Here is a 57,671-nt window from a genome sequence, read left to right as displayed (position 1 = left end):
AGATATAGAAGACCCATAAAATTATTTAGTGAACTAAATAATTTTATGGATTTATTTATTATGGAAATAATTTCCGAGAAAAATAATCACAACTATTCTTACATCATTAATGAAGTATAAGGTGAGTGCATTCGTGAAAAAATAAACCTATCCCAGAGAAAACCTGTTTTTCCTTCATATGTTTGTGAAACCAGAACTATGTTTTAAATTGATAACATGTATGATATTAATTAATTTGATTTTAAAAATTGTGTGCTACAATAATTATTGATAAATACTTATCTTGAAATAACACAGAAAACTCAAGTGAAATATGTTTCATGTAAATATTATTGATAATGGAGGATATTGACTAATAAGTGCTATGTTTCAGGCCGAACTGTCAGATACTTCTCACTGCATTTTAGTACGGCAGCCATAGGGTAAGCCCTACTTACACGGTGCCTGTATAATTGAAGGAAATAATAATGATCAGCAGAATTATTCTCACATTGTTTGTTTTTCTCTGTGCAGGTTGTGCTGCAAATGACTGTTCCATGAATGATATGGACATGAGCCTGCCTGATACCCCTGAGGCAAATTGGATGGGACGTGTTGATGATAATGTAACGATTGCGGGAATGTCTATTCCTGGCACTCATGATTCAGCGACTTCCGAAATAGACCAGGTAACAGGTTTTGGATATATTAGGACTCAAGATCTTAAAATTACGGGAAAACATGGTCAACTTGCCAAAGGAGCTCGAGTGTTTGACTTCAGGTTAAAGAGGCACTGCGACTCCCCAAATCTTAATTTTTACCATGGTTCACAAAAAGTTTCCGATATGAGTCTGAATCAAGTCCTTTCATACATGAAACTCTTCCTGGAAAAATATAAAACAGAAGTAATATTTTTAAGAGTAAAAGATGAGGAGGATAATGATTCCGAACGTGTTGACTTTGCGAAACGAGTATATGAAAATTTCCGCGACTCAGGAATTTCTTTGTATGATGGCTCCAATACAAATCCTAAATTATCTGAGGTGAGAGGGAAGATTATAATTCTTAAGAATTATAATAGTGATGGAGAATCTGAACCCAAAAATATAAATTACTCCAGCTTAAAAATATTTGATTTGTGGAATGCCCCTTCATTTGAGGATAAGAAGCAAAATATTGAAGATGGAGTTAAAGGCGCGAACAATGCCACCAAAGAAAACAAAATATATATGATATACTTATCCGCCAACAAAGTTATTGGCTGCGATCCTGCTTGTTACCATAATGAAATGACACCTTTCACAATAGACCTGATTGACAATCTCCCAAGGCAAAATACCACGGGAATAATCATGTCTGATTTTTATAAAATTTCAGACTGGCGCGATAAAATCATAAGCAGGAACCCAATGAAGGCGAAATGCAAAATATGGGGGGATGGTGGCAATACAGGCTCTATTGGGGACATTTATATTTACAAAAACCCATACCAACATCAAGAAAAAGAGTATTTTAAATTACTAAAAACAAGTTACTGGTACTTTCCAACTAATAGAACAAGTGACAGTACATGGCAATATATGGGGGTGTCTCCTGATGTCGTAGCTTGCGATGCGTCGTGAGAGATTTATATGATCTGTGCGATGTCGTTGCATAAATCCTTGGGTGGGGGGCAGCTGATATTTACGCGCAACGGTCAGGGCCGATAGCGCTATAAACAACCTGGCAAGCTTAACGTATAAGTATTCATGGGCCGATAATGGGTAACAGTCCGGTTGAGTTACCCATTTTACCGCTAAATAACTCAAGTGCCCCAGACTTAATGAGATGGCCGCCCCCACCCTGTAGGTGTAATGTTAACAGGGTGATTATTTTTAAAGAGGCCATTACCATGAATAATATTACACTTATCGGTATCGATTTCGGCAAGCATATCTTTCATATCCACTGTCAGGATAAATCAGGTCAGGCTCTTCTCCGTAAAAAGTTTACCCGAACTAAATTGATGGAGTTTCTCGCCGATTGCTCATCGGCAACTGTTGTGATGGAAGCCTGTGCCGGCGTACATTTCATGGCAAGACGGATAGCTGATTTAGGCCATGACACGAAATTAATTTCACCCCAGTTTGTCCGGCCTTTCGTTAAAAGCAATAAAAATGATTTTGTTGACGCTGAGGCCATCTGTGAAGCTGCCTCACGTCCTTCTATGCGCTTTGTCCAGCCGAGAACAGAGATTTAACAGACAATGCGTGCATTACATCGGGTTAGAGAATCCATGATCCGGGATAAAGTAAAAACGACCAATCAGATGCAGGCTTTTTTACTGGAATTTGGTATTAGTCTGCCGATAGGGACTGCGGTGATAAAACGGCTTTCAACTGTATTGGCTGAAAATGTACTCCCACCCTATTTGATCCAGTTACTCATGCGGTTACATACTCACTATCTCTATCTGGTTGAACAAATTACTGAGCTTGATAGTGAGCTGGAAAAAGTTCTGAACTGTGATGAGACGGGACAGCGACTGATGACTATCCCGGGGATCGGTCCAATTACGGCCAGCGTTTTATCCTCTCAGCTCGGTGACGGACAACAATATGCCCACAGTCGGGATTTTGCGGCATCCACAGGACTGGCTCCACGACAATATAGTACCGGGGGTAAAAATACGCTGTTGGGAATAAGCAAGCGTGGCAACAAGAACCTGCGACGACTTTTAGTCCAGTGTGCCCGGGTCTTTATCCAGCGGATAGACCATCAATCGGGAAGACTAGCCGACTGGGTTAGGATACAGTTGGCAAGAAAACATTCCTGCGTAGTGGCTTGTGCACTGGCGAATAAACTGGCTCGGATAGCTTGGGCCATCACAACATACTGTGTTCACGCGGTAACGCTAATCTTCCCGCCTGAGCAGGGACAGTATTGTTAATGTAAACAAGTTACCCATCTTGGTTTTGCGAAGACTGATTATTGATGACATGAACGGCTAAACGGCCTGATGAAAACCTAGGCATAAAAATGGCTCATTGAAGCCGAACACTTTTTTAGGCGCGTCAGGCGCGGAACTCATTAGGGCGCGGGCATTTTTGCTCCTATGACGCCGGATAGATTTAAGCAAGCCCATCATAAATCAAAATTGGTGTTGCAAAAACGGGGGCGACCATAGATTTTATGCTCTCTATCGTTACCGCTACTTGGTGGAAAATACGTTTACCAGAATTAAACATTTTCGCGCAATAGCAACAAGATACGATAAGTTGCAGTGTAATTAACCTTAGCTTTGCTTAAGGATAGCGATTTCAGAATCACGTAAATTTAAGCTCGGTTTTTTCGGTTGGAATGTATAGGCAATTAAGCCCGATACGACCTCCAACAAAAAGCCGACTATACTCCGATGTCGTGAATGTTCTATCTGAGAAATATTTTTCAATTGGTCATTCACACTCTCTATCAAAAAACGTTTTCTTAACATAATCTTATCCCAAAGCGATAAAAACTTGGCTTTCATATTGCGACGAACACTTGTGATAAATACCCTTTGTCGCCATACAGATGTCCTGTTAATCCTTTTACCAACTCCTTAACCGGATGGCGATCATCTGTATTTCCCGGCGTTAATTTGACAGACAAAAGCTCCCCACGATCATTAATGACCAAATGAAGTTTAAAACCATAAAACCCCCCCATACTGGTTTCCCCCCGTTGTGCTACCCCTTTAAAAACCTTATTTCGGGGAATACGAAGATTATGGCAAACGGCGATTTTGGTGGAGTCGATAAAAGCAATGCCTTGTGATTTTTCTTTGCGTGAAGAAAGAAAAGCGCACAACGGGATAATCGCGCTTTTCTTCAAGGTTATTATTCGGTTGTCACTGACCAAATGGGGGAAATCAGCCTTAAGATACTGTTGCACATGCTCAATATAAAACGCTTTGAAATGACGATAGTGGCTCATGTGAAATAAAATGAGGAGCGTCATGATTTCACTCAGTGACAGGGAAGCTGCGCGATGGCGTTTAAGCAGGTTATTCTCGATGAGCTGTTGTTCCCAAAGCGGAATAAATTTTTGGCAAAAATCATCGACGCAGCAGTAAAGTTCTTCTAAAGTCATCATAGCCTGAGGATCTCCACGATTTTATTTTCTATACAAAAACTTTGATCGTGCCTTAGGCTTTTAGTTCCTTTTTTCTTTCCTTTCTTAAGCAGAGTTCAGGTTAATTACGCCAGTATGCTAGCTCTGGGTTTTATCATCATCTGGTTGCCTATGTGGGCTGAATAAATTATGTACCCGAAAGGTAAACAGCCCCTAATTAATACAATATTTTTTATAGAAATTTCTAATTTCTAAAGTTACATGCGGAGATATATCGAACCCAGAAAGAATCCGATCAAAAACAGAATCACCACATGGTTCATGGATTTTAATATCACCAGCAGCCATATGCTGCTCAACTGTTACTGAACCAAAAATATCAGCACGACCATAGAAAACAAAACTCGGATGTCTAATAAAAGGATGATCGCCACAATTCAATATACATGTTCGATCATACGGTATGTCCGGTTTCAAAGAGCTAATATTTACAGCCAGAAAACATGTCTTAGTTTTTTTAGGGTAAAAAACTGGATTACAGCAGATAATATATAAGTGATCTGTATACCCGGATGGGATAAGTAAACTTCCTTTCCTTAAAATCCCACCCGGCATCACCGCAATCCTTGAAGAAAACAGTCCAGTTGTTGCCTTTCTATTAACTCTCGCGCTAATTTTTCAGCAACTTCTGGTGATTTACCGACAGCAATAAAAACAGAACTTGGTGAAATAGGATAAGAACTGCCGCCTGGATCTTGCCACTCAGTACAATGTTTATGGGTATACTCCACAATATCAAAGCGGCTCATATGACCGAACTGTTCCCAAATGGCATCCAGAACCTCTAATTCAGCATCAGAAAGAGATTCAAAATCATCCCTTGTTACATCTTTCCGTTTGAGTGAAATTTCATAATTCTTTTCACTTTTAATCCATGCCCCCCACCCAAATTCATCACTGGCGTAATCTCCAGTAATTAAATTTAAGGTTTGCGATAAAACTGGCCCTCTAGGCATAGATACCATTCGATCACCAGTGATAGGGTAGCCATAGTCATTCATAGATACCCTATCTGCCAGATAAAGCAACTTCATAAGCTTCAGATATGCCATGCACCCGCCGCGCTTATGCAGCAAGTAAGCAGCCATTTGGGCTACTTTTTCTTCGCAAAACATAGAAACCTCCAAGACTTTTTCGAAATACCAAACTGGCAATTTACACATATAGTGTACCTCTAAATGCGCAACCCTGACAAGATTAATTCTAATAAAGTCAAAGAGTTAAAACTATATGCCTGATATATAAAGAATTAAAGATTTAAAAATTCTTTATCTTTAGGCTAAAAAATGTATAGCAACCAACACAACCCAAAATGTGGCTGTATGATCACTGTTGATCTTCGGTATAAATAAGATTCCAAAATAGCGCTACATCTTATACCACTCATAATTCCATGTATAACAATGGGTTAATAAGGCCATGAGTAGCAGAATTATGAAACGTTATTTATATTTTTACTTTTTGTGATTCACGCCTGCGGCCAGATCAACACCACTACGCTGTCGTTATACTTATTGGCGGTACCCGTTTCAGCGCCGATAATGGTTGTTCCTGGTTTTGAGTCAAGAGTGTTATAGGCATAACGTAACTTGCATGGTTTGCCATTTCCTGTAATTTCGATGCAGACTTTGCCTGTGCCTGATAGGTAGGTCTTGAAGCCCAATACGCTATTTATGCCTTTACCGGTTAATGTATCTGCCAGCTGGTCGTCAATATACACTTTTATCGTTTGCTGATGGATATCGGTATTAACGTAGGCAGACAGGCCAAACTTTACATTGTGAGGTAACTGGATGCAGTGTTTACCGGTGTTGTTGGTGCCACATGTTCCGCCACAATTTCCACTGCTGTTACTGCCTAATAGATCGGTATCAACCGATACCGCAGCTTGAATTTTATTGAAAGTCACTCCATGCCAATAGGTTTGAATGGCGGTAGGTCCACCATCAATAGCATTCGATTTCGTGTTATATCGGATATAGCGATTGCCTTTGAAAAGATAAATTATAGAGCCGGCAATATTCTTCCATAAAATAACCGCATCCAGATTTTCACTGAATCCTGAGTATTTCCCTGTGGTTCCCCATCGGTCTGAGATAGTTTTCTTATTGGCTGTATGTGAACTCATTGTATAATCGATGCAATCTTTGCCTTTAAGAAAATAAACGGTATTTGCTGTCAATTCTGTGGCTGCATCTATACCGTTTTCAAACCCAGTTCCTTTCAACCCAGGCCATCCATCCACAATGGGTTTTGGTCCATCGATTATCTGTGCTTTTGCGATGTCGAATTTAAGATATTGCGATCCTTTGAAAAAATATAATGAGCCGTTTAAGTTAATCACATCGTCAATATCTTTTTGGAACTCGATGGGCAGGTTGGGCCAGTCATTACTGATAGACTGGGGAGTGTCTCCTTTGTTTATTTGAGGATCATCATAATATTTAATGTTTTCTGTATTAAGAAAGAAGTAGGTATTGGTATTCATTAGTGTGTATCCTTAATCATAGTTGAGTTAAACATTATTTTGGTGATTTTTTAACTTTTCTGCTTTCAGATATAACAGCGATACATTTTTGTCTTATGATAATGGCCAATTCAACACTACCACACTATCGTCGTAATTGTTATTGGTTCCATTGCTGACACCGATAATGGTGGTTCCCGGTTTTTCGTCGAGTGGGTTATAGGCATAACGGAGTTTGCATGGTTTGCCATCTCCGGTAATCTCGATGCAGATTTTTCCTGTACCGGATGTGTAGGTTTTGACATCTATTATGTGACTTATTCCCTTACCGGTTACTGTGTCTACCAGAAGATCGTCAATATACACTTTTATGGTTTGCTGATGAATGTCGGTATTTACGTAAGCTGTCAGGCCAAACCGGATACTATGAGGCAATTTAAAACAGTGTTTACCGGTATTATTAGTACCGCATGTTCCGCCACAGCTACCATTGATATCAGTACCTAATGCATTGATATCAACCGATACTGCCGCTTGAATTTTATTGAAAGTGACGCCTTTCCATTTAGTTTGAATAAGATCGGGTTTACCATACATACTATTCAACATTAGATGTAAGCGGAGATACTCATTGCCTTTGAAAAGATAAATAAAATAACCGGAGTTACGCCATAAAATCGCGGCATCTAAATTCGCGCTAAATTTCGCGTATTCCCCGGTAATTCTCCATCTTTCTGTAATGGTTTTTTTATCAATGGTATGTGAACTCACAGTGTAATCGATACACTCTTTGCCTTTAAAAAAATAAACAATATCTTCTTTTGTATCTATCCACTCTGTGGCAGCATCTATCCCGTTTTCAAATTCCGTTCCTGCTAATCCCGGCCATCCCGCTATAATGGGTTTTGGTCCATCAATCACTTGTGTTTTTGCAATATCAAATTTAAGATATTGCGAGCCTTTAAAGAAATACAAAGAACCATTTAAATTAATCACATCATCGATATGCCTTTGAAACTCAATAGGCAGATTAGGCCAATTGTTACGGATAGGTTGAGGATAACCTATATCTATATTATTTAATGGATCATTATATTTAATATTTTCTGAATTAAGAAAGAAATAGGTGTTTGTATTACTATCACTGCCCACCTCGCTGCCTAATAAATCCATATCAAGTGATATCGCGGCTTGAACTCTTTTAAAGGTCACTCCACGCCAATTAGCGCCAATGGATGCCTGACCATCAATGGTATTCGATTTCAAATTAATTCTGATGTTCGAATTGTCTTTGAACAGGAAAAGAAAAGGGCTAGCAATATTGGTCCATAGAATAGCTGTATCCAGATTTTCACTAAATTCTGAGTATTGTTCTGTTATCCCCCATCGGTCTGCGATAGTTTTTTTGCTAACAGTATGTGAACTCACCGTATAGTCAATACAATCACTCCTTTTAAAGAAACAGACGACATCTGTCGTACCCGTTTTTTCTAAATAGGGCCATTCTGTGGCGGCGTCTATCCCGTTTTCAAATTCAGTTCCTGCTAATCCCGGCCATCCTTCTATGATAGGTTTTGGTCCGTCAATCACTTTTGCTTTTGCGATATCAAATTTAAGATATTGCGAGCCTTTAAAGAAATATAAATAGCCGTTTAAATTGATCGCATCATCAATATGTCTCTGAAATTCAATAGGAAGATCAGGCCAATCGTTATTTATAGGCCGGGGATAACCAATATCTATATTATTTAATGGATCATTATATTTAATATTTTCTGAATTAAGAAAGAAATAGGTATTTGTATTACTGTCACTGCCCATCTTGCTGCCTAATAAATCTATATCAAGTGATATCGCGGCTTGAACTCTTTTAAAGGTCACTCCACGCCAATTAGCGCCAATGGGGGCTTGACCATCAATAGTATTCGATTTCAAATTAATTCTGATGTTCGAATTGTCTTTGAACAGGAAAAGAAAAGGGCTAGCAATATTGGTCCATAGAATAGCTGCATCCAGATTTTCACTAAATTCTGAGTATTGTTCTGTTATTCCCCATCGGTCTGCGATAGTTTTTTTGCTAACAGTATGTGAACTCACCGTATAGTCAATACAATCACCGCCTTTAAAGAAACAGACGACATCTGTCATACCTGTTTTTTCTACATAAGGCCATTCCGTAGCGGCGTCTATCTCGTTTTCAAATTCCGTTCCTGCTAATCCCGGCCATCCTTCTATGATAGGTTTTGGTCCGTCAATCACTTTTGCTTTTGCGATATCAAATTTAATATATTGCGAGCCTTTAAAGAAATATAAATAGCCGTTTAAATTGATCGTATCATCAATATGTCTTTGAAACTCAATAGGAAGATCAGGCCAATCGTTATTTATAGGCCGAGGATAACCAATATCTGCTTCATACGATTTCTGATTGTGTTTAATATTTTCTGAACCAAGAAAAAGATAACTTGATGTATTCATTTATATATCCTTATTGGTGATTTGGATTTAATATGTTGTTTAAATTTGTTTTTTACAACTGAAATTGGTGAGAATAATATTAAGATATGCTGATTTAACGCTCTCATATTGCTTATCTGTCTGGTGAATAGGAAAATTTATTTTATTTAAACTAATACTGATGATAAGTCATAAGCAAGACTATATATTAACAACTCATTAATGGATTTAATATTGTTGTATTTTGTGTGACTTACTTTATTTAAGAGTTAAAAATAAACTTTATCTAAGGTATAAAATACAAGATTAATGTGTAATTGTATTTTTTATAGGAGATATTTTAGTCATGAAATTAGAACAGCATGAACATCAAATCTCAATTGAAAGTTCATCTAATTCCAATTCCGTTCCAATAACGGTATGGGAACCAAATTTATATCCTGAAGGTCGATGGATAGATGCGACAACACAGCGAGCTGGCGTGTTGTTTAAGGATACGAAATATGTGACTAGCGCTTGGGATATCGTCAGTATTGGGGGAAGGAAAGCTTTTAAAGCGCAAACTTTATCTAGATCAATTATGTCAGTTTGTTGTCAAGAATGTTTCGGAATTGCAACAGATACGCCTGTTGATGCCAGATATTGCTATTGTGAACTTGACCTGTTTTGTAATCCATACCCTGAAATTACAGTGCGTGTGCTATCCAACAAAACCAGTGCAAGAGGTACATATCAAGATATTGGTTACGGCTATATGTCAATTCACTTGAGCGGGGGGTATAAAGGTAAGCGTCAATTTATGCCATCAAACATTTCATTGGGTACTTCGATTGATACTGCAACGCCTTATGTCGTAGTTCTTAATCATCAGCCTGATTTTGTGCGTCAGTCAGTTAATTTTGTTGGCAAACAAACGGATGGTATTTATAAAGGGCAACCGACATTAGGTGATGATGAGTATGGTTATGGTGTTCCACTGAGTTATGAATGGCCCAAAAATACCTGGTCACGCTGGCGAATTGGATTGCTTGCGGCAAATAATGGTACATTAATCATCGAATGGTATAACACTGTGGTCGATAAATGGAAGGTAGAGATTTGCCAATATAATATGGACACGCTTATGACGGGAAATCTTGCGTCAGGTCAGATTGGGATTGTATATGGTACGTCTTCTTATGCTGGCTCAATAGATTCACAAAATTCTCTTTGCCGAACACCATTTGATCGAGCGATATTTTTTCAAGATTTCTAATATGGAGTATTGAATTGGATTATTAACCATCTTGTGTGATATATGTAAAGGGGCTTTCTTCCTGGCCCCATATATACCCTTTATCTTTCAAGTTGCCTCTTTGTTGGCTGCACTCACTCACCCCGGTCACATAGTTCGCTATGCTCCCGGGGATTCGCTCCCTTGCCGTCGCGATGCATCTTGAAATCTATAGGGTATAATCGCTGAAATTAATTAAGCCAAATGGTTGCACTGAATAACCGCAGAGATAGATGCATATGAATCGATATGTACCGTGCTACCACGTACATTACTCCATTGAGCTTTTATAGTAGAAATATTAGACGCAAGAGAACAACGGGCGACCAGTGTGAATGGCATACGTCCATAGGATTCTGGACTCTTATTATTGTAAGTAAATCCACCGAAAGCCAATTGTTCGCCTTTATCAGTTACAATAATAAAGTTACCTCCAGGAAAATTGTTACCTGAAGCGTAGGGAGTTGGTATATTTAACGTGATTAATGCTGTTAAGCATGGTGAATTCGAATACTTTGAAACATTAAGTTCCAAACCAGGTATATCCACATAATTTTGGTTTGATGTTTGTAAGGGATTGCTACGTGGATCTATTGATGCAAAAACAATTGCCATAATTAATACTCCTAGGTTAGTTATTTTCGTTTTTTCTTATTTAGATCCCTCTATAATGTTTATCCTAATTTTTAATTTATACAAATTACCTTATCATAGGATTCTATTATTTATCTCTTTAAAAATTAAACAAACATCACTGTTTTTTATTAATAAAGTTCATGGCTTAATTAAATAGATAGATGATGTATATTATTTTCACTGATTTTTAACTCAATGTTAATATTTAATTTACAGATAATTTAGATACAAAAGTTTCATCATTTCTCTTATTTTTTATCTGGTGTCGTTCATTACGGGGTATCAGTGCTATGATAGGTATAATTCATTCCGTTTAGTGGTTTGGGATTTTTTGCAATTGATCAGATCACAAAAATTGGACTGAGTTTTCTCCAAGTGATCCATGTTTTGAAAAGTTATTTTGTATATATAAAAATTAATACCATTAATGGATTATAAATAAATCTATATATTAACAATTCATTAGTGAATTCAATGCTGTTTGTTTTTGTTTGATTTTTTAAATTCCTGTGGCTGGTATTTTATTTTGTTTGGTTGGATTTTTCTTCTTTTTTTAAATAATTATGAGGATTTTTATTTATTTTTAAATTAAATCTAACCTTGATTTTAGGTATAAAAAGTAAGATTGAAGTGTAATTTTATCTTTATATAGGGGGATATTTTAGTCATGAAATTAGAACAACATGAAAGTTCAATCTCAATTGAAGATTTATCTAATTCCAATTCCGTTCCAATAACGGTATGGGAGCCAAATTTGTATCATGAAGGTCGGTGGATAGATGCGACAACACAACAAGTTGGCGTGTTGTTTAAGGATTCAGCCTATGCGACTAGCGCTTGGGATATCGTCAGTGTTGGGGGAAGGAAAGCTTTCAAGGCGCAAACTTTGTCTAAATCTAGCAGTTATGGTAGTCAATGTTTCGGGATTGCAACAGATATACCTGTTGATGCCAGACATTGCTATTGTGAGCTTGATTTATTTTGTAATCCATACCCTGAAATTACAGTGTGTGTATTATCCAAGAAAACCAGTGCAAGCGGTACATATCGAAATATTGGTTACGGCTATATGGCGATTCACTTGACTGGGGGGTATAAAGGTAAGCCTCAATGGATGCCATCAAACATTCCATTGGGTACTTCGATTGATACTGCAACGCCTTATGCCATGGTTTGGAACCTTCAAGCGGCTAATTTGATTCAGTCAGTAAATTTTGTTGGTAAACAAACAGATGGTATTTACAAAGGCCAACCGATGTTGGGTAATACTCATGCTGGCGTTGCGCTGAGTTATGAGTGGCCGAAAAATACTTGGTCACGCTGGCGTATTGGATTGCTCGCTGAGAATAACGGTACATTAATCGTCGAGTGGTATAACACTGTGGCAGATAAATGGAAGGTAGAACTTTGCCAATATAATATGAACACGCTGATGACTGGGAATCTTGCGTCAGGCCAGATAGGGATTATGTTTGGAATGTCTTCTAACGCGACCACAATAGATCAACAAAATTCGCTTTATAGAACACCGTTTGATCGTGCCATGTTTTTCCGAGATTTTTAAAATGGAGTGTTGAATTTGGTTATTAGCTATACCTAATAGATTTCGAGTTGCAGCGCGGCGGCAAGTGAACAAATCCCCAGGAACATAGATAACTCTGTGACTGGGGTGAGTGAAAGCAGCCAACAAAGCAGCAACTTGAAAGATGAAGGGTATATCTTACATGACATATACAAAGGGGCTTTTTTTAGCCCCATATTTAAACCAGCGGATAAATATTTACACAGGAACTCTTAAGATTGTCTAACTTTGGTCAAATATAGAGATGAATGTGCATAGCTGTAATATTATTTTAGTAAGAAATTTACAACAACGGCCAGTTCAGTACCACTATGCTGTCATTATAGTTATTTTTGTTACCATTTTCGGCGCCGATGATAACGGCTCCAGGCTTTCCGTCAAGGGTATTATCGAAATAACGGAGTTTGCATGGTTTGCTATCCCCGACAATTTCGATACAGACTTTACCTGTACCTGATGTATAGGTTTTAACGCCAAGGACATTATCTGTTCCTCTTCTGGTCAATGTATCTACCAGAAGGTTGTCAATATACACTTTTATAGTTTGCTGATGAGTGCTTGTATTGGCGTAGGCTGTCAGGCCAAATCTAATACTGTGAGGTAATTCAAAACAGTGTTTACCTGTGTCATTGGTACCGCATACTCCACAATTTCCACTATTATTGTCCCGCTTACTGCCTAACAAATCTGCGTCAACTGATACTGCGGCTTGAATTTTGTTGAAGGTTACTCCAGGCCAACCAGATTGGATGGGTATAGGTCCATTATCAATAGCGCCTGTTTGCGTATTATATCGGATGTAATTATTGTTTTTGAAAAAGTAAATAAAATAGCTGGCAATATTTCTCCATAAAATAACGGAATCTAGATTATTACTGTACTTTGCATATTTATTAATTGTTCCCCACCCGGCTGATATAGTATCCATATAAATCGTGTGTGAACTGATAGTATATTTGAGATAATGGCTTCCTTTAAAAAAATAAACAATATTTTGTTTTTCGTCTACCCATTCTGTGGCTGCATCTATTCCGTTTTCAAATTCGGTTCCTTTTAATCCAGGCCACCCATCCACAATTGGTTTTGGCCCTTCACTTACCTGTGCTTTCGCTATATCGAATTTAAGATATTGCGAGCCTTTAAAAAAATACAAATAACCATTTAAGTTAATCACATCGTCAATATGTCTTTGAAACTCATTAGGAAGGTTAGGCCAATCTTTACTGATAGGCTGTGGAGTGGTCCCTTTGTTTATTTGTGGGTCATCATAATATTTAATATTTTCTGTATTGAGGAAGAGGTAGGTATTTGTATTCATTATTATATGTCCTTTTTGATAATTATATTTTAACGTGTTATGCAAGTTTCCTGTTTTAGCTAAAATAAGGCAAGAATGATACTAAGAAATTCTATTTTAATTCTGCTGTATTACTTGCCTAATTGATGCTACAGGATTGTTTGCATTATTTAAATTAACTCTACTGGTTATTAGGATCAAGATTATATGTTAACAAATCATTAATGGATTTAATGTCGCAATATTTTTGTAAAAAAAATAAATATATGATAAAGGTGATGGATATATGAATGAAATAAGATGAAAAAATATTATTTTGTGTTTTTTATCTTCCTTAAATATATATTCAATTAATGGTTTTGATGGTTTTTTACTTTTGATAAAGGATAATGTTATTTTTTTGTAATGTTTTTATTTTATTATGAAAAAATCGGCATAACACCGCTTTAATTTATTGATAAATCTTATTTCTATCTATGGTGAAATTCACTAAGAAATTTGCAATTTACAACAACGGCCAGTTCAATACCACCATGCTGTTATTGTAGTTATTATTAATACCATTTTCAGCACCGATGATGACTGTCCCCGGTTTTTCGTCGAGTGGGCTATAGGCATAACGGAGTTTGCATGGTTTGCCATCCCCGACAATTTCGATACAGACTTTACCTGTACCTGATGTATAGGTTTTAACGCCAATGACATTATCTGTTCCTCCTCTGGTTAATCTATCTACCAGAAGGTCGTCAATATACACTCTTACAGTTTGCTGATGAGTGCCAGTATTATCGTAAGCTGTCAGGTCAAACCGGATACTTTGAGGTAACTGGAAGCAATATTTACCGGTGTCATTGGTACCGCATTCTCCGCCACAATTGGATGGTTTGTCAGGAGCACAAGGATCATTGACCTTTTCCATTTTCCACAAGCCCGTGTAGGGCAAACATTGTCGTTGTTTGATTATTCTGTTTTGCCATTCTCGGTGTCGCCTCAGAAGTCTGGTTACGTTAGGCACTTACTGTGATGATACACCAGGCTTTTTTTTAATCTGTGAGTGAGGTAAATTGCTCTCTACATAGATGAAATTTACGCCAGCTGGAATTGGAATTCATAATGTCAAAGTTAATTGAAAGTAATCAGATAGTTGTTATTGCGATGGTTGTCGCATTAGTTCAGTTTATTAATGCGTTGGAGTACATGATGGTGACTCCGCTTTTTGTGTATATGTGCAATGATTTTCACATGCCTGTGACTATGGCGGGAGTGATTGCCGGTACTTATGTTCTCGCCTCAGTCTTTTCTGGTTTGGCATCCTTTTTCTTTATCGATCGCTTTAATAAAAGAAAGGTTCTCATTCTAAACACGTTACTTCTCGGCCTGATTACTTTCCTGACAATTTTTGCCTCAGAGCCATACCAACTTATTCTGCTGCGTATGATTGCTGGTCTATTTGGTGGCGTGACATTGGGGGTCGGGATTGGGATCTTACTGAATAATTCCCCAGAAAATATGCGGGGAAAGGTACTGGGGATTGCGTTTTCCTCTTTTTCATTCGTGAGTATTTTAGGTATGCCGCTGTGTTTATATCTGGCGACGAGTTTCACCTGGAAAATGCCTTTTTTATTGATTGTTATTTTATGCATCGTGAGTTTGCCTCTGATCCTCTGCTTTATTCCAGGAACAGAGAAGGTAAAAAATAGCCAGAATAAAATTGTGCTGACAAAAAAAATAGCATTGGCCGGGTTAGCAAGTGGTGTCAGTAACTTTAGCCCCTTCATGCTTATTCCGATACTTGTCCCACTATTAACAAATGTGTTTTATGTTCCGGAAGAGCGGGTTTCACTGGTATTCTTTATTGGTGGTCTGGCTTCCTGGTTGGGGACTTATTTAACTGGAAAGCTTTGTGATAAATATCCGCCTCAGAAAATTACCATCGCGGCGGCAGCTTTATTTATTGCTAATATCCTTCTGGGATTGATGGGGAAAATGAACGGATATCTATTCTTTGCCCTTTTTATGTTCGCGACTTATGTGCAGGTGATGGCGGCCAATGTGCTGGCTTCTTATGCTTCGACGCCTGAAAATCGTGCAGGGTTTGGTGCCCTTCAGATGGCGTTATCCAATCTGGGTGCCGGTGTGGTGTTCTTCTTCTCCTCCATCTTTTTAAACGGTAAAGCGATTACTGCTGAGAGCGTACAGCCTATTTTCATATTGTCTATGGTTAGCGCTCTAATATTACCGATATACGTCAGAAAATTAGCTCAAGTGTTGAAAAGAGATGCTAAGAGTTTAATGAATAATTCTTACAGTAACGGTTAAAGGAAAACAACGATAGATATGTGATCTAGCCTTAATGCTAAAATAGCAATTTTGAGCTATATTTAAGTTTAAGGCTAATCATTGATATAAGATCATTGGCGTAATTAATAAAAATGGAATGTTGTTGAAAGTATAATGTCACTGGAGGGAATTATCATTAGAGAATAATTTGAGCCAATGCTGGGTGAGAGTGTGCGAAAGGATGAAGCTATTAGAAATCCTATCATGATTATTATTGAACTTATTAATTAATATAGGTGAATACAATGGAAGAGAAATTAATTGACACTAAGAATAAACCAGCTGTTAATATTATCGCGGGAGTGACAAATATTAAATCCATTTATAATAAAACGCCTTGCATATTTGTCATTGAGCATGGATATATTGCCAGAAAGAATTTTACTGTGGATAAGATGTCTGAATGGCATGGTGATTTATGGGCTCCCTGGATAGGTGATAAGTATGAACCCAATAAGGCAATTCATCTCTATACTGGCAGAGAATGTAAATCTGAAATTGATGTTTGGATATTTCAGGATTATTGGAATCCACCAAATGAAAATGCTGTTAAGTATTCTTTAAATAGAGCATTCAATTATGATGATGCAGTAGAGATCCCTGGCAGTAATCGGGGGGGAGGCAATAAGATACTGACTTTAGAACTTAATGATAATAATATTGGCCTGAAAATGATATAACATCTCACTATAAGATATTAAATATATCGGATAAAGTGTTGTATCCATATACATTCGTTGGAACGTAAATATTTCTCCGCGTGTTGTTTAGTATTTTTGATTTTCCTGCTTATAATCCAGATTTATTGATTATCAGGCAGGTTTCTGTTCGAGTAAAAGGTTAAATCATTAGAATACCGATACGCGTAGATTTCATTGAGCTTTTTTATTTACCATCCTCTTACCTACATAATCTTAAATTTTATCTTTGGTTGGTGTTTTCTGTCGTTATTGTATTTTGGTTGATAATAAATTATGGTCATTATTTGCTGTTGAGGTTGGGGGATTTTAGCTATGTAAGGGTAAAATTGTAGTTTCAATGATCAGTGGGAGTAAATTTTGTATGCTGTTGGGTATTTTGATCAATTAAGCGAAAATGAAGCTTTAGTTTGAAGCTGAACCATATTAGATTTGGCTATGGTGCTTTAACATTAATATTGTGAATTTTCGGAGTAAAAATGAAATTACCTCCTATTTTAGCTATTTTAGCTATTTTACTGGTTTTATGTGGATATAGTATCTCTGCTTATGCAGAGGAATACTTAAATGCCGGATTTAAACGCCTTGCTGTTCTTGATCCCATCAGCCATCATCCAATGGAGGTTGCTTATTTTTATCCCAGTTCAACACAAGGAGAAGGAATAAGTTCTGTCGGGCCTGACGATATTTGGGCAATTAATTCGGCCAAAATTACGTCAGGGCGATACCCTCTTGTTGTTATTTCCCATGGTAATTTAGGAAGCTTGTGGGGACATCATGATCTTGCCAGTTATCTTGCTAAAAGAGGCTACATTGTTATAACTCTTACACATCCGGGGGATAATTATAAAGATGCATCTGGTATTGGGGCTACCAGTACTATTTATGGTCGTCCTCTACAAGTTTCTGCTGCAATCACTGCGGCTTTAAAAGAACCATCCTTAGCACCTTATATAAACAGTAATCAAATTGGTTTTATTGGATTCTCGGCAGGTGGGGGAACGGGGCTGTTTCTTGCAGGTGCACAAGCGGATTTTCAACGCCTGGAGGAATATTGTTCATCTAGATTGGATGCCCCTGTTTGCGAAGATAAAGGAAAGATCGAAAATGATCGTCCTGATATTTTGCCTAAGTCTGATCCCCGTATCAGTGCATTTGTTTTGATGGCGCCATTAAATGTCTTTTTTTCGACTGAGTCAGTAAAAAATATTCATGCTCCTATTTTCCTTTATGCTGGGGAGAAAGATAATCAGCTTGATAATGAATATAATTCAATTGCGCTTATCCGAACACTGCCATCATCACCTGAATTTAGAATGATTCCAGGGGCAGGCCATTTTGTCTTTCTTTCGCCATGTTCTGTTAATTTGGCTAACAGGGCACCAGAGTTGTGCCAAGATCCACCAGGTATTGATCGGCACGCTGTTCACCAAATAATGAATGCTGATATGGCTAAATTTTTAGATGTACAGTTAAAGGGGCGGTAGTGTTCATCTCTTATTGTGAATAATTTTCTTTTTATATTAAATTTGATATGGTTTTGCTTATTCAGCTCTGGTACTGATTAAGGTGGATATTATGGAAAATGAAGGCGTGATTACAGAAAGCTATGTTTTTACAGAGGTATTATGCGTACATATACACCATCACATAAACCGGTAAGCGATCAACTTTGGCGCATTGTTGGTTTTAATGCGAGCAGTGGGCCGAATTTTGTCGCTCAACTCAGAAAAGGGTTACCAACGTCTGTTATTGATGAAATTCATGTATGGTCTGGTTTTAAGAAATCTAACATCCTCAAGATGGCGGGAATTAGTACCAGAAATGTGTCTCGCCGAAAATCTGGGCCACAGACACTATCCCTAGATCAAAGCGAACGCATTGCACGCTTGGTTCGTGTGATTGATGCCGCAGTTGCCTTGTTTGAGGGTGATAAAGGTAAAGCAGTTAATTGGATGAGTAGGCCTGTTCGGGGTCTCGGCGGTGAAACACCAGAAAGTATGATTGATTCTGAAAGCGGTGCCTTGGAAGTGTTGGATCTTATTGGCCGACTAGAACATGGCGTTTTTTCATGATTGCGTATCGGATTATTAAGAAGAAATATAAGGCTTCAGCGTGGATAAGCTACGGAGCCCAGATGCACGGGGTCGTTGGAATTCCAAGAGAATAACCTATTTGTTAATCCGCAGCATCCTGGTTTTCGACCTTTCTTAAATAGTGTGATTATCACTGACCATTTATTTGATCCTCGATTAAATAACATTTCTAAGTAGTACCTCGCCTATTTTTTATAACCAATATTGATATGCCGGATATCGGTTTGCATCACCTGTTTTTTAGATTAAATGGTTATATTCCTATGAATATAAGTATTAATTAATAGTGAAACATAACTCTAAAAGACTACTTTATTAAAAAACATGATAGCTTTATATAGTGATATTATAAAATGCAATGATATTATAAGATGTTGTAAATATAACGTTAGCATATTATTGATCTAAATGAAATGTTGTGAATATTTTTTGTTAATGCTGACAGAAATTGTCACTAATCTATGAATAATACATGTAAGCGGTAGTCGTAGTTTCTGTAAATAAAAACAATACAAATAACGATAGGAATAATTCAGATGAAATATGCCTTTATTACTGGTGCGACAGGAGATATTGGTTTCGCAATTACAGAAAAACTCTCTGAGGATGGTTTTGAGCCAATATTATTATCACGCACTCCTGATCGTCTCGATAATGCAATTAGTAAGCTACGTAATAAATATGGTAATCAATTTGCAAAAAAAATAGTTTGTGATGTTTCTGATCATGAAGATGTCAGCAAAGCTTTTGATCAACTGGAGCTTGAAAATAATAAGCTGTCCGTACTAGTGAATTGTGCAGGTATTTCCGGTGGTGGAATTACCGCTGAAATAAGTCCTCAAACTTGGCAAAATGTAATAAACGTTAATTTAAATGGCACTTACTTTGTCATACATGAAGTTCTGACAAGAAAGCTAATGCTATCGGGTGGAAGAATTATCAATATTGCATCAACCGGCGGTAAGCAAGGTGTTATTTATGGTACGCCATATTCCGCCTCTAAACATGGTGTTGTCGGTCTTACCAAATCCTTGGGGCTTGAATTAGCGCGTAATGGTTCAGGCGTCACCGTTAATGCAGTTTGCCCTGGGTTTGTTGAAAGCGACATGGCCGTGCGTGTCAGAGAACATTACGCTAAGATTTGGGGTACTGATAAAGAAGAAACGAAAAGAAGAGTAGAAGAACGTGTTCCTATCGGAAGATATGTTGAACCTAATGAAGTTGCTGAAATGGTTTCTTATCTCGCATCTCCGCTCGCTGGGGCTGTAACCGCTCAGGCGCTTAATGTGTGTGGTGGATTAGGTAATTACTAATCATGGGAAATATCTCTTTATCATCTGATTTTTTTGATCTTTGGATTGTAAAAATCGATGATATTGATTTAGCGTCTATTGAGCAGTTAGTTTATGGTTATGATATTGCTCGCTATAATCAGATCTGTTTAGCGGATAGAAGAAAAAAGTTTATATTTAGAAGGGTTGCATTGCGTTATGTTTTAAATCAATATCTATCGGATTATGAAATAATAACGAATGATAACGGAAAACCTTATATATCCACGGAGAAAGACTTCATATACTATTTTTCACTGAGTGCCTCAGGAAACTATTGTGCTATTGGCCTTAGTTCAAGAGAGATGGGTGTTGATATTGAAGTCACTCCTTCTAAGATAAAAATCTCAGAAATTGTTGAGTATTTTATTAAGGATGAAAAACTGGAATATATGAAAGGTATCATGTTAAAACAATCATTAGGTGTCAGCCCCGGGTTTAAAAATTATTATTGTTTAATATCATTATATTATTGGGTTAGACTTGAAGCATATATTAAATTATTTGCTTCGACTTTGCATGAAGAGCTATTGGTTAATAGTGCTGTTTCTGTGAAAAATATGAGAGAACTGGAGGAAAGTACATTGCTAATTCATCATCAGGAATTTGTTTGTGCTTTGTCTCAAAAGAAGATAATTCCCACTCCGAATATTAAGAGAATAAATTACTCTGAAATTATAAGGAACAAAGATGGATAATATTATTGATTTAAGTGTTCCTATAGATAGTGATTTTTGGGAGCCTGAAAAAGTCACGAGGGAAATAGTCGATCATAAAGAAGGTGCCAATAAATTAGGTGAGAGTTATTTGTATTTCCATACCAGTTCATGGTGGAAAAGAGTCTTTATAAAACTCTTTAAACGCAAAAAGTGGATAATTGATCATCGTGATTTCCCTGATGATATGGGATTATCACTTATGTATTATCGACTGACAACTCATACCGGAACGCATATTGATGCACCTTATCACTATGGGTGGCGTAAAGGGCAAGAGCAGCCGGCAACAATTACCGATATTCCTTTAGATTGGTTTTATAGTTATGGTGTATTACTTGATTTTAGCCAAAATGATCAATTAATTGATAAACAGGCGATAGAAAACCAGTTAAAGAAAATCAATTATAAAATAAAAGAAAATGATATTGTTCTTATAAGTACTGGCGCTGATAAATTAGTAGGTTCAAAATCCTATTTTACTCACTATAGAGCTATTGAAAGCAGTGCTGTTCAATGGTTAGTAGAGCAAGGCGTAAAGATTATTGGAACAGATGCATTCAGTTTTGATCGGCCCTTTATAGCGATGATTAACGATTATAAAAAGACGGGGAATAAAGCTTGCTTATGGCCTTCTCATTTTATCGGACGGGATCATCCTTATTTGCAAATAGAACGACTCTGTAATTTAAACAGTATCCCTAAACCTTATGGATTTAAAGTGTGTTGTTTTCCAATAAAATTAGAGAAAGCGGATGCTTCATGGAGTCGGGTTGTTGCAATATTTGATAATAATGTATAACTGACTGATAAAACTGAATGCGTTGTGAGTATATTATAAAGAAGCGGAAAATAGATTATCTTTGCTGTGTTTTATTGTGATCAGCTATATCAGCTTTATTGTAATAAATTTGTCATCTCCTTTCTGGATGGTTTTTGAGGATAAATTTAGCGATTAAGAAAAAGGCTGGATTATTCTACATAAAGATCGAATGGAGTTAACTCAATTTGGTTTAATCTGGGGTATTCATGCCATTCTTGTATGTTTGGCAGATGGGAAGTCGGTGAGAGAAGCAAATTGATATGTAAGTTGGGCTTGGTGCTCATTTTCAAGAGTTTTGGTTAGGAGATAAAGAACAAATATATATATGACAAATATTAATTTAAAGCTAATCAAAGTAGTTTGAGATAACTACTTTCAGATAGGGATTTTCTTAAATAAAAATGGGTAAATTTTATGTGAATAAAACTTACCTGAATAAGTCTGTATTCTATTTCTATCGAGATAACTATTGTGATAATAAATAACAGAAATGAATCTCAAGCGCAGAGAGTGGTGGTGACAGGGTTAGGTGTTATTTCGCCTGCGGGTATTGGTGTTAATGAATTTTGGGACAATATTCATAACGGGAAATCGGGGATCAGTGAATATGAATGGGGAAGAAATAGATTCGGATTCAAAAGCGGAGCTATAGGAAAAGTTTGCGATACCGATGCTGATGTCGATAACAATAACAAAGAGTTTGTTTTGCAAAGTGAGCATAAATATCTGCAATTTGCTTTGGATGCGTCCGAGATGGCAATGCAAGATGCAAAGTTAATGTCTTCAGAAATTGACACTAAACGTTTTGGTGTTGCAATAGCAACCGCTATTGCTGATGCTGCTGGAATGGAAGAGTGTTTGCTCAGAATTACCAATGGAGGCAAAGAAGAGATCAGCCCTGATTTAATTCAACAAGAGGATTACGATAGCTTTGATTTCAGCTCTGCGGCAACCTCTGTGGCGAAAAAATATGGTGCATCCATGTCGGTGAGTAATATATCAACGGGATGTGCGGCAGGACTTGATGCTTTAGGTATTGCTCTTGAGCATATCCGTAATGGAAGAGCGGATGTCATGCTGGCTGGCGCAAGTGAAGCTCCGCTTTGTCCGCTGTCTATTGGCTCTTTTGAGGCCTTAGGGGCGTTGTCATCAAGAGAGTTGGAAAATCAGCAATCGGCAACTTGTCCTTTTTCTCTTGAACGTGATGGATTTGTTATTGCAGAAGGGTGTGGAATATTAGTTTTAGAGTCTTATGAACATGCAAAGAAGCGTGGAGCACATATCTATGCTGAATTAGTGGGGTATGCATCAGTCAATAATGCTTATCATATGACGGATTTGCCCGCTGATGGATTGGCAATGGCACGATGCATTGATATGGCATTGAAAGATGCCAAGGTTGCCCCATCAGCAGTAAATTATATTAGTGCACATGGAAGTTCTACGGCTCAAAATGATATTAATGAATCAAATGCAATTAAATTTATTTTGGGGGAAAAAGCATTTGATATTCCAATTAACTCATTAAAGTCAATGACAGGTCATGCTTTAGCTGCCGCTAATGCGATAGAATCTGTTGCATTATGCCTGGAAATAGAAAGGCAATATGTTCACCCAACAATTAATTATCAAACCCCGGATCCTGATTGCGATTTAGATTATATCCCTAATCAAGGTTGCGCATATCCCATTGACACCGCGTTAAAATTATCCAGTGGTTTTTCCGGTATTCACAGTGTTATTGTTATGAGGGCAGTTAACAATGCGTAGAAGAGTTGTTGTTACCGGTGTTGGTGCAATACATCCTGATGGCAAGGATGTTACATCCATCAAGTCAAATTTGATTCAGAAACTATTGGGTCAAAATTCAATAAATAATATGGACTCAAACCCTGTAATAAGGACATTGAGTGATCCCGATGAAAAAAAATATATCAATAATCGCTTAAAGCGCAAAATTGATGACTTTTCTATTTATGGCATCGTCGCCGTCGAGATGGCATTAAAAGAGAGTAAATTAGATTTAGACAAGATTGATCCTAATCGCGTCGGGATATATGTTGGAAATTGCTTTGGTGGATGGAAACATATTGAAGATGAAGTTAAAGCGCTCCATATTGAAGGAATTCAGGGAATGGGGCCTTATGTCGCTACGGCATGGTTTCCCGCTGCACTCCAGGGGCAATTATCACTTCTTTATGGTTTTAGTGCACAATCTAAAACGTTTTCTACATCGGATGTAGCGGGAATACAAGCAATAGGCTATGCGGCTGAAGCTATTTCTAATGGTGTCGCGGAAGTTATGTTATGTGGTGCGTCAGAACATCTTTCGAGCCCATTAGTTAAAAATTTACTGGAGCAGAGATCAACGCAGAGAAACTCTGAAATATTTGGCAAGAAATTACCCGAAAACTTCTCGGAAGGTGCTGCATTTATGGTTATAGAAGAAATGCAGCACGCTTTAGAACGTGGCGCTTCGATATTGTGTGAATTAACCGGCTTTATTGATTATTTTTCACCTGATAAAAATACAAGAAGTGACACCTTGGAATATACTGCTGAACTATTCAGCCATAATGAGAATTCTGCATTTATTATGGACGGAATATATGATGACGAAAAGGAAATGACGAGTAAAGTATTTTTAGATAAAGATATAAAAACATCTTTTTTAAATCTGAGACCTTATTTAAATAATCAATTTTCGGTCAGTGGTGTGATTGATTCAGTCCTGGCTTCATCATTCTTGTCAGAAAATAATGGAGAACAGCAGCCTATTACAATAAATGAACTTTCAAATACTAATCAAATAGTCATTCAGCGTCTCAGTAACAAAGGTCATGTATGTGCGTTGAGTTTTTCAGCTATTTAATCTCTAAAATATTTAAATATTCGGGTGAAATATATGAGTAACAATACAGAAGTAAAAATAAAAACTATTTTATCATCTTTTGTTAATATTAATTTTGATGATTTCAATATGGATGCAGATCTTGCTCAAGCTTATGATATGGATTCCACGGAATTAGCTGATTTAGCAAAAGAAATTGGGAAAGAATTTGGTATTTCTGTGACCAAAAGTCAATTCGGTAATTGGGAAACAGGAAGAGCTGTTCTTGATTTCGTCTCAGCAAATTTAAGTGATAAAAATTAACTGTTGATCAAAGGGAAGCAGAAATGAAACTAATTTCTATGTTGTTACATTCAGAACGTGATAATTTAAATGATGATTGTATTATCACTAAGGATTCTCATTATACAAGAAAAGAGGTAATACTTTCTGTTTCCCATTTAATTGATGATTTACGAAATAGAGGAATTCATAAAGATAATAAAGTTATCGTTATATTTGAACATGATGAATTAGGCATTTTCTTCTTGGCTGCGGCCAGTGCTATGGGATTGCATTTGTTAATGCCTTATAATTTATCATCAGCGACAATTGATGAATGGATCAATTTTACCAATGAAGTCCAATACGATTTTGTCGTTTATCTTAAAAAAGATAAACATTTTGTCGAAAAATTAAAAGAAAATGGCATTAATGTTATTGATGTTTCAGATCATGAGATCAGCGCTAATGATCTAGAAGAAACCCCAGTTATTACCTATTCACCACAATCTATTGCTAACTTTATTGTGCTTTTCACGAGTGGGAGTACTGGCAAACCGAAAGCAATTAGCATTTCAGAATCCTTAGTATGCCAGCGAATTTGCACAGTAACAGAAAAATTAAAGTTTACTCAGGATGCTAAAATATTCATGTCAGGTTTATTGAATAATACTACCGGCGTGATTTTCTCTTTCGGTGCATTATTACATCAGTCAATACTTTTTATACCAGAAGACAGGAATATAGAGAAATGGCCTGCTTATATTTCCCGCAATAAAATTACGCATATTATGTTACGCCCAGAGTCGATGAAATTATTTGTTAAATCGGCAGAAGAACATGATATCGATCTAACTTGCTTACACATTGTTGCTTATGGGGCTGCGGCTATGCCGCCTAGTGTCCTTGAGAAAGGACGTAAATTAATAGGTTGTGAATGGATGCAGGGATACGGATTAAGTGAAACTTATGGTCCGTTCTGCTGGGTGGATGAGCAAGATCATCGTGATAAAAGATATCTCGACTCAGTTTATTGTGTTGGGAAGATTGATAATACATTGGAAGTTGCTATTAAACCCATAACCGGTTCATCTGATAATATTGGAGAAATTATACTAAGAGGTAAAAGTATAATGGAAGGGTATTATGATGTGATTTCTGGGAAAGTTACTCCTCCTGATGAGTGGTTTGCTACCGGTGATCTAGGTTATATCGATGACGATGATTATTTAATTTTAAAGGGACGTAAGCAAAATACATTTATGAGTGCTAACGGACATAGGATTTACCCTGAAGAAGTTGAATCTATTTTATCAAGAGTACCCGATGTGAATGTTGCTACTGTTGTTGGTTTTTCTTTCCATGAAAATGGTGTGGCTATTAACCAACCTGTTGCTTGCATGAGTGGAGATATATCGAAGAAATCATTACCTGAAATTGAAAATATTCTTTCATCATTTCTGAGTGCTAAATTAAGTCAGGAAAAATGGCCTGATTGGTTCTATGTTACTGGTGAGTCTTTTCCGAAAAGCCATAATGATAAGATACTAAAATCAGCGTTAATTAAGTCAATCGATCCTAAAAAATTATTTAAATTGAGGAATCAATAATGAATTATTCAGAAGCACATTCAATCATCTGTAATACACAAACAGAAAAGGTATATCAAGTTATTGTTAATTCTGAAAAGTGGCCAGAAATATTTGAGCCTTGTCAGGAAGTGAAGGTTATCTTTAGAGATAAAGACAGTGAAAAAATAGAAGTTAAGGCATTAATTAACGGTGTCCTCATGCAGTGGGTATCAGAGCGTAAATTTCATGCAGAAACATTCAGTATAAAATCAAAACTGACCAAGCCAATGACATTCGTCAAAGAAATGGAAACGTCATGGCGGGTTATTAAGATCAATTCTCAACAATGTATGCTTATGTTAGAGCATGATTATGATATTGAGCCAGAAATAACAGGATTAGTTGATGGTGTTGAAACAACGCAGCAGGCTCATGAGTTTATTAGTAAAGGAATTGATATTAATTCAGTTAAAGAACTTAATAATATAAAGAATATTGTAGAAGCAAATGAATGGTCGGGGAAAAAATTAAACGGAAATCTGACTCATTCAATGATATGTGAGATGCCGGCAAAGGATGTATATACTTTGGTTAAAGATGTCTCTTATTGGCCAGATATTTTCTCATTTTGTGAAGGGGCTGAAGTATTAAATAAAACAGATGATTCAGAACTTGTTGAAATTAAAGCAAGACAAAATAATAAAACAGTAAGCTGGCAAACACAACGATATTATTCTGATTCTATTTATAGAATTGATTATATCCTGCCTAAACCTATGCCATTATTAAAGGCAATGAGTGGGAGATGGCAAGTTATTCCTATTAATGATCAACGTTGTCTTCTGACAGTACAAAGGAATTGGTCTTTATTAGATGATGTAGGTGGTATTATTGATGATGTTGATAATCATGATCAGGCTAATTTCTTTATTATCTCATTTATTGATGACAATACTCAAATGGAGATGGATAGTATAAAGAATAAGGTAGAAAGTAATAAAAAATCAGATTTGTTAACTTTTACAACAGGATATTATATTCCTCATCAAGTTGATGATGTTTACGATATCTTTTTAAATATCAACGATTGGAGTCAGATATTACCTCATTGTGATTCAGTGAAAATAATCTACAATGATGATAGGCACCAAGAGTTTAATATGGAAGTGTCAACGCCAAATGGAAATGAGACTTTCCGTAGCATACGATTCTGCGATAGAGATAGTTTATCGATTGAATATTTTCAACCAGAGCCTCCATTAGTATTAAAATCTCATAGCGGTTCATGGCGTATATTTATCAGCGGAAGTGGTTCGTTCGTTGTTTCTAATCATAGTGTTGAGTTAGATCATAATTCATGTGCAATTAAGTTTGGTACAGAAGATAAATTAAGACAACAAGAAATAGTGAAGAATGCTATTTCAGAAAATAGTAAGAAAATGGTTTTTGCCTGTAAAGAGTGGTTAGACGCTCGTATTTAGTAAATTAAAGGAAGATACAATGAATAATAAGAATAAACCCAATAGAATTTCGGCAGCACTTTTTTCTACTTGTGGTTATTTTATGCCAAGACTGTTTTTCCTAAATTCTCAATATGCGCCTCAGGTTCATTGGGGAGATGTGGTGGAGGCATTGAGTCATTTTCAGGAGGAAAACTTAGATTTATCATCTGAAGAGTTCTGGCATGAGTGGATGATTAATTGGTCAAAAGTGGGTGATAATTATATCAGCATCGCTAATTCTGCCAAAAATGAAGTCAGTTACGTTCGTGCTCTGAAGAGTGCTGCTGCTTGTTATCATTGGGCTGAATTTATGTATTTCAGTGATAAAGGCAGGAAGATCCAGCTCAGAGAATATATTCGTTCATGTTTTTTATCCGGTATAAAATACAGTGATTTGCTGGTTGAGCATCAGTATATTATTGTTGATAAATTTCATATGCCGTTCTTCCTTATATTTCCTAAAGGATATAAAGAAGAAGAGAATAATCCTTTGCCTTGTGTTATTTTATCCAATGGATTGGATTCAATGACTGAAATTGAAATATTATCTTTGGCAGAATGTTTCTTGGAAAAAGGTATGGCGGTAGCTATATTTGATGGACCAGGGCAAGGAGTAAACCTTGGAAAATCGCCATTGTCTATTGATATGGAATTATATGTTACCTCTATACTTAAATTATTAGAGGATGATGCTAGAATTAATAGTAGCCTTCTCTGTTTCTTAGGCATTAGTTTCGGAGGTTATTTTGCTTTACGCCTTGCGCAAAAAATTGGCGACAAATTTTGCTGTATAGTTAATTTATCTGGTGGGCCTGAAATAGCAAATTTCGACAAATTACCCAGAAGACTTAAAGCGGATTTTCAGTTTGCCTTTATGCAAGATAATAATATGCAGTCTCTTTTTGATGAAATAAAATTAGACGTATCTTTAACTTGCAAAACAAAGGTTTTTACTGTTCATGGAGCATTGGATGATATATTTTCTATTGATAAAGTTAGAGAATTAGACCACTTGTGGGGCGATGATCATAAATTATTATGTTATGAATCAGAAGCTCATGTTTGTTTAAATAAAATAAACGAATATATGATACAAGTTTTGGATTGGGTTAATGAACAATTCAAGCTAAATAGCGCTAAGAAAAATTAAATTATTTTACACTTAACACCTATTTTAGTTGGTGTAATTTTTGCAGAGCGTTCTTATAAATGAATAGTGAACACGGACAGTGCGTAAGATCCGCATCGTACATATATATATGAGGATGACTCGTTTTTATTGCCCTTTGGGCTGCTGCACTGAAATGAGTACAAAAGTTAGCGCTTTCGCTTAAGCACTGTCTTGGTTCGCTGTTTATTATAGAGAGTGGCAGATAAAATTTAAATTAAATATACCTAATAGATTTCGAGTTGCAGCGCGGCGGCAAGTGAACGAATCCCCAGGAGCATAGATAACTCTGTGACTGGGGTGAGTGAAAGCAGCCAACAAAGCAGCAACTTGAAAGATGAAAGGTATAAATACTAATTACCTTATCTAAATAATGTTTATTTTTCTAATGGACATGAAGGTAAAACTTATTTTGGCTATTTCTTTTAGTTTCATTGCTCCTTTACTGTAAGTCATAAAATAAAATCATCTTCATAAACATTACGAAGCGAAATGTTCGAATAATAAGATCATATTTCTTCTGCTTACATATTGACTGGCAGCATAAAACTTGACTTTAACATTTAAGTTTTCTTATATTGTCAATACATAGTAAGTTTACTTATGAAAGCTAATTTTATTTTTTTTATTGATTAGTGCTATATATATTTTAAATGTTTACTCTATGATTCGATGTTCGACACTTATCTCTACCGCGTTTCAGTTTAATGTATCGAGCATTCATTCTTGACTGGGTAGAGTCGTTATGAAAGGCGTAAATAGTATTTTCGTTAATTCAGGTAATTGAAGTATATATTAAATATAGGATTTCCAGTTGATAGTTTTATAACGAAGTCTTGGCATTGTTCCATTAATCAATGAGTAAGAGTAAATAGTTCTATTGGGTAGTTGGTGAGTAACTCAATATTATTTATTTAATAAAGATTTTCCTATTTGATTTTTTATTAAGATGAGGAGTACGGAAATGTCAAGAACTGAAAGACTCATGGCATTATTGCAATACTTAAGGCAAAGAAGATATCCTGTCAGCGGTAAGTTACTGGCTGGCGATTTAAATGTAAGTTTGCGAACTCTTTATCGAGATATTGCTTTGCTAAATAGTCAGGGAGCGAATATAGAGGGTGAGCCAGGTTTAGGTTATACATTAAGACCGGGTTTTATGTTACCTCCTTTAATGTTTACAATGGATGAAATTGATGCTTTAGTTTTAGGTAACAAATGGGTTATCGAGCAAAATGATGTTGTTTTGGCTAAATCTGCTCATAGTTTTATATCTAAGATCGCGGCAGTACTTCCCGAAGAGCAACGTGCTCAACTATATTGTTCGCCAATGTTTGTAAAAACAGAAGGTTGTAGTAAAATTACTGATAATAACTCGATGTTATCTGATATTAGGAAAGCGATATATCATAAAGAAAAGATAGTGATAACTTTCTTTGATTTAAATAATGCACGTACAGTGAAAACTGCCTGTCCATTGTCGATTTTTTTCAATAACGAATTTTTTTTAGTTTCTTGGTGTGAATTTAGTCATGAATTTATCAAGTTACAAGTAGAAAAAATAGAGAAATTAGAAGTGTTACCAGAAAAATATATACAAGATCGAATATTATTGTTAAAAAAATGGGGCGAGAAAGAAGGATTATCTGAGCGTTATTTATCTTGATAAATGATTATTATTAAACAATTTATATGGATATTTATCTAATGCAAGAGTGAGAGCTATTTTTATTGAGTATTTAGTTGCAAACATATATTTGTGGCTTTAGTTGGCTCTGATGATTATCTAAATTTTTTGCTTTCATTTAAACTGTAGGCTTAAAAATTTTAGTTTTTTTGTCGGATTTACCGAAAGTTGATTTTGTTTGCTTAAGTCCAGAAGCAAGAACGATTCTTGGGAAAAGCAAGCCCTGGAGCGCCGATTGTGAATGTCAGGATAAATCACGATTTGGTAATCTGGGGCAATTGATGAAAGAGTATTCCCTTGAAATTATGATTTAATATCAGGTTTATTAAATAAATATGAGGCGTTAACGTAGGTGAATTATATACCGGAATACCTGGTTATCATATTTTAAGCTGGTTCAATAAAAATTATAGTTTTTATTGAACCAGCTTTATTTTATATCTTAAGGCAGAGACTAAAATTTGTATTTTCCACTAAATTATTTTTATATAAATAATTTAGTGGAAGAAAGCTACCATTTCCATGTGTCTGGGCTGCTTCCAGAAGGTAATACACCAATTCCATAATCGCTAATGACAACGGTAACATATGTATCATTGTCATAACAATCTAATTGATATCTCCTTCCTTTTTCAGTCCATCGCCAATAATCTGTTTTCCCGCTTTCAGGATAGAATTCTTGAAGAAGTGAAGCTGTTGCGGGATATAATCCATTGACATTTATGGCACTCGTATTTGTAGAGTTACTCCAAAACACATCACCTGTTAAAATTTTATTGGTTAGATTAACGACGAAGAAGGAATGTCTATTGACGCCAAGCATTTTACCTTTTTCTTTTTTCTCAATTTCTTTCATCTTAGGCTCCTGAACTAATAGATAAAGCTACTGATAATCATAGAAATAACCATAGTTTCTCTGGAACTTCTATTTTTACTGCTATAAATTCAATAGTCATGACGATAGTTACAGTTAAAATAGATACAAAGTAAATATATTTTTATACTTCATTATTTTAATTTGGATAAGTTTCTCTTAAAGAATTTATTCGCCACGACATTTTATGAATGTTCTGGGTAATTTATTGTTTATAATTTAATTATATTTATAAGCACGGAGAGAAAATTATATATTTTTATAGTAGCGCAAAAATACGGAATGTAAAGTATATCGTCATTATGTTTTACCTGAATGCTACAGGAAATCGAGCTGGTGATTTTTGGGCTAGCGGACTGAAATTACCGGTGAGAACCTGAAAAATACTATTTCTGATGAAAATTGGTTTGTGAAAGTCTGGATGGATGTAGTCTCACCTACTGCTAACGAAACGTAACTGGATGTATTTTATATAGTAATATTTACTATGGTAAATATTACTATATAAAACTTTGTTCGGCTTACGGAAATGAGAATTTTTGCCACAGATGATTTTTCGGTTTTCATGGAAGATAATTTATTGACTAATAAAGATATTTGTCAATCTGCCAGAGAAATAATAGGGGGATTGGTAGACGCTAATCTTGGCGGTAATCTTTTTAAAAAAAGAATCGCTTTTGGGAGAGTAGGGAAAAGTGGTAGCGCTCGTTCTGTTGTTGCATTCAGGTATCATGATAAAATGATTTCTATTGGCGGTTGGCTTAAAAAAAATGTAGCAAAATTGGGAAAAGAAATTCCCGATAACTTGTTGAAAATGTATAAGTTGCTAGCCAAAGACCTTCTTAATATCAGTGATAAAAATATTGAAGATAACTTATTGTATGGTTTATTAATAGAGGTAATATGTGATGAATGATAACCGACTTATTAAAATGCAGAAAATGGCTGAACGTTTTCATAAATCTGGTACAGTATCGAACATAACCATGCGAGAAATTAACTCACTGGTTAAAGAAAATAAAGATTACTCTTCTCCTGATGTAATGACTGGTGATCGTATAAAAAAAATTCGTAAACATTACAATATAAGTCAAGGAGCACTAGCTATTGCTATTAATATGTCTGCAAATAGCGTTCAGAAATGGGAGAGAGATGAAATACACCCTACTGGTGCAGCATTAAAGCTGCTCATGATCATTGAAAAAAAAGGAATTGAAGTATTAATGTGAATTTTGATTTTGGTGCTGGTGAACTAGAGCCAGCCGCCATAAATACTTTGGCCCGAAATTGGTATGTTTTAGTTTATTTCTTTGGTGGACTATGTCTCATATGTTTATAATGTGATGTCTAAAATATCTCAGAATATAATCACATCAAATGCATGCATCAGTTATATCATATAGTATCCGATATTTATTATCTGCCACCGGAAATCGGGTATCATACGCTTGATAAATGTTCCCGTTCAGAAGGCAATATGAACTTGCAAAATAGGCTTTTTGCGTTCCTAAACCAGCAGATAAATTGCATTAATATACGTTGGTATAATAAATTTATGATAACATATTGATTTAAATTAATAATAAAACCAATCCACCTTAAATTGAAGAAAATTTTTTGTGATATAATTCACAATTTTTATTCTAATAATGCACATAAGTGATCATATTAAGCTAAAAATAATATTGATTTCGCAACGAAAATATTACGTAATCATATTACATTGTTAACATGAGAGGACATCTAAATGGGTTGGTATTGGTATACCAATATCATGTATTACTTGATACCAGAGGCGGATCGGATGGCAATGGATAAATTTATTTTCGATCGGCTTAATAATCAGGATAAATTTATCACTAAAAAGGAGTTAATTTACATGGGCGCATCATAATGAATATATTAATAAACGAATATAAGAAAAGAATGGATGATGCAAGATTAAGTGATCCTGATGGACAGGGGTTTTTTACGATGATGAGAAAAAAATATGGCATTGTTATTCGTATGATATTTGCTCCTGTATTTTGAACTCAGATTATGTAACAAAAAAAGGTTGAGGATTCCTCTGGAGATATTTCCTGAAGCAGATAAAGGTAAGGTTTCCAGATTCGTTTTTTTTCTTAATGATTCGCTTGTTTTTAATAATGAAGAATCTAAGGATTTAGTGAATTTTGTTCATGAAAAATTTAAGGGGATGAACTTTGAAACAATGGCTGACGATCTTCTATCTCCGCTAAAAGCGTGTGATACTATTACTGAAAAGCATTTGAGAGAGATGAATAATTTTAATTTGTGTGTAATTAATATTGTATTATTGTGGTGTAAGATTATTTTTATATTTTTCATTTCTTTGTTTATAAAGCAATGAAATTATTACATGGGATAATGTAAGTTAATGGTCATACTTATATTATGAAGTAGATCTTAATTAATTTTCCATGGTTATTTTTCCTATATTGATAGTATAGGATTGTAATTCTGGGTTAAATTGTAAAATAAAGTTATAAATATTGATAATGTTTAAAGTACAGGTATTATATTTCGTGTTTTTTTAATATTTAAACATAAAAAACTTTTTGTTTTTTTATTGAAATATGAATATATATGGTATAACTTATTAGCAATTCTTATTTGGCCGTTATTGGAATATTTTATTTCTTGTTTAGGAGATATAATTGTTGATAGAGAAATCTTAACGTGAAAAATTAATAAAGTAAGGAAAGTATTTAATAATAATAGCAGATTTCTATCGTGTGTATAGGAATATGTTTTTTGTTTTGATTTTTTTAATGGGTTTGATATGTTTTTTAAAAAATTTGATTGGTATTAGTCATATCAGAAATTACTTTTTTCTAAGTGTTTACATATCGATAATACAGATTCTGAATCTGTGTTTCTTATCATGCTGTAAGTAATTCGGCGTATCTTTCATTGCTGGATAGAAATAGACTATATGATACTGTACTCGAAATAGCTTAATCGTTAAAGACAAAAAATCTATTCTATTGAATTCAATAGTGATATTTATAGTAGAGATATTCTCCTTATTGGTGATATTTACTAGATAAATAACTTTATTGATGATTACCTTAACTGCTAATGATGTGTGAATATCATGGGGATTGCAGATGTTTGCTTGTTTATTAAATGTTAAATATTGTTCATAAATTCGTATGTTATAGGTTAGTTTTTAACTGTTTTTTGGGCGATTAACGTATAAGTAATTATGATTAGATTCGATGATAAGGTTATTAAATATAAGTTCGTTATTACATTGGCCTTTGTTAAATCATCGTTGTTATATTTTGCTATTTTCTTTTCGAGGAATTAACAAATTTAAATATTAATTTCCCAAAATGGTGACTTGTTTTCATTTGGTTAAGTCGTTGTATTCAACATATCGTTATTTTTTCTGCGGCGGGATATTCAGGTTTTGACTTGCCGAATGATGAAGCAACTACTTATTATTTTAAGGGAGTAAATTCCCTGCTTTCTTTATTTCTGGAGATGACTTTTGACTTCTCTTGCTTATGTTGACGCCCTTTGCGCGCTTGATCATCCTTATCGTGCCGATAGTGCTTGCGATCAATTGTTTGACGCGGCCATGTGCGAGCTGACGCGGTACCATTGTGAACACACCCCCGGTTATCACCAGTGGTTGAAGGCTAACGGCCTGAATGATCAAAAACTGGAAACACTGAGCGATTGGTCGCGCTTGCCGCCCATTTTCGCTAATTATTTTAAACATCAGTTGCTGCTCAGTACCACCGGCCAGGATGCGCTGGAATTGACCTCATCCGGGACAACAGGTCAGAAAAGCCGTATGCGTTACGATACACGCAGTATACAGGCGGCCCAGAATATGGTTGAGCGCATTTTCGAGTATTACGGCTGGAATACGCCGCAACAGCTCTGTAACTATTTGCTGTTGAGCTATGAACCCGCCGGAGCGATTACTCTGGGAACCGCCTATACCGATCAGTATCTGTGTAAATATGCGCCAGTGAATCAAGTCTGTTATGCACTGCGTCACAATGGAAAAGGTAATGAGTTTGATCCGTTTGGTGTGATCCGATCCTTGCAGGAGTTTGCTATGCAAGGGTTGCCGGTGCGTATGCTGGGTTTTCCGGCATTCCTGTGGTTCGCACTGGAACGGATGCAGGAAATGGGCCTGCCGCCGATACAGTTACATCCTGAGTCACTGGTATTTTTAGGGGGTGGCTGGAAAACACATGCCGATAAAGCTATTCCAAGATCGTTGTTGTACCAGCGTTTGGGTGAACAACTGGGGATTCCTGACGAGCGTTGCCGGGATGGTTACGGTTCGGTTGAACATCCGGTGCCTTATGTTGAGTGTCGGCATCACCATTTTCATGTGCCAACTTATGCCCGTGCCTATATTCGTGATACGGCTAATATGGCGGTTCAACCCTATGGTAAGCCCGGTTTTCTGCATCTGACATCGCCTTATATCACCTCTAGCCCGGCACACAGTATCGTGGTGAGCGATTTGGCAGTGCTGCATTCAGCTGCTGAATGTGGTTGTGGGTTGGCTACCGACTGGTTTGAGTTGCTGGGTCGTGCCGGTACAAGTAAAAGCCGCAGCTGTGCGATTGCGGCCTCTGAGTTGATAAAGGAGTCCTGAAATGTATTTAGTTAATGGCAAGATGATATCTGACTTGGAGCCCGCCGCTGTATTGGCCGAACTTAAAAGCAACCTTGCGGATACGCTGGCTTGCCCCCCAAGTGTGCAACAGGTATTGGACTGTGCCGGGCGCTTTGCCGACAGCCTCGATACTGTCGCTTCTGAACTTGCACTGGATACAGCGACAATCGCAGCTTTACGCAGCTTTTGTCGTCGTGATTTGCTGGAGGCAAAGTTACGGCACGAGTTGGGCGAACAACCCTTTTCCCTGCGTCGTTTTGACTATACACAGCCTCGTTTTGAAACCTGGCAACCTCTGGGGCTGGTAGTGCATATCACACCGGCTAATGCTCCGTTGCTGCCATTTATGGCTGTGCTGGAGAGTTTGCTGGTAGGTAATGTTAACTGGCTACGCCCCAGTAGCAGCGATCACGGCCTCAATGCACAGTTATTGGCGGAATTCCTGCGCCATGACCTGAGTGGCAAGTTGGTTCCTTATGTCTCCGTATTACCTTTACCGTCTGATCAACTGTCAACGTTGCTGGAGTGTGCTGATGCTGTGTCAGCCTGGGGGAGTAATACCGCATTGACCGCTATCCGTAGCCAATTGCGGCCCGGTTGCCGCTGGATCGATTGGGGACACCGTATCAGCTTTGCCTATCTGGATCCCCAGTCTGCCGACCATGCTGATTACGACGCGTTGGCTGATGATGTTTGCCGGTTTGATCAACAAGCTTGTTCCAGCCCACAGTGTTTGTTGGTAGACAGCACGGATGAGAACGTGTTGCGGGAGGTGGCGAGTGCCGTGGCTGCTGCGTTGGTACGACGGGCACCGGTATGGCCGGCTTTGCAGCCTGACATACAGGAAGCGGCTGAAATCAGCAGCCAGATGGCATTTTTGCAGTTAGATCACACTTTTGCTGGTCTGACGGGTGTGGTAGAAGAGGGCGATGGGTGGCGGGTAGCTTGGGTGCAACGTCAGGAGCTGGTGCCATCGCCATTGTACCGTACCCTGCAAATTCGCCCGGCACCGCGTGCGCAACTGGTGGAAATTTTGTTGCCGTGGCGGCCCTATTTGCAAAGTTGTGCTTTGATAGCCGAAACAAATGAACTGCCGATGTTGAGCCGCCAGTTGCTGACCGCGGGTGTCAGTCGGGTATGTCAGGCTGGAGCGATGCACGACGGCTATGAAGGTGAGCCACATGATGGTGTTTATGCATTGACCCGGCTTGCACGGCGTGTCTCAGTCAGCTTGAAAGCTGAACAATTACCGGGCCATGTCACACTGGATAAATTGGCGGTCAATCCTCCAGAACTGGCCGGGGTTCCAGTGATGGATAAAGAAAAGTTTCAGCAAAATGGGGTGACGTCGAAAGCACAGCTGTTTTTCCGCAGCGGTGGCAGTAGCGGTACGCCGAAACTGGCGGGGTTCAGTCACAGAGATTATCACAGTCAGATGCAGGCAGCAGCGGATGGTCTGTTTTCCGCCGGTTTAGATCCAGCGCAGGACCGGGTAATGAATCTGCTGTATGGCGGCAACTTGTATGGTGGTCTGCTGAGTTTTTTCACTATTCTGGATAAATTATCCGTGCCGCATTACCCGATGGGAGGCCCGATAAACGATGATTTTAGCCAAATCAGGCATTTTATTGTTACTCAGGGGGTCAATACGCTGGTAGGGATGCCAAGCACTATGTATCAGCTGTTTGAACGTGAAGAAGCGGCGTTACGTGCCTATGGTGGCGTGCGTAAAATTTTTGCTGGTGGCGAGCATATTAGTGAAGAGCGTCGTCAGTTTTTATCCAGTTTTGGTATTCAGGTGATCCGCTCGGCAGTTTATGGCTCCGTTGATGCCGGTCCATTGGGCCATGCTTGTGCCTGTTGCCACGATGGGGAATTCCATCTGTTATCTGATATTCAGTGGCTGGAAATATTGGCTCTGGATAGTGATCAGCCGATCCAGCCCGGCGAGACCGGTCGGTTAGTGTTCACGCCTTTGGCGCGGGAAGGGCAGGTAATTCAACGCTACGATTTGGGCGATTTGGGCCATTGGTTACCCGGTCTTTGTGCCTGCGGGTTGCCGGCACCGCGCTTTAAATTGGTAGGTCGTCATGGGGGGTTGATACGGGTAGGGTCTATTTTTGTGAATCCAACAGAATTGTCAGCCAGTCTGGCGTTTCCGGTGCAGTGGCTGATAGGGAATCACGCTGGTGGTGGCGAATACATCCATGTGTTAGCGGATGGTGATGTTAACCAAGTACGTGGGCATCTTATGCAACATAGAATGCTGAATCAGGTTGTCAGTGGTGGAATGCTTCAACTGGAAATTATCCCTACGCCAGCCGGACAGTTTCGCCGTCACCCGCAAAGTGGCAAAACGCCGCTGGTGCTGGATAGTCGAGCCTGAGACCCATAATATTACTTTTTGAGTAAATCATGACATTATCATTACACGATTTGGTTGAATATGCCCGCAATCATGCTCCCTTCTTTAGGGATCTTTATTGTGATCTGCCCCGTTCTGGTTGGACGTTGACTGATCTACCATTAATCGATCCTGCTGACTACTGGCAGCAGTCGCAACCACTGGCAAACTGGCCGGTATTGACTGGTTCTATCAGTGGAGGTCATGTTTTCAAAACCGGTGGCTCTACCAGTGAGGGTAGGCTGTCGGTGTTCAGTTGCAATGAATGGCGTGCTTTTGTGCGCGCATTTGGTCAAGGGTTGGCACTGCAACTACAGCCTGGTGACCGTGTTGCCAATCTGTTTTTTGCCGGTGATCTGTATACCAGCCTGTTATTTATTCACGGTGCTTTGTCCTATTCACCGGTGCCGGTGGTAGAGTTTCCGTTTACTTGTTCAGTTGATGATCGGGCGTTGGCTGATGGGATTGTCAGCCTGGGGATTAATGTTCTCGCTGGGGTGCCGGCGCAACTGTTACGTTTTGCCAGTACCTTACAGCAGAGCGGCCAGACCATACCGGGTATTGAGCGCCTGTTGTACGGTGGTGAAAGCCTGTTTCCAGAGCAGTTGACACTACTGGGTCATGTATTCCCCAATGCACGCATTGGCTCAATTGGTTGTGCCAGTGTTGACGCCGGTCTCATTGGTGCGGCTTCTCCCGATTGTGGTCACGGTGAACATCGGGTTTTTGATACGGAGACGATTGTTGAAATCATTGATGAATCCAGTGGTCAGCCGATTACCGCGTCCGGACAAAACGGCATGTTGGTTGTTACCAACCTGCAACGGCGTCTGATGCCGGTTATCCGTTATCCTACTGGTGATCTGGCTTGTTGGTGTGAAGAATCTGGGCGGCCACGTCGCAAGTTCGCTTTGCAGGGGCGGGCGGGCAGTGCTCACCGGGTACGGGTTGCCACGTTATCCCTTTTTCCTGACCATATTGCTCATTTACTGCGACAGCAAGAGGGAATACTGGCCTGGCAGCTATTACTGAGCCGTCAGGATGGTATAGACAAGATAAAACTCTTGTTAGCCAGCGATTCGTCACCGATGCCACTTGCGACAGCAGTACATCAGGCGTTGCTGGTGGCACAACCCGCGATGGCAACGTTATGTTGTCAGGGATTGCTGTATGTGGAAGTCACTTACTGCGCCTTGGAAAATATGGTCACCCATCCACGTTCTGGTAAGTTGATGCGGGTGGTTGATAATCGTGGTTATAGTGCTGAAGAGAAGGCAGCATGAGCATGAATCCAGGAATACCATTAATTCGATTATTTCGGGAAGAAGATTCTACCGGTGTCAGTGCTTTGTTTCGGGCTGTTTACGGCGAAGATTATGTTTATCCGGAAGTCTATTTGCCAACCATGCTTGGTCGCTATAACGCGGCAAGACACTGGTATTCTGCCGTTGCGGTACAGGATGGGCAAGTGTTGGGACATGCAGCACTATGGCAGGATAAGCACTGTCCGTTAAGCGCTGAACTGGCGCTTATCGCGGTGCACCCACAGGCGCGTGGTCAGGGGATTGCTACTGCACTGGGGAGATACTTGTGTGATCAGGCTAGGGAAATGGGGTTAAGCATACTCACTATTAAGCAGGTATCGTCACATAATCACAGCCAGCGTCTGGCTCAAAACCTGGGCTTTCATACCACGGGGTTGTTGCCGGATTATGTTACATCACCCTTTGATCAGACACATCCGGAAAGCATCGTACTGGGTTGCTTGCCTCTACAAAGTTGGCCCTTTCCAGAGTTACACTGGCCTTCAGGTTGGCAAAATTGGCTGAATTCGGTGACTCAAGTGTTTGGTCAAGAGCCTTTACAACCGGAAGAACCGGTTGATGCCGATATCAGCATGACCAATCATGGACGCCGGTTGGAAGTGTGGGTGGAAAAGCAGACAACTGAGCGGGTAAAGGAGGTAGCGGAGTTACCGGCTCATAAACTGGTCTATGTGAAACTCCCGGTGGGGGAAGGCACACTCCAGGCTATGGAAATTTTGCAGCAAGCAGGATTTGTTTGTACGGGGTTTGTGCCCGGTCATCATCATCGTTGGGAAGCTTTACTGGTTCGGGGACATAGCAAAAAAGAATTGACCTTAAGCTGCCAGTTTGCTCACAATCTACACCAGCAAAGTATGTTTGCTTGTGCAGGAGGGTAACTCTTCCTGCACACACCATGACATTCAATGGGTGAGCAACGGCTCGTGAAGGGGATAAGGTTACCTGTGGCAAACATCCCGGTACTTATATCATTGTCGGTGGTGTATCCGATCTGCTGGAACAAGTGAAGTCAATTGCATTCTTACCCACATCAGAAGTCCGTTGGTAATCAACCTGAACTCTGCTTAAGAAAGGAAAGAAAAAAGGAACTAAGAGCCTGAGGCACGATCAAAGTTTTTGTATAGAAAACAAAATCGTGGAGATCCTCAGGCTATGATGACTTTAGAAGAACTTTACTGCTGCGTCGATGATTTTTGCCAAAAATTTATTCCGCTTTGGGAACAACAGCTCATCGAAAATAACCGGCTTAAACGCCATCGTGCAGCTTCCCTGTCACTGAGTGAAATCATGACGCTCCTCATTTTATTTCACATGAGCCACTATCGTCATTTCAACGCGTTTTATATTGAGCATGTGCAACAGTATCTTAAGGCTGATTTCCCCCACCTGGTCAGTTACAACCGAATAATAACCTTGAAGAAAAGAGCGATTATCCCGTTGTGCACTTTTCTTTCTTCACGCAAAGAAAAATCACAAGGCATTGCTTTTATCGACTCCACCAAAATCGCCGTTTGCCATCATCTTCGTATTCCCCGAAATAAGGTTTTTAAGGGGGTAGCACAACGGGGGAAAACCAGTATGGGGGGGTTTTATGGTTTTAAACTTCATTTGGTCATTAATGATTGTGGGGAGCTTTTGTCTGTCAAATTAACGCCGGGAAATACAGATGATCTCCATCCGGTTAAGGAGTTGTAAAAGAATTAACAGGACATCTGTATGGCGACAAAGGGTATTTATCACAAGCTTTAAGTGATGAACTGGAGGCAGAAGGGATAACACTTATCACAAGTGTTCGTCGCAATATGAAAGCCAAGTTTTTATCGCTTTGGGATAAGATTATGTTAAGAAAACGTTTTTTGATAGAGAGTGTGAATGACCAATTGAAAAATATTTCTCAGATAGAACATTCACGACATCGGAGTATAGTCGGCTTTTTGTTGGAGGTCGTATCGGGCTTAATTGCCTATACATTCCAACCGAAAAAACCGAGCTTAAATTTACGTGATTTTGAAATCGCTATCCTTAAGCAAAGCTGAGGTTAATTAACCTCAGTTCCACTTAAGAACAGAGATTTCAGAAGTACGTAGATTCAGACTCGATCTTATCTCTTGGAATGTAAATGTACCGCTTCTATGCGTTTCGTGCATTGACTCACGCATTTTTATGCCGATAGCGTATCAACAGTAAGTTCGTCGGATATGTGTTCAAGCTCACTCTGGCTCAGTCCGGTAATTTTCATCACCATTTCACGGTCGATACTCATACTTCGGTGACTGTTCTGACAGTCACCGTAAGATCCTCTTTTAACATGAATCGTTGAATGCTGATTAAGAACTCTCAGTACGAGTTAGTGGCGTATTTGCTCAAGTTCGTTCTGGCTAAGACCGGTGGTTTTCATTATCGTTTCACGGTCGATGCCAATATCCATCATCGCACTCGCGACTTTCAGGACCCCTTGTTTTTCGCCTTTATGCAATCCTTCCTGGAGTCCTTTATGCAATCCTTCCTGGAGTCCTTTATGCAATCCTTCTTGGAGTCCTTCCTTGCGTGCTTTCTGCTCCAGTTTCTGCGCTATTGTCATCAGTACCTCCTCATACCTCGGGGACTGTTCTGCCAGTCGCCGGATAAAACCCTCTGGATCGGCGGTATCTCCCACCTGTAATAAGTAGTTTAACATGCTTTTTAGCTGTTCATCCGTATAGTAATCATACGTCAGCAGCATAACCAGTTCTTGCAGTAACTCCGCCATATCACGCTGCCGGATATGCTTTTGCACCATTTCCAGTAGCGCAACCCGTTTATGCGTCAGAATCTTATCATCCGGGATTACCGTCACATCTACCAGTGGGAATGTACCGGAATAGATTTCCTTCGCCAGGGTCGGATCATCGAAGCAATCGAGCCAATTGGTACTCCACGGATACGGCTGTATTTTCCCGTGATAGAACAACACCGGAATGACCAGCGGCAACTTTTCATGTCCCTGTTCCAGATGCCGCTGCATTGCGGAAATACTGTATCGTATCAGCCGGAATGCCATCATCTTGTCCGGGGAACTTTGGTGCTCAATCACGCAATACACATAGCCGTCACCCCGCGCCGTTTTCAATGAATACAAAATATCAGAATAATGCGCACGCAGATTGTCTTCAATAAACGACCCTGATTCCAACCGCAGTGTATCCAGATCACAAACTGCCCGTAATGTCGCAGGCAAATGTATCTCCAAAAAGTCTCTGGCGGTATCAATATGACTTAAAAACTGTTTAAAAACAGCGTCATGTGGCGTTGGTGTATTTTTTCTCTTCATCGGTGAATGGTAGCATACTTTCTTTTATATTGAAGGAATATTAAGCAAAAAACCAAGCGGACTGAGATGTCTTGAATTTTCTTTGACAAAAATTTTGATCGTATCTCAGATACTTTAATTTCCTTCTTAAGCAAAGTTCAGGTTAATCAACAATAGATGGACGGTTATCTTTGAACGCCAATTCATTTGCGAGCAGTTTGGAAAGTTAAATCTCAGATGAGTTGGCTAAATCAAGAACGGAGGTGATATAAATAATGGCTATCAACGTTGAAGCCCTAATTAATAGCTTGGGGAAAACCTATCAGGAAATTTTTGATAAAGGATTGATCCCTTATAAAACCAAACCAGCTCCGTCTTCACCGATTTATGTTCACACATAATCCCTATTAAAGGGGTTTATGTGTATAGATATAATTGATACAATATATATCTATACACAAAACACCCATTAAAGAGGGTTTAATGTGGAGGTGGAGAATTGGATAAGGTCACTGCAATTAAAACATTAGACAAATTCAGTAAGATGGGTAAAAACATCTTTCTTTTGCAGGATTTGGAAGTCATCTTTGCTGATGAAACGTTACGAACATTGAAGAAATCCATCGACCGTCTTATCAAAGCGGGGTTATTGGTGCGCATCACCAAAGGGATTTATGCAAATGCTCGCGCGAGCTTGGGAGCGTATCCGCTGGAAAGTATTGCAATCAATATCAGGCGTGGAGAATACAACTACATCAGCCTTGAGTCTGCACTGTCCCAGTATGGAGTTATCTCGCAAATCCCTATCGATAGACTTACGATCATGTCAACAGGCAGATCAGGGGAGTTTGAAACGCCCTGGGGCGTCATTGAGATTACGCACACGAACAGGAGGCCAAGCGAAATTCTGAAAGGAACGCTGGAAAGCCGGGGGCCGATGCGTATCGCCAAAAAAGAAACAGCTCTTCGTGATTTAAGGCGAGTAGGCAGAAATACACATCTGATCCAACAGGAGGAATTGGAATATGTCGGATAAAGCGGATTTTAATATTATTGTCGATGAAATCGTTACTCAGGATGGGCTTGCCAACATCAGGCCCGTGGTTGAGAAAGAACTACTGCACTATGACATTTTATATTGCTTGGCTAAAGATGGCTTACTGAAGACCTTGACTTTTCAGGGGGGGACGTCGCTAAGGTTATGCTATGGCTTTAACCGGTTCAGTGAGGATTTAGACTTTGCTGGTGGCCGAAACTTTTGTTCGGCAGACTTGAACAGGATTAAAGAGAGCGTCGAAAAGTATCTGGGGGAACGTTACGGTCTTGAGGTTACGGTAAAGGAGCCCAACGAACTTAGAAAAGAACCTGAGTACGTTGATGTGAAAATCGATAAATGGCAAGTTTCCGTCATTACAGCACCAGAGCGGAAGGATTTGCCAAAACAGCGTATCAAGATTGAGATCGCAAACATTCCGGCGTATACCAAGAATCCGCGCCCATTAACACGCAATTACTCTGTTTTACCTGATGGCTACTCAGAAACAATCGTATCGGTGGAAGAGTTAACTGAGATCATGGCTGATAAGCTGGTTTCATTCCCCGCAACAACCAAACATATTTGCCATCGTGACATGTGGGATTTGGTCTGGTTGAAACAGCAGGGGGTTGCTCCTGATGTCAGCCTGATTGAACGCAAGCTGTCGGATTATCATTTAACTGAATTTGCTGATCTGCTCCAGGCACGACTGGACTCTATTCAAGCGCTCATCGTCTCAGGCACATTCCAGGAAGAAATGAAACGCTTTATCCCTGTGCCAGTTTACAGCAGGACTATAGGGAAGGCTGATTTCATGCGCTACCTTGAAAACACACTGAAAGAACTACTCATTACAGTGCAAAAAGGGTTGTATGCAAAAGAAAACAACGATGCTCCTTTTAAGATGTAAGGATTAATTTTGGCATCACTATTAGCTCGATGTGTTCGTAATAGCGTTTACGGGCAACCGTAGTTGTCGTTAACGTGCTGGCCCTTCGCATAACAGGATTCACCACACGCATCAACTATCACAGCCCCCTTAAGACGACGAAATTTTGGGCATAAAAAGGCCAGTTACAGCTCTGGCTGAGCCTGTAATTTGATTTATTCACTTCTCATTACTCTTCAATAGAATATATTGTTTAAAAAAATAATGAAAACACACCAGGAATATTCATCACATTGATATAAAAGACGATTCTCCTGCCATTATCTCAGTCATGTATTAATATTCCAGGACACTGGGTATTACCTTATTAAAAGTGCGTTCTTACAAACTATTATTAATGATTTTGTAAGTTAATCATTAATATAAGTAAATGCTTACTCTAAATAATTATATAAAGGTAAAGTTATTTTATTGTTTGTATTTTATTTTTTAATGTAAGCAAGTTTTGTGATTTATTATATTTTTCCTCACACATTGTCGCTGCATATGACGTCTTTGGAAGGCCAGACGACCTGATGTCCTAATGTGTGTGTTTAATCTGGTACCTCTCTTGAACATAGCGATAGTGATTTTTTGCACGAAAGAACCTGTTGTCTCATGATAAATCTCAACTCAGGAGTTCGTATGAATCAACTCGCCAGCCCCCTGATTTCCCGTACCGAAGAGATCCACAACCTGCCCGGTAAATTGACCGAACTTGGTTATGCTTCAGTGTTTGATGTGGTACGTATACCGCGTGAGCGTTTTATTCGTGAGCATCGTGCTGATCTCGGGCGCAATGCTGAGAAAATGTATGACCTGGCGGTGGGTTATGCTCATCAGGTACTGCACCATTTTCGTCGCAATTCTCTTAGCCAGGCTGTTCAAGTTAGCCTGAGAAGTCCGTTCTCTGTAGCGGGGCCAGATTATGCCAATCAGTTTCTGGATGCAGATACCGGTTGGAAAGATAAAGCGCCAAGTGGTTCACCGGAAGCGAACGATGCGCCGGTGGCCTATCTGACTCATATCTATCAACTGGCCCTTGAACAGGAAAAGAATGGTGCCAGCGCCATTATGAATACGTTGGCGGAGCGTCGCCCAGATCTGGGAGCTTTGTTAATTAATGATAAGGCAATCAATGAGGTAATACCGCAATTGCAACTGGTCAATGAAATCTTGTCCAAGGCCATCCAGAAAAAACTGAGTCTGACTGATCTGGCAGCGGTAAATGCTAAACTCTCCACCACCCGTTACCCGAATAATTTGCCGTATCATTACGGTCATCAGCAGATTCAAACTGCCCAATCGGTATTAAACACGACTTTGCAAGATATTACCCTGCCTCAGACTTTGGATCTGCCGCAAAATTTCTGGGCAACGGCAAAAGGAAAATTGAGCGACGCGGCCGCTGGCGCGTTGACCCGATTGCAAATAATGGCGAGCCAGCTTTCGCCGGAACAGCAGAAAATCATTACTGAAACCGTTGGACAGGATTTCTATCAGCTTAATTATGGTGATAGTTCGCTTACCGCGGACAGTTTCAGCGATATGACCATACTGACCAGCCGAACTAATCTGACTGTACCCCAAGTGGAGCTGATGTTGTGCTCAACCGTCGGGGGTTCTACGGTTATTAAGTCTGATAATGTCGCCGCGGGTGACACTACCGCGACGCCATTTGTATACGGCGCCCGTTTTATTCATGCCGGCAAGCCGGAGGCTATTACCCTTAGTCGTAGTGGAAAAGAGGCTCATTTTGCTTTGACGGTTAACAATCTGGCAGATGATAAGTTAAACCGCATCAATCGTATGGTTCGTCTGCAAAAGTGGTTGAATCTGCCCTATGAGGATGTTGACCTGTTGGTGACTTCAGCTATGGATGCTGAAGGAGAGACGAATACTGCCTTGCTGATGAACGACAACACCTTGCGTATGTTAGGTGTGTTCAAACATTATCAGGCGCAGTACGGTGTCACCGCTAAACAGTTTGCTGGCTGGTTGCGCGTGGTGACGCCGTTTGCTATTACGCCAGCAACGTCGTTTTTAGACCAGGTGTTTAATGCTGCCGGTACCTTTGATACATCATTTGTAGTAGATAATCAGGATTTTGTTTATACATCGACCACGGGTGGTGATGGAGCGCGTGTCAAACATATCAGCACTGCACTGGGCCTCAATCACCGTCAGTTCCTGCTGTTGGCTGATAATATTGCTCGTCAACAGGGAAATATCACGCTAAGTACCCTGAACTGTAATCTATTTGTCGTGTCGGCGTTCTATCGCCTGGCTAATCTGGCGCGTACATTGGGGATAGATCCGGAGGCTTTCTGTGCTTTGGCTGACCGATTGGATGCTGGGACAGGGGTAGTTTGGCAGCAACTGGCAGGAAAACCGGCGATCACAGGACCGAAAAAAGATTCTCCTTTGGCGGCGGATATTTTGAGTTTGCTACAAGCATTAAGCGCTATCGTTCAATGGCAACAGCAGCACAATTTATCGGTTGAAACTCTGCTTTTATTGTTGAGTGATAATTCCACTTTCCCCGCGCAAGGCACTGACGATCAGTTGAATTTTATCCGTCAGGTGTGGCAGAACTTGGGCAGTACGTTTGTGGATGCAACATTGTTATCCCGCAGTGGCGCGCCATTAGTCGATACCAGTGGTCACGCCATTGACTGGTTTACTCTGCTCTCGGCAGGTCATAGCCCGCTTATCGATAAGGTGGGGCTGGTGACTAATGCAGGCATAGAAAGTGTCATAGCAACTGTGGTCAATACACAAAATCTGTCTGATGCAGATAAGAAGCTGGCAATCACTACTCTGACTAATACGCTGAATCAGGCGCAGCAAACTCAGCAAGGGGTTGCTGTCAGTCTATTGGCGCAGACGCTGAACGTGAGTCAGTCCCTGCCTGCATTGTTGCTGCGTTGGAGTGGACAAACAACCTATCAGTGGCTCAGTGCGACTTGGGCATTGAAGGATACCGTCAAAATAGCCGCCGATATTCCGGCCAACTATCTGCATCAATTACGTGAAGTGGCGCGCCGTTCCTTGTTAACCCAACAATTCACTTTGAGTCCCGTAATGGTACAGACCCTGCTGGATAATCCGGCCTATTTTGGGATTGCCGCAGAAACGGTGACAAATATCAGTTTGTGGACGCTTTATACCCTGAGTCGTTACGGCGATTTGCTACTCCAGGTGGGTAAAGCTGGTGGTACTGAAAATGATGTACTGGCCTATTTGCGTTCGGCCAATGCTGCCACGCCGTTGAGCCAATCTGATGCTGCACAGACGCTGGCAACGCTGTTGGGCTGGGAGGCTAACGAACTGCAAGCCGCTTGGGCGGTATTGGGTGGGATTGCCAAAACCACACCGCAACTGGATACGCTTCTGCGTCTGCAACAGGCACAGAATCAAACCGGTTTGGGTGTTACGCAGCAACAGCAAGGCTATGTCCTGAACCGTGACAGTGATTATGCCCTTTGGCAAAGCACCGGTCAGGCGCTGGTCGCTGGCGTATCTCATGTCAAGGGCAGTCATTGAATATGGCAGAAACTCACCACTTGAATGGGTGAGGCTGATTTTTCCGTATGGCTCAATGGGGCCGCTTCTAAACCGCCATTTAAGTAAGGCAGGTAATTATGTTATCAACAATGGAAAAGCAACTGAATGAATCCCAGCGTGATGCGTTGGTGACTGGCTATATGAATTTTGTGGCGCCGACGTTGAAAGGCGTCAGTGGTCAGCCAGTGACGGTGGAAGACTTGTACGAATATTTGCTAATTGACCCGGAAGTGGCTGATGAGGTTGAGACGAGTCGGGTAGCACAAGCGATTGCCAGCATACAGCAATATATGACTCGTTTGGTTAACGGTTCTGAGCCGGGGCGTCAAGCGATGGAACCCTCTACCGCGAACGAATGGCGTGACAATGATAATCAGTATGCTATCTGGGCTGCTGGTGCTGAGGTGCGAAATTACGCTGAAAACTACATTTCACCCATCACCCGGCAGGAAAAAAGCCATTATTTCTCGAAGCTGGAAACCACTTTAAACCAGAATCGACTCGATCCGGATCGTGTGCAGGATGCTGTTTTGGCGTATCTCAATGAGTTTGAGGCAGTGAGTAATCTGTATGTGCTCAGTGGTTATATTAATCAGGATAAATTTGACCAAGCCATCTATTACTTTATTGGTCGCACTACCACTAAACCGTATCGCTACTACTGGCGCCAGATGGATTTGAGTAAAAACCGTCAAGATCCGGCAGGGAATCCGGTGACACCAAATTGCTGGAATGATTGGCAGGAAATCACTTTGCCGTTGGCCGGTGATACGGTGTTGGAGCACACGGTTCGCCCGGTGTTTTATAACGACCGGCTGTATGTGGCTTGGGTTGAGCGTGACCCAGCGGTACAGAAAGACGCTAATGGCAAAGATATCGATAAGACACATGCCTATAGCATAAAGTTTGGTTATAAACGTTATGATGATACTTGGACGGCACCAAATACTACTACGCTGATGACGCGACAAAACGGAGATGATGATCAGGATATATCGCGCACCAGTTTGCTGATTAATGAAAATGGCATCACACTACGGGATATAAATTTACTGGCGACCACCGATTTTAGTATTGATCCGACGGAAGAGACTGACAGCAATCCGTATGGTCGCCTGATGTTGGGTGTGTTTGTGCGTCATTTTGAAGGCGATGGGGTCAATAAGAAAAATAAACCTGCTGTTTATGGTTATCTTTATTGTGACTCAGCTTTCAATCGCCATATTCTCAAGCCGTTGAGTAAGAACTTTTTGTTCAGTACCTATCGTGATGAAACGGATGATCAGAATTGTCTGCAATTTGCGGTGTACGATAAAAAGTATGTGATTACTAAGGTTATTTCAGGCAAACCAACAGAAGATCTTGAAAGCACGGGTTGGGTAGGTAAAGTTGATGACTTGAAGCAGGGCACTACCGGGGCCTATGTATATATCGATCAAGATGGCCTGACTCTCCATATCCAAACCACGACCAATGGGGATTTTGTTAATCGCCATACGTTTGGGTATAACGATATTGTGTACGATTCTAAATCTGGTTATGGTTTTTCATGGTCAGGGGATGAAGGTTTTCATCTGGATTACCATGATGGAAATTATTACACCTTTCATAATGCAGCAATCAACTATTATCCCTCTGGATATGGTGGCGGATCTATCCCTAATGGAACGTGGGATATAAATCAGCCGGTTAATGATGCATGGAATACTGTATTTTTGCTTTATGGGCACCATTCTGTCTCTGTGGCGGGAAGTTATATAGCTTGGGCAGGAGATACGCCAGCCAGTTATTACTTGCCTATTCCAGATGGTACACGTTTGGGAGATTGGTCTGGTGCAATAAATTACGCTATCAGTATTGATACACTTGAATCTGCATTTATGTCTCCTGATTGGCCGACACTAACCAGTATCAAAAACTTCAAGAAAATCGCCGATAACCGCAAATTCTCTCAGGAAATCAATGTTGATACTGCGGATGACCGCAACCTGTTCAGACATTATGGTAGCGAAACTTTCGAACTCGCCAGCGGCGCAACTTACTCTACGACCCATACCTTGTCCGAAGCGGATTTTTCCACCGATCCAAATAAAAACTACTTACAGGTTTGTTTGAACGTTGTTTGGAATCATTATGACTACTCATCAGGAAACAAAGGGGCTTATTCTTGGGTGAGCAAGTGGTTTAATGTGTATATCGCGTTGCAGGATAGCAAGGCACCGGATGCTATCCCACGATTGGTTTCTCGTTACGATAGCAAACGCGGTCTGGTGCAATATCTGGATTTCTGGACATCATCATTACCTGCGAAGACCCGCCTTAATACTACCTTTGTGCGTACCTTGATTGAGAAGGCTAATCTGGGGCTGGATAGCTTGCTGGATTACACCTTGCAAGCGGATCCTTCTCTGGAGGCAGATCTGGTCACCAACGGCAAGAGTGAACCAATGGATTTTAACGGTTCAAACGGTCTCTATTTTTGGGAACTGTTTTTCCACCTGCCGTTTATGGTCGCTACACGCTTCGCCAGTGAACAGCAATTTTCACCGGCACAAAAATCTCTGCATTATATCTTTGACCCGGCGATGAAAAACAAACCGCAACATGCTCCGGCTTACTGGAATGTGCGTCCGCTGGTTGAAGGACATAGCGATCTGTCACGCCATTTAGGCGATCCTATCGATCCCGATACTCAAGCCTATGCCCATCCGGTGATATATCAGAAAGCGGTGTTTATCGCCTATGTCAGCAACCTGATTGCTCAGGGAGATATGTGGTATCGCCAATTGACCCGTGATGGTCTGACTCAGGCCCGTGTTTACTACAATCTGGCTGCTGAATTGCTGGGGCCTCGTCCAGATGTGTCGTTGAGCAGTATCTGGATACCGCAAGCCCTTGATACCTTAGCCGCCGGGCAAAAAATGGCTTTACGTGACTTCGAACATCAACTGGGTAACAGTAATGTTGCTTTACCTGCATTGCCGGGCCGCAATGTCAGCCATTTGAAACTGGCAGATAATGGTTACTTTAATGAACCGCTTAATGTCCTGATGTTGTCCCACTGGGATACGTTGGATGCACGGTTATATAATTTGCGTCATAACCTAACCGTTGATGGCAAACCACTTTCCCTGCCGTTGTATGCTGCGCCTGCTGATCCGGTAGCGCTGCTGGCTCAGCGCGCTCAGTCGGGTACCTTGACCGGTGGTGTCAGCGGGGCAATGTTGACGGTGCCGCCGTACCGTTTCAGCGCTATGTTGCCACGTGCTTACAGCGCAGTCGGTACGCTGACCGGTTTTGGTCAGAACCTGCTTAGTCTGTTGGAACGCAGCGAACGCGCTGGTCAGGAAGAGTTGGCGCAACAGCAATTGTTGGATATGTCCAGCTATGCCATCACATTGCAACAACAGGCGTTGGACGGATTGGCGGCAGATCGTCTGGCACTGCAAGCCAGTCAGGCAACGGCGCAACAACGTCATGACCATTATTACACCTTGTATCAAAACAACATCTCCAGTGCGGAACAACTGGTGATGGACACCCAAACCTCGGCACAGGCCCTGATTTCCGCTTCCACTGGTGTACAGACTGCCAGTGGGGCGTTGAAAGTGATTCCAAATATCTTCGGTCTGGCTGATGGCGGTTCGCGTTATGAAGGGGTGACTGAGGCGATTGCTATCGGGTTGATGGCTTCCGGTCAGGCCACCAGCGTGGTGGCTGATCGTCTGGCGACCACTGAGAACTACCGCCGTCGCCGTGAAGAGTGGCAAATCCAGTATCAGCAAGCGCAGTCTGAAGTGGAGGCATTGACCAAACAACTGGATGCGCTGGCGGTGCGCGAAAAAGCAGCTCAGACTTCTCTGCAACAGGCGAAGGCGCAGCAGGTACAAATTCGGACCATGCTGACTTACTTAACTACTCGTTTCACCCAGGCGACTCTGTACCAGTGGCTGTGTGGTCAATTATCCGCGTTGTACTATCAAGCGTACGACGCGGTGGTCTCTCTGTGTTTGTCCGCCCAGGCTTGTTGGCAGTATGAATTGGGTGATTACGTCACCACTTTTATCCAGACCGGAACCTGGAATGACCATTATCGTGGTTTGCAAGTGGGTGAGACACTGCAACTCAACCTGCATCAGATGGAAGCGGCATATTTGGCTCGTCATGAGCGCCGTCTTAATGTGATCCGTACTGTGTCGCTCAGGGCTCTATTGGGTGATGATGGTTTCAATAAGTTAAAAACCGAAGGCAAAGTCGATTTTGCATTGAGTGAAAAGCTGTTCGACAACGACTATCCGGGGCACTATTTGCGCCAGATTAAAACGGTGTCCGTGACATTGCCGACTTTGATCGGGCCGTATCAAAATGTGAAGGCGACGCTTACCCAAACCAGTAGCAGTACGTTGCTCACTGCGGATATTCATGGTGTTAAGTACCTCAATAATCCAGATACAGAAGGTGATGCAACTCATATTGTCACCAACCTGCGCGCTAGCCAGCAGGTAGCACTCTCTTCTGGCTTGAATGATGCCGGTAGTTTTGAACTGCGTCTGGAAGATGAGCGTTATCTGTCGTTTGAGGGGACCGGAGCGGTTTCCAAATGGACACTCAACTTCCCGCGCGCTGTGGATGAGCATATTGATGGCAATACACTGAAGGCGGATGACATGCAGTCGTCACTGTTGGCTAATATGGACGATGTACTGGTGCAGGTGCACTACACGGCTTGCGACGGTGGAGCCAGCTTTGCGGGGCAGGTCAAGAAAACACTGGTTTAAATCAATTTTTAACTAATACCTCCCACTCTGGTATGCCAGGGTGGGAGAGCGTCTGTCATACCTGAAATCAATTTTGCGATCTTTCTCCATTTCATTGGAAGGGAAGCTTTGAAACAAAATAAAAGGAATATGATTATGAGTACGTCTGATACTACTCTTTATACCCAAACCCCAACAGTCAGCGTGTTGGATAATCGCGGTCTGTCCATTCGTGATATCGGTTTTCACCGTACTGTGGTCAGTGGTGATACTGACACCCGTATCACTCGTCACCAATATGATAACCGCGGACACCTGAACCACAGTATTGACCCACGCTTATATGATGCAAAACAGGCCAATGACTCGGTGAAACCTAATTTTATCTGGCAGCATGATCTGGCTGGTAATGCCTTGCGGACAGAGAGTGCCGATGCTGGTCGCACCATCTCATTAAATGATGTTGAAGGCCGTCTGGTCATGACTGTTAATGCAACAGGTGTTCGTCAGACTCGTCTCTATGAAAGCAACACTTTGCCCGGTCGTCTGTTGTCTGTTAGCGAACGGGTTTCCGATGAAGATACTCCTCATGTAACAGAGCGCTTTATCTGGGCTGAGAATACAACTGCGGAGAAAGACTATAACCTCTCCGGTCAATGTATACGCCACTACGACATGGCGGGAGTTACCCGGCTGGAAAGTCAGTCACTGGCAGGCGCCATTTTATCCCAATCTCACCAATTGCTGGCCGAAGGGCAGGAAGCGAACTGGATCGGTGACGATGAAGCTGTCTGGCAGAGTATGTTGGCAAGTGAAGTTTATACGACGCAAAGTACAACCAATGCCATTGGCGCTTTACTCACTCAAACCGATGCGAAAGGAAATATTCAACGTCTGGCTTATGACATTTCTGGTCAGTTAAAAGGTAGCTGGTTGACGGTGAAAGGCCAGAGTGAGCAGATTATTGTTAAATCCTTAACCTGGTCAGCCGCAGGTCATAAGTTGCGTGAAGAGCATGGTAATGGTGTGATTACGCAGTACAGCTATGAACCAGAAACTCAACGTCTGATAGGTATCACCACCCGACGTGCAGATAACAGAAAATCAACAGCCAAAGTGTTGCAGGATCTGCGTTATGAGTATGATCCGGTGGGGAATGTCATCAGTATCCATAGTGATGCGGAAGCCACTCGCTTTTGGCGTAATCAGACCGTGGTGCCGGAGAACCGCTATGTTTATGATTCCCTGTATCAGCTTATTAGTGCGACAGGGCGTGAAATGGCGAATATCGGCCAGCAAAGCAGCAAACTTCCCTTACCAGCCATGCCTGCTCCTACCGACGACAGCACCTATACCAATTACCTTCGTACCTATACTTATGACCGTGGGGGTAATTTGGTTAAAATCCGACACAGTTCACCCGCGACTCAAAATAATTACACCACAGACATGATAGTTTCAAATCGCAGCAACCGGGCGGTATTGAGTACATTAACGACAGATCCAACCCAGGTGGATGCGCTATTTGATTCCGGTGGTCATCAGAAAACATTAATGCCAGGGCAAAACCTGGATTGGAATATCCGAGGGGAATTGCAACAGGTAACGCCAGTGAGCCGTGAAGATGCTAGTGATCGGGAATGGTATCGTTATGGCAGTGATGGAATGCGATTGCTAAAAGTGAGTGAACAGCAGACCGGTAACAGTACCCAAGTACAACGGGTGACTTATCTGCCGGGATTGGAACTACGCACAACCCAGGTTGCAGATAAAACAACTAAAAGTTTGCAGGTGATTACGGTAGGTGAGGCTGGTCGCGCGCAGGTAAGGGTATTGCACTGGGAAAACGGTAAGCCAGCAGATATCAACAACAATCAGGTGCGTTACAGCTACGATAATCTTCTTGGCTCCAGCCAGCTTGAACTGGATAGCGAAGGGCAGATTCTCAGTCAGGAAGAGTATTATCCGTATGGTGGCACGGCGGTATGGGCGGCGAAAAACCAGACAGAAGCCAGTTACAAATTTATTCGTTACTCCGGTAAAGAGCGGGATGCTACTGGGCTGTATTATTACGGCTATCGGTATTACCAGCCGTGGGTGGGGCGGTGGTTGAATACGGATCCGGCGGGAACCGTAGATGGATTGAATCTGTATCGGATGGTAAGGAATAACCCAATTACATTGACTGACCACGATGGATTAGCGCCTTCTCCGAACCGAAACCGAAATACATTTTGGTTTGCTTCATTTCTGTTTCGTAAACCGGATGAGGGGATGTCTGCGTCAATGAGGCGGGGGCAAAAAATTGGCAGAGCCATTGCCGGAGGGATTGCGATTGGCGGTCTTGCAGCCACCATTGCCGGTACCGCTGGAGCAGCTATTCCCGTCATTCTGGGGGTTGCGGCCATAGGGGCAGGGATCGGGGCGTTGATGGGATATAACGTGGGTAGCCTGCTGGAAAAAGGCGGGGCATTACTTGCTCGACTTGTACAGGGAAAATCGACGTTAGTGCAGGCGGCCGCTGGCGCTGCTGCCGGGGCGGGTTCAGCCGCGGCTTATGGTGCGCGAGCACAGGGTGTTGGTGTTGCATCCGTAGCCGGGGCGGCTACCGGAGCTATAGGATCATTAATCAATAATGCTGACCGTGGAATAGGTGGCGCTATTGGGGCCGGGAGTGCGGTAGGCACCATTGATACCATGCTGGGCACTTCCTCCACCCTTACACATGAAATATCGGCAGCGGCGGGAGGTGCGGCTGGTGGGATGATCACCGGTACACAAGGGAGCACTAGGGCAGGAATTCATGCCGGTATTGGAACGTATTACGGCTCTTGGATTGGTTTTGGTTTAGATGTTGCCAGTAACCCAGCCGGACATTTAGCGAATTATGCCGTGGGTGCTGCTGCGGGTCTGGGCGCCGAAATGGCAGTCAACCGAATAATTGGGGGTGGATTTTTGAGTAGGCTCTTAGGGCGGGCTATTAGCCCACATGTAGCCGGTTTAGCCAGACAATTAGTGCATTTTGCTGTAGCCAGACCTGTCTTTGAGCCTATATTTAGTGCTCTCGGTGGGCTTGCGGGTGGCATTGGAACTGGCCTGCACAGAACAATGGGAAGAGACAGTTGGATTTCCAGAGGGCTAAGTGCTATCGGCAGTGGTATAGATAACGTTGCCGGTATGATTGGTAATCAGATCAGAGGCAGGGTCTTGACCACAACCGGGATTGCCAATGCGATAGACTATGGAACCAGTATTGTTGGCGCTGCGCGACGAGCTATCTCTTTGTAGCAAACATCGCTGGATATCTTCGCCCAATACTGGGCGGAGATATCAGGGCGGGGAGCAGTTATCGCACTGATATAATTAAAAGTACTCATCATCAAAATCACTTTTTTATGGAGTATAGTGATCTGATCGTTTTAATAATGAAGAATTTCATAAAAAGTCAGATACTGATCTGAGGTATAAAAAGAGGTATGATTTAAATAAAATCGTAGAAAAGCAATGCTATTGGACGGATTAAAATAGTGTAAAACAAGTTTAAGCGGGCGTATTTAATGTATCGCGGTATTACATAATATAATGATGCTGCAAGTAACCCGGTTCGTATTTAGTTAAATCATTTATTTGTGGGTTTTGTTATTCCGATTTTTCATGAGTAATTATTTAACTGGTTTATAAAAAATTTTATTCTCCAGTTAAAAATGTTATTAAAATCGGTTAATGTTTTTTGATTAACCGGTTATGTATACATTAATAAAACCAATTCTTTTTCCCTGATGGTTTTATGATGGGTAGGTTTTAAACTGTTATTAAAAGCCATTTTTTAGCCTCTGGTTTTAATCAGTAAAATCAGGTTTTAACCGTTGTTATTACTACTTTTAACACCTGATTTTTATTAAGTTTAATTATCATGGTATATTGTGTTTTTACGT

The 57,671-nt window shown here is 40.2% G+C and carries 39 protein-coding genes and 6 pseudogenes; 34 read left to right on the top strand and 11 right to left on the bottom strand.

The window, feature by feature from the left end:
* The first annotated feature begins 467 nt into the window (after positions 1-467).
* From ACGF63_RS13760 to ACGF63_RS13750, 3 genes and pseudogenes are all read left to right on the top strand, one after another.
* Positions 468-1,601: a phosphatidylinositol-specific phospholipase C domain-containing protein gene (locus ACGF63_RS13760; RefSeq protein ID WP_152963786.1), complete on the top strand. Its 1,134-nt coding sequence runs from the start codon at positions 468-470 to the stop codon at positions 1,599-1,601.
* Positions 1,602-1,870: 269 nt separating this feature from the next.
* Positions 1,871-2,908, top strand: a pseudogene (locus ACGF63_RS13755) (IS110 family transposase).
* 241 nt (positions 2,909-3,149) lie between these two features.
* A pseudogene (locus tag ACGF63_RS13750) lies at positions 3,150-3,251 on the top strand (IS5/IS1182 family transposase); the annotation flags it as partial.
* A gap of 2 nt (positions 3,252-3,253) precedes the next feature.
* Here ACGF63_RS13750 and ACGF63_RS13745 read toward each other — a convergent pair.
* The 6 genes and pseudogenes from ACGF63_RS13745 to ACGF63_RS13720 all read right to left on the bottom strand — a co-directional run.
* Positions 3,254-4,092, bottom strand: a pseudogene (locus ACGF63_RS13745) (IS982 family transposase).
* Between the two features lie 192 nt (positions 4,093-4,284).
* Positions 4,285-4,686 carry a hypothetical protein gene (locus tag ACGF63_RS13740; RefSeq protein WP_152963785.1) on the bottom strand — a complete coding sequence of 134 codons (402 nt, stop codon included), beginning with the start codon at positions 4,684-4,686 and terminating at the stop codon, positions 4,285-4,287.
* Entirely contained in the window at positions 4,686-5,294 is a 609-nt protein-coding gene (locus tag ACGF63_RS13735) for a Panacea domain-containing protein (protein ID WP_387631453.1), read from the bottom strand. Before ACGF63_RS13735 ends, ACGF63_RS13740 begins: the two co-directional genes overlap by 1 nt.
* A 305-nt stretch (positions 5,295-5,599) precedes the next feature.
* Positions 5,600-6,619: a fucose-binding lectin II gene (locus ACGF63_RS13730; protein ID WP_387631450.1), complete on the bottom strand. Its 1,020-nt coding sequence runs from the start codon at positions 6,617-6,619 to the stop codon at positions 5,600-5,602.
* A 93-nt stretch (positions 6,620-6,712) separates the two neighbouring features.
* Entirely contained in the window at positions 6,713-8,419 is a 1,707-nt protein-coding gene (locus ACGF63_RS13725; protein WP_387631481.1) for a fucose-binding lectin II, read from the bottom strand.
* Positions 8,420-8,824: 405 nt separating this feature from the next.
* Positions 8,825-9,076 (bottom strand): annotated as a pseudogene (locus tag ACGF63_RS13720) (hemopexin repeat-containing protein); the annotation flags it as partial.
* A 325-nt stretch (positions 9,077-9,401) separates the two neighbouring features.
* On the opposite strand from ACGF63_RS13720, the gene ACGF63_RS13715 reads away from it, so the two are divergent.
* The gene (locus ACGF63_RS13715) at positions 9,402-10,310 is read left to right on the top strand and encodes a hypothetical protein (protein WP_387631447.1); all 909 of its coding nucleotides are present in this window, start codon (positions 9,402-9,404) and stop codon (positions 10,308-10,310) included.
* Positions 10,311-10,523: 213 nt separating this feature from the next.
* Here ACGF63_RS13715 and ACGF63_RS13710 read toward each other — a convergent pair whose 3' ends face one another.
* Positions 10,524-10,943, bottom strand: coding sequence for a hypothetical protein (locus ACGF63_RS13710; RefSeq protein WP_152963780.1), 420 nt, complete (start codon positions 10,941-10,943; stop codon positions 10,524-10,526).
* Between the two features lie 688 nt (positions 10,944-11,631).
* Here ACGF63_RS13710 and ACGF63_RS13705 point away from each other — a divergent pair.
* Positions 11,632-12,528, top strand: a complete 897-nt coding sequence (locus ACGF63_RS13705) for a hypothetical protein (RefSeq protein WP_152963779.1) — start codon at positions 11,632-11,634, stop codon at positions 12,526-12,528.
* 301 nt (positions 12,529-12,829) lie between these two features.
* Here ACGF63_RS13705 and ACGF63_RS13700 read toward each other — a convergent pair whose 3' ends face one another.
* Both ACGF63_RS13700 and ACGF63_RS13695 read right to left on the bottom strand, forming a co-directional pair.
* Positions 12,830-13,864 carry a fucose-binding lectin II gene (locus ACGF63_RS13700; protein WP_387631445.1) on the bottom strand — a complete coding sequence of 345 codons (1,035 nt, stop codon included), beginning with the start codon at positions 13,862-13,864 and terminating at the stop codon, positions 12,830-12,832.
* A 484-nt stretch (positions 13,865-14,348) separates the two neighbouring features.
* Positions 14,349-14,762 (bottom strand): fucose-binding lectin II, encoded by a 414-nt coding sequence (locus ACGF63_RS13695; protein ID WP_152963777.1) that lies wholly within the window; start codon positions 14,760-14,762, stop codon positions 14,349-14,351.
* 194 nt (positions 14,763-14,956) lie between these two features.
* Between ACGF63_RS13695 and ACGF63_RS13690 the strand changes: the two genes are divergently transcribed.
* The 14 genes from ACGF63_RS13690 to ACGF63_RS13625 all read left to right on the top strand — a co-directional run bounded on the left by ACGF63_RS13690 (position 14,957) and on the right by ACGF63_RS13625 (position 30,866).
* Positions 14,957-16,162, top strand: coding sequence for an MFS transporter (locus tag ACGF63_RS13690; protein WP_152963776.1), 1,206 nt, complete (start codon positions 14,957-14,959; stop codon positions 16,160-16,162).
* Between the two features lie 266 nt (positions 16,163-16,428).
* Entirely contained in the window at positions 16,429-16,863 is a 435-nt protein-coding gene (locus ACGF63_RS13685) for a hypothetical protein (protein ID WP_036844658.1), read from the top strand.
* Between the two features lie 497 nt (positions 16,864-17,360).
* On the top strand, positions 17,361-18,368 hold the full coding sequence (locus ACGF63_RS13680; protein ID WP_387631442.1) for an alpha/beta hydrolase family protein: 1,008 nt from the start codon (positions 17,361-17,363) through the stop codon (positions 18,366-18,368).
* Positions 18,369-18,509: 141 nt separating this feature from the next.
* Positions 18,510-18,956, top strand: a complete 447-nt coding sequence (locus tag ACGF63_RS13675) for an antitoxin Xre/MbcA/ParS toxin-binding domain-containing protein (protein ID WP_152963774.1) — start codon at positions 18,510-18,512, stop codon at positions 18,954-18,956.
* Between the two features lie 557 nt (positions 18,957-19,513).
* The gene (locus ACGF63_RS13670) at positions 19,514-20,290 is read left to right on the top strand and encodes an SDR family NAD(P)-dependent oxidoreductase (RefSeq protein WP_036844653.1); all 777 of its coding nucleotides are present in this window, start codon (positions 19,514-19,516) and stop codon (positions 20,288-20,290) included.
* Between the two features lie 2 nt (positions 20,291-20,292).
* Positions 20,293-21,006, top strand: coding sequence for a 4'-phosphopantetheinyl transferase superfamily protein (locus tag ACGF63_RS13665; RefSeq protein WP_152963773.1), 714 nt, complete (start codon positions 20,293-20,295; stop codon positions 21,004-21,006).
* A complete protein-coding gene (locus ACGF63_RS13660; RefSeq protein ID WP_152963772.1) occupies positions 20,999-21,826 on the top strand; it encodes a cyclase family protein in 828 nt (275 codons plus the stop codon). The genes ACGF63_RS13665 and ACGF63_RS13660 overlap by 8 nt, the downstream gene beginning before the upstream one ends.
* A gap of 492 nt (positions 21,827-22,318) precedes the next feature.
* Positions 22,319-23,617, top strand: a complete 1,299-nt coding sequence (locus ACGF63_RS13655) for a beta-ketoacyl-[acyl-carrier-protein] synthase family protein (RefSeq protein WP_081738180.1) — start codon at positions 22,319-22,321, stop codon at positions 23,615-23,617.
* Positions 23,610-24,719: a beta-ketoacyl synthase N-terminal-like domain-containing protein gene (locus ACGF63_RS13650; protein WP_036844644.1), complete on the top strand. Its 1,110-nt coding sequence runs from the start codon at positions 23,610-23,612 to the stop codon at positions 24,717-24,719. The genes ACGF63_RS13655 and ACGF63_RS13650 overlap by 8 nt, the downstream gene beginning before the upstream one ends.
* Positions 24,720-24,752: 33 nt before the next feature.
* A complete protein-coding gene (locus tag ACGF63_RS13645; protein ID WP_036844641.1) occupies positions 24,753-25,001 on the top strand; it encodes an acyl carrier protein in 249 nt (82 codons plus the stop codon).
* A 23-nt stretch (positions 25,002-25,024) separates the two neighbouring features.
* On the top strand, positions 25,025-26,569 hold the full coding sequence (locus tag ACGF63_RS13640) for a fatty acid--CoA ligase family protein (protein ID WP_036844639.1): 1,545 nt from the start codon (positions 25,025-25,027) through the stop codon (positions 26,567-26,569).
* Positions 26,569-28,011, top strand: a complete 1,443-nt coding sequence (locus ACGF63_RS13635) for an SRPBCC family protein (RefSeq protein WP_051477265.1) — start codon at positions 26,569-26,571, stop codon at positions 28,009-28,011. The genes ACGF63_RS13640 and ACGF63_RS13635 overlap by 1 nt, the downstream gene beginning before the upstream one ends.
* A 19-nt stretch (positions 28,012-28,030) precedes the next feature.
* On the top strand, positions 28,031-29,182 hold the full coding sequence (locus tag ACGF63_RS13630) for an alpha/beta hydrolase family protein (protein ID WP_387631434.1): 1,152 nt from the start codon (positions 28,031-28,033) through the stop codon (positions 29,180-29,182).
* A gap of 982 nt (positions 29,183-30,164) precedes the next feature.
* Positions 30,165-30,866 (top strand): YafY family protein, encoded by a 702-nt coding sequence (locus ACGF63_RS13625; protein ID WP_036844635.1) that lies wholly within the window; start codon positions 30,165-30,167, stop codon positions 30,864-30,866.
* A gap of 532 nt (positions 30,867-31,398) precedes the next feature.
* Here the strand turns inward: ACGF63_RS13625 and ACGF63_RS13620 are convergent.
* A complete protein-coding gene (locus tag ACGF63_RS13620; RefSeq protein ID WP_036844633.1) occupies positions 31,399-31,743 on the bottom strand; it encodes a hypothetical protein in 345 nt (114 codons plus the stop codon).
* 547 nt (positions 31,744-32,290) lie between these two features.
* Here ACGF63_RS13620 and ACGF63_RS13615 point away from each other — a divergent pair.
* From ACGF63_RS13615 to ACGF63_RS13575, 9 genes and pseudogenes are all read left to right on the top strand, one after another.
* Positions 32,291-32,677 carry a type II toxin-antitoxin system RelE/ParE family toxin gene (locus ACGF63_RS13615; RefSeq protein WP_387631431.1) on the top strand — a complete coding sequence of 129 codons (387 nt, stop codon included), beginning with the start codon at positions 32,291-32,293 and terminating at the stop codon, positions 32,675-32,677.
* Entirely contained in the window at positions 32,670-32,990 is a 321-nt protein-coding gene (locus tag ACGF63_RS13610) for a DNA-binding transcriptional regulator (protein ID WP_152963770.1), read from the top strand. Before ACGF63_RS13615 ends, ACGF63_RS13610 begins: the two co-directional genes overlap by 8 nt.
* Positions 32,991-33,508: 518 nt before the next feature.
* Positions 33,509-33,655: a hypothetical protein gene (locus ACGF63_RS13605; RefSeq protein WP_152963769.1), complete on the top strand. Its 147-nt coding sequence runs from the start codon at positions 33,509-33,511 to the stop codon at positions 33,653-33,655.
* Entirely contained in the window at positions 33,655-33,792 is a 138-nt protein-coding gene (locus ACGF63_RS13600) for a hypothetical protein (protein WP_152963768.1), read from the top strand. The genes ACGF63_RS13605 and ACGF63_RS13600 overlap by 1 nt, the downstream gene beginning before the upstream one ends.
* Before the next feature lie 1,486 nt (positions 33,793-35,278).
* Entirely contained in the window at positions 35,279-36,409 is a 1,131-nt protein-coding gene (locus ACGF63_RS13595) for an acyl-protein synthase (protein ID WP_387631427.1), read from the top strand.
* Between the two features lies 1 nt (position 36,410).
* Positions 36,411-38,816, top strand: coding sequence for an acyl-CoA reductase (locus tag ACGF63_RS13590; protein WP_152963766.1), 2,406 nt, complete (start codon positions 36,411-36,413; stop codon positions 38,814-38,816).
* 29 nt (positions 38,817-38,845) lie between these two features.
* Positions 38,846-40,117, top strand: coding sequence for a phenylacetate--CoA ligase family protein (locus ACGF63_RS13585; protein ID WP_387631424.1), 1,272 nt, complete (start codon positions 38,846-38,848; stop codon positions 40,115-40,117).
* Positions 40,114-41,037, top strand: a complete 924-nt coding sequence (locus ACGF63_RS13580; protein ID WP_036844619.1) for a GNAT family N-acetyltransferase — start codon at positions 40,114-40,116, stop codon at positions 41,035-41,037. The genes ACGF63_RS13585 and ACGF63_RS13580 overlap by 4 nt, the downstream gene beginning before the upstream one ends.
* Before the next feature lie 274 nt (positions 41,038-41,311).
* Positions 41,312-42,195 (top strand): annotated as a pseudogene (locus ACGF63_RS13575) (IS982 family transposase).
* A gap of 311 nt (positions 42,196-42,506) precedes the next feature.
* On the opposite strand, the gene ACGF63_RS13570 reads toward ACGF63_RS13575, so the two are convergent.
* A complete protein-coding gene (locus ACGF63_RS13570; RefSeq protein WP_387631421.1) occupies positions 42,507-43,469 on the bottom strand; it encodes an Rpn family recombination-promoting nuclease/putative transposase in 963 nt (320 codons plus the stop codon).
* A gap of 254 nt (positions 43,470-43,723) precedes the next feature.
* Between ACGF63_RS13570 and ACGF63_RS13565 the strand changes: the two are divergent.
* The 6 genes and pseudogenes from ACGF63_RS13565 to tccC all read left to right on the top strand — a co-directional run.
* A pseudogene (locus ACGF63_RS13565) lies at positions 43,724-43,819 on the top strand (DUF6392 family protein); the annotation flags it as partial.
* A gap of 128 nt (positions 43,820-43,947) precedes the next feature.
* Positions 43,948-44,484, top strand: coding sequence for a type IV toxin-antitoxin system AbiEi family antitoxin (gene abiEi / locus ACGF63_RS13560; protein WP_132354348.1), 537 nt, complete (start codon positions 43,948-43,950; stop codon positions 44,482-44,484).
* Positions 44,474-45,394: a nucleotidyl transferase AbiEii/AbiGii toxin family protein gene (locus ACGF63_RS13555; RefSeq protein ID WP_387631417.1), complete on the top strand. Its 921-nt coding sequence runs from the start codon at positions 44,474-44,476 to the stop codon at positions 45,392-45,394. The genes abiEi and ACGF63_RS13555 overlap by 11 nt, the downstream gene beginning before the upstream one ends.
* Before the next feature lie 663 nt (positions 45,395-46,057).
* Entirely contained in the window at positions 46,058-48,958 is a 2,901-nt protein-coding gene (gene tccA, locus ACGF63_RS13550; RefSeq protein ID WP_387631414.1) for an insecticidal toxin complex protein TccA, read from the top strand.
* A 98-nt stretch (positions 48,959-49,056) separates the two neighbouring features.
* Positions 49,057-53,757, top strand: coding sequence for an insecticidal toxin complex protein TccB (gene tccB / locus ACGF63_RS13545; RefSeq protein ID WP_152963764.1), 4,701 nt, complete (start codon positions 49,057-49,059; stop codon positions 53,755-53,757).
* 135 nt (positions 53,758-53,892) lie between these two features.
* Positions 53,893-57,024 (top strand): insecticidal toxin complex protein TccC, encoded by a 3,132-nt coding sequence (gene tccC / locus ACGF63_RS13540; protein WP_387631411.1) that lies wholly within the window; start codon positions 53,893-53,895, stop codon positions 57,022-57,024.
* Positions 57,025-57,671: the final 647 nt, after the last annotated feature.

It is taken from the genome of Photorhabdus sp. RM322S, from assembly GCF_042879395.1.
In the GTDB taxonomy this organism is placed as follows: Bacteria; Pseudomonadota; Gammaproteobacteria; order Enterobacterales; family Enterobacteriaceae; genus Photorhabdus; species Photorhabdus khanii.
Note: the sequence above shows the minus strand (reverse complement) of the source record. Positions and strands in the feature narration are given on the sequence as shown.

Excerpts from the sequence above, each read along its gene's own strand:
- ACGF63_RS13635 (WP_051477265.1), top strand. The coding sequence starts at position 26,569 with ATGAATTATTCAGAAGCACATTCAATCATCTGTAATACACAAACAGAA.
- ACGF63_RS13725 (WP_387631481.1), bottom strand. The coding sequence starts at position 8,419 with ATGGGCAGTGACAGTAATACAAATACCTATTTCTTTCTTAATTCAGAA.
- ACGF63_RS13675 (WP_152963774.1), top strand. The coding sequence starts at position 18,510 with ATGCGTACATATACACCATCACATAAACCGGTAAGCGATCAACTTTGG.
- ACGF63_RS13730 (WP_387631450.1), bottom strand. The coding sequence starts at position 6,619 with ATGAATACCAATACCTACTTCTTTCTTAATACAGAAAACATTAAATAT.
- ACGF63_RS13700 (WP_387631445.1), bottom strand. The coding sequence starts at position 13,864 with ATGAATACAAATACCTACCTCTTCCTCAATACAGAAAATATTAAATAT.
- ACGF63_RS13705 (WP_152963779.1), top strand. The coding sequence starts at position 11,632 with ATGAAATTAGAACAACATGAAAGTTCAATCTCAATTGAAGATTTATCT.
- tccB (WP_152963764.1), top strand. The coding sequence starts at position 49,057 with ATGTTATCAACAATGGAAAAGCAACTGAATGAATCCCAGCGTGATGCG.
- ACGF63_RS13715 (WP_387631447.1), top strand. The coding sequence starts at position 9,402 with ATGAAATTAGAACAGCATGAACATCAAATCTCAATTGAAAGTTCATCT.
- ACGF63_RS13695 (WP_152963777.1), bottom strand. The coding sequence starts at position 14,762 with ATGGAAAAGGTCAATGATCCTTGTGCTCCTGACAAACCATCCAATTGT.
- ACGF63_RS13680 (WP_387631442.1), top strand. The coding sequence starts at position 17,361 with ATGAAATTACCTCCTATTTTAGCTATTTTAGCTATTTTACTGGTTTTA.
- ACGF63_RS13585 (WP_387631424.1), top strand. The coding sequence starts at position 38,846 with ATGACATTATCATTACACGATTTGGTTGAATATGCCCGCAATCATGCT.
- ACGF63_RS13735 (WP_387631453.1), bottom strand. The coding sequence starts at position 5,294 with ATGTGTAAATTGCCAGTTTGGTATTTCGAAAAAGTCTTGGAGGTTTCT.
- ACGF63_RS13625 (WP_036844635.1), top strand. The coding sequence starts at position 30,165 with ATGTCAAGAACTGAAAGACTCATGGCATTATTGCAATACTTAAGGCAA.
- ACGF63_RS13645 (WP_036844641.1), top strand. The coding sequence starts at position 24,753 with ATGAGTAACAATACAGAAGTAAAAATAAAAACTATTTTATCATCTTTT.
- tccA (WP_387631414.1), top strand. The coding sequence starts at position 46,058 with ATGAATCAACTCGCCAGCCCCCTGATTTCCCGTACCGAAGAGATCCAC.
- ACGF63_RS13640 (WP_036844639.1), top strand. The coding sequence starts at position 25,025 with ATGAAACTAATTTCTATGTTGTTACATTCAGAACGTGATAATTTAAAT.
- ACGF63_RS13620 (WP_036844633.1), bottom strand. The coding sequence starts at position 31,743 with ATGAAAGAAATTGAGAAAAAAGAAAAAGGTAAAATGCTTGGCGTCAAT.
- ACGF63_RS13610 (WP_152963770.1), top strand. The coding sequence starts at position 32,670 with ATGAATGATAACCGACTTATTAAAATGCAGAAAATGGCTGAACGTTTT.
- ACGF63_RS13690 (WP_152963776.1), top strand. The coding sequence starts at position 14,957 with ATGTCAAAGTTAATTGAAAGTAATCAGATAGTTGTTATTGCGATGGTT.
- ACGF63_RS13555 (WP_387631417.1), top strand. The coding sequence starts at position 44,474 with ATGTCGGATAAAGCGGATTTTAATATTATTGTCGATGAAATCGTTACT.
- ACGF63_RS13605 (WP_152963769.1), top strand. The coding sequence starts at position 33,509 with ATGGGTTGGTATTGGTATACCAATATCATGTATTACTTGATACCAGAG.
- ACGF63_RS13615 (WP_387631431.1), top strand. The coding sequence starts at position 32,291 with ATGAGAATTTTTGCCACAGATGATTTTTCGGTTTTCATGGAAGATAAT.
- ACGF63_RS13685 (WP_036844658.1), top strand. The coding sequence starts at position 16,429 with ATGGAAGAGAAATTAATTGACACTAAGAATAAACCAGCTGTTAATATT.
- ACGF63_RS13740 (WP_152963785.1), bottom strand. The coding sequence starts at position 4,686 with ATGCCGGGTGGGATTTTAAGGAAAGGAAGTTTACTTATCCCATCCGGG.
- ACGF63_RS13665 (WP_152963773.1), top strand. The coding sequence starts at position 20,293 with ATGGGAAATATCTCTTTATCATCTGATTTTTTTGATCTTTGGATTGTA.
- ACGF63_RS13760 (WP_152963786.1), top strand. The coding sequence starts at position 468 with ATGATCAGCAGAATTATTCTCACATTGTTTGTTTTTCTCTGTGCAGGT.
- ACGF63_RS13660 (WP_152963772.1), top strand. The coding sequence starts at position 20,999 with ATGGATAATATTATTGATTTAAGTGTTCCTATAGATAGTGATTTTTGG.
- ACGF63_RS13650 (WP_036844644.1), top strand. The coding sequence starts at position 23,610 with ATGCGTAGAAGAGTTGTTGTTACCGGTGTTGGTGCAATACATCCTGAT.
- ACGF63_RS13580 (WP_036844619.1), top strand. The coding sequence starts at position 40,114 with ATGAGCATGAATCCAGGAATACCATTAATTCGATTATTTCGGGAAGAA.
- ACGF63_RS13590 (WP_152963766.1), top strand. The coding sequence starts at position 36,411 with ATGTATTTAGTTAATGGCAAGATGATATCTGACTTGGAGCCCGCCGCT.
- ACGF63_RS13710 (WP_152963780.1), bottom strand. The coding sequence starts at position 10,943 with ATGGCAATTGTTTTTGCATCAATAGATCCACGTAGCAATCCCTTACAA.
- ACGF63_RS13570 (WP_387631421.1), bottom strand. The coding sequence starts at position 43,469 with ATGAAGAGAAAAAATACACCAACGCCACATGACGCTGTTTTTAAACAG.
- tccC (WP_387631411.1), top strand. The coding sequence starts at position 53,893 with ATGAGTACGTCTGATACTACTCTTTATACCCAAACCCCAACAGTCAGC.
- ACGF63_RS13600 (WP_152963768.1), top strand. The coding sequence starts at position 33,655 with ATGAATATATTAATAAACGAATATAAGAAAAGAATGGATGATGCAAGA.
- ACGF63_RS13630 (WP_387631434.1), top strand. The coding sequence starts at position 28,031 with ATGAATAATAAGAATAAACCCAATAGAATTTCGGCAGCACTTTTTTCT.
- ACGF63_RS13670 (WP_036844653.1), top strand. The coding sequence starts at position 19,514 with ATGAAATATGCCTTTATTACTGGTGCGACAGGAGATATTGGTTTCGCA.